Annotated in this window: 51 protein-coding genes and 2 pseudogenes (2 of these 53 only partly in view); 16 read left to right on the plus strand and 37 right to left on the minus strand. The window is 64.9% G+C overall.

Annotated features, from left to right (window positions below; translation table 11 throughout):
• Positions 1–154, minus strand: the 5' portion of a protein-coding gene (locus XI04_RS30820) for a DeoR/GlpR family DNA-binding transcription regulator (RefSeq protein WP_028141743.1). The gene continues 692 nt to the left of window position 1, outside the view; 154 of the gene's 846 nt are visible here — the first part of the coding sequence; the start codon lies at positions 152–154; its stop codon lies beyond the left edge, outside the window.
• Between the two features lie 106 nt (positions 155–260).
• Entirely contained in the window at positions 261–947 is a 687-nt protein-coding gene (locus XI04_RS30825; RefSeq protein WP_028141744.1) for an HAD family hydrolase, read from the minus strand.
• A 154-nt stretch (positions 948–1,101) separates the two neighbouring features.
• On the opposite strand from XI04_RS30825, the gene XI04_RS30830 reads away from it, so the two are divergent.
• Positions 1,102–1,569, plus strand: coding sequence for a nuclear transport factor 2 family protein (locus tag XI04_RS30830; protein WP_028141745.1), 468 nt, complete (start codon positions 1,102–1,104; stop codon positions 1,567–1,569).
• 249 nt (positions 1,570–1,818) lie between these two features.
• Here XI04_RS30830 and XI04_RS30835 read toward each other — a convergent pair whose 3' ends face one another.
• The 11 genes and pseudogenes from XI04_RS30835 to XI04_RS30885 form a co-directional block, all read right to left on the minus strand.
• Entirely contained in the window at positions 1,819–2,010 is a 192-nt protein-coding gene (locus XI04_RS30835) for a hypothetical protein (protein WP_018645288.1), read from the minus strand.
• 234 nt (positions 2,011–2,244) lie between these two features.
• On the minus strand, positions 2,245–2,676 hold the full coding sequence (locus XI04_RS30840) for an acyl-CoA thioesterase (RefSeq protein ID WP_028141746.1): 432 nt from the start codon (positions 2,674–2,676) through the stop codon (positions 2,245–2,247).
• A 209-nt stretch (positions 2,677–2,885) separates the two neighbouring features.
• A pseudogene (locus XI04_RS30845) lies at positions 2,886–3,650 on the minus strand (fatty acid desaturase CarF family protein); the annotation flags it as partial.
• Positions 3,568–5,663: pseudogene (locus tag XI04_RS30850) on the minus strand (3-hydroxyacyl-CoA dehydrogenase NAD-binding domain-containing protein). The pseudogenes XI04_RS30845 and XI04_RS30850, both read right to left, overlap by 83 nt.
• A 2-nt stretch (positions 5,664–5,665) precedes the next feature.
• A complete protein-coding gene (locus XI04_RS30855; RefSeq protein WP_271608324.1) occupies positions 5,666–6,949 on the minus strand; it encodes an acetyl-CoA C-acetyltransferase in 1,284 nt (427 codons plus the stop codon).
• Entirely contained in the window at positions 6,949–9,216 is a 2,268-nt protein-coding gene (locus XI04_RS30860) for an acyl-CoA dehydrogenase (protein WP_271608325.1), read from the minus strand. The genes XI04_RS30855 and XI04_RS30860 overlap by 1 nt, the downstream gene beginning before the upstream one ends.
• A gap of 214 nt (positions 9,217–9,430) precedes the next feature.
• A complete protein-coding gene (locus tag XI04_RS30865; RefSeq protein ID WP_095424579.1) occupies positions 9,431–10,054 on the minus strand; it encodes a flavin reductase family protein in 624 nt (207 codons plus the stop codon).
• Positions 10,055–10,208: 154 nt separating this feature from the next.
• Positions 10,209–10,808 carry a TetR/AcrR family transcriptional regulator gene (locus tag XI04_RS30870; RefSeq protein WP_028141752.1) on the minus strand — a complete coding sequence of 200 codons (600 nt, stop codon included), beginning with the start codon at positions 10,806–10,808 and terminating at the stop codon, positions 10,209–10,211.
• Between the two features lie 34 nt (positions 10,809–10,842).
• Positions 10,843–13,980, minus strand: a complete 3,138-nt coding sequence (locus XI04_RS30875; protein ID WP_152103397.1) for an efflux RND transporter permease subunit — start codon at positions 13,978–13,980, stop codon at positions 10,843–10,845.
• A gap of 280 nt (positions 13,981–14,260) precedes the next feature.
• Positions 14,261–15,367 (minus strand): efflux RND transporter periplasmic adaptor subunit, encoded by a 1,107-nt coding sequence (locus tag XI04_RS30880; protein WP_038972595.1) that lies wholly within the window; start codon positions 15,365–15,367, stop codon positions 14,261–14,263.
• Between the two features lie 297 nt (positions 15,368–15,664).
• Positions 15,665–17,008, minus strand: a complete 1,344-nt coding sequence (locus tag XI04_RS30885) for an MFS transporter (protein WP_038948351.1) — start codon at positions 17,006–17,008, stop codon at positions 15,665–15,667.
• A gap of 78 nt (positions 17,009–17,086) precedes the next feature.
• On the opposite strand from XI04_RS30885, the gene XI04_RS30890 reads away from it, so the two are divergent.
• The gene (locus XI04_RS30890; RefSeq protein WP_271608326.1) at positions 17,087–17,515 is read left to right on the plus strand and encodes a ribosomal maturation YjgA family protein; all 429 of its coding nucleotides are present in this window, start codon (positions 17,087–17,089) and stop codon (positions 17,513–17,515) included.
• A 101-nt stretch (positions 17,516–17,616) separates the two neighbouring features.
• Here XI04_RS30890 and XI04_RS30895 read toward each other — a convergent pair whose 3' ends face one another.
• The 3 genes from XI04_RS30895 to XI04_RS30905 all read right to left on the minus strand — a co-directional run bounded on the left by XI04_RS30895 (position 17,617) and on the right by XI04_RS30905 (position 19,532).
• Positions 17,617–18,783, minus strand: coding sequence for a winged helix-turn-helix domain-containing protein (locus tag XI04_RS30895; protein ID WP_271608327.1), 1,167 nt, complete (start codon positions 18,781–18,783; stop codon positions 17,617–17,619).
• Between the two features lie 128 nt (positions 18,784–18,911).
• Positions 18,912–19,166: a hypothetical protein gene (locus XI04_RS30900; protein WP_028141758.1), complete on the minus strand. Its 255-nt coding sequence runs from the start codon at positions 19,164–19,166 to the stop codon at positions 18,912–18,914.
• Positions 19,167–19,286: 120 nt separating this feature from the next.
• Positions 19,287–19,532, minus strand: coding sequence for a hypothetical protein (locus tag XI04_RS30905; RefSeq protein WP_095424457.1), 246 nt, complete (start codon positions 19,530–19,532; stop codon positions 19,287–19,289).
• Between the two features lie 553 nt (positions 19,533–20,085).
• On the opposite strand from XI04_RS30905, the gene XI04_RS30910 reads away from it, so the two are divergent.
• A complete protein-coding gene (locus XI04_RS30910) occupies positions 20,086–20,727 on the plus strand; it encodes an OmpA family protein (RefSeq protein ID WP_095424456.1) in 642 nt (213 codons plus the stop codon).
• A gap of 56 nt (positions 20,728–20,783) precedes the next feature.
• Here XI04_RS30910 and XI04_RS30915 read toward each other — a convergent pair whose 3' ends face one another.
• Positions 20,784–22,214 carry a phospholipid carrier-dependent glycosyltransferase gene (locus tag XI04_RS30915; protein WP_271608328.1) on the minus strand — a complete coding sequence of 477 codons (1,431 nt, stop codon included), beginning with the start codon at positions 22,212–22,214 and terminating at the stop codon, positions 20,784–20,786.
• A 51-nt stretch (positions 22,215–22,265) separates the two neighbouring features.
• Here XI04_RS30915 and XI04_RS30920 point away from each other — a divergent pair, with 51 nt between their 5' ends.
• Complete coding sequence (locus tag XI04_RS30920) at positions 22,266–22,967, plus strand: FecR family protein (RefSeq protein WP_028141762.1); 702 nt, start codon at positions 22,266–22,268, stop codon at positions 22,965–22,967.
• A gap of 2 nt (positions 22,968–22,969) precedes the next feature.
• Positions 22,970–24,124, plus strand: coding sequence for a hypothetical protein (locus XI04_RS30925; RefSeq protein ID WP_038948360.1), 1,155 nt, complete (start codon positions 22,970–22,972; stop codon positions 24,122–24,124).
• A 115-nt stretch (positions 24,125–24,239) separates the two neighbouring features.
• Here XI04_RS30925 and XI04_RS30930 read toward each other — a convergent pair whose 3' ends face one another.
• From XI04_RS30930 to XI04_RS30940, 3 genes are all read right to left on the minus strand, one after another.
• The gene (locus tag XI04_RS30930; protein WP_028141764.1) at positions 24,240–24,728 is read right to left on the minus strand and encodes a VOC family protein; all 489 of its coding nucleotides are present in this window, start codon (positions 24,726–24,728) and stop codon (positions 24,240–24,242) included.
• A gap of 41 nt (positions 24,729–24,769) precedes the next feature.
• Positions 24,770–25,198: a VOC family protein gene (locus XI04_RS30935; RefSeq protein WP_028141765.1), complete on the minus strand. Its 429-nt coding sequence runs from the start codon at positions 25,196–25,198 to the stop codon at positions 24,770–24,772.
• A 117-nt stretch (positions 25,199–25,315) separates the two neighbouring features.
• On the minus strand, positions 25,316–25,828 hold the full coding sequence (locus XI04_RS30940) for a cupin domain-containing protein (RefSeq protein ID WP_271608329.1): 513 nt from the start codon (positions 25,826–25,828) through the stop codon (positions 25,316–25,318).
• A 127-nt stretch (positions 25,829–25,955) separates the two neighbouring features.
• Between XI04_RS30940 and XI04_RS30945 the strand changes: the two genes are divergently transcribed.
• On the plus strand, positions 25,956–26,174 hold the full coding sequence (locus tag XI04_RS30945; RefSeq protein WP_026202894.1) for a CsbD family protein: 219 nt from the start codon (positions 25,956–25,958) through the stop codon (positions 26,172–26,174).
• Positions 26,175–26,317: 143 nt separating this feature from the next.
• Here the strand turns inward: XI04_RS30945 and XI04_RS30950 are convergent, their stop codons facing one another.
• The 5 genes from XI04_RS30950 to ggt all read right to left on the minus strand — a co-directional run bounded on the left by XI04_RS30950 (position 26,318) and on the right by ggt (position 32,531).
• Entirely contained in the window at positions 26,318–26,782 is a 465-nt protein-coding gene (locus XI04_RS30950) for an FKBP-type peptidyl-prolyl cis-trans isomerase (protein WP_028141767.1), read from the minus strand.
• A 60-nt stretch (positions 26,783–26,842) separates the two neighbouring features.
• Complete coding sequence (locus tag XI04_RS30955; protein ID WP_271608330.1) at positions 26,843–29,134, minus strand: xanthine dehydrogenase family protein molybdopterin-binding subunit; 2,292 nt, start codon at positions 29,132–29,134, stop codon at positions 26,843–26,845.
• 2 nt (positions 29,135–29,136) lie between these two features.
• Positions 29,137–30,156 (minus strand): FAD binding domain-containing protein, encoded by a 1,020-nt coding sequence (locus XI04_RS30960; RefSeq protein WP_038948362.1) that lies wholly within the window; start codon positions 30,154–30,156, stop codon positions 29,137–29,139.
• 4 nt (positions 30,157–30,160) lie between these two features.
• Positions 30,161–30,775: a (2Fe-2S)-binding protein gene (locus tag XI04_RS30965; RefSeq protein ID WP_038948363.1), complete on the minus strand. Its 615-nt coding sequence runs from the start codon at positions 30,773–30,775 to the stop codon at positions 30,161–30,163.
• Positions 30,776–30,944: 169 nt separating this feature from the next.
• Positions 30,945–32,531: a gamma-glutamyltransferase gene (gene ggt, locus XI04_RS30970; protein WP_038948364.1), complete on the minus strand. Its 1,587-nt coding sequence runs from the start codon at positions 32,529–32,531 to the stop codon at positions 30,945–30,947.
• Between the two features lie 199 nt (positions 32,532–32,730).
• Between ggt and trhO the strand changes: the two genes are divergently transcribed.
• Positions 32,731–33,540: an oxygen-dependent tRNA uridine(34) hydroxylase TrhO gene (gene trhO, locus XI04_RS30975; RefSeq protein WP_038948365.1), complete on the plus strand. Its 810-nt coding sequence runs from the start codon at positions 32,731–32,733 to the stop codon at positions 33,538–33,540.
• Positions 33,530–33,748 carry a SlyX family protein gene (locus XI04_RS30980; RefSeq protein WP_028141773.1) on the plus strand — a complete coding sequence of 73 codons (219 nt, stop codon included), beginning with the start codon at positions 33,530–33,532 and terminating at the stop codon, positions 33,746–33,748. The genes trhO and XI04_RS30980 overlap by 11 nt, the downstream gene beginning before the upstream one ends.
• 6 nt (positions 33,749–33,754) lie before the next feature.
• Here XI04_RS30980 and XI04_RS30985 read toward each other — a convergent pair whose 3' ends face one another.
• Together XI04_RS30985 and XI04_RS30990 are read right to left on the minus strand one after the other, a co-directional pair.
• The gene (locus XI04_RS30985; RefSeq protein ID WP_038948366.1) at positions 33,755–35,659 is read right to left on the minus strand and encodes a sensor domain-containing diguanylate cyclase; all 1,905 of its coding nucleotides are present in this window, start codon (positions 35,657–35,659) and stop codon (positions 33,755–33,757) included.
• A gap of 173 nt (positions 35,660–35,832) precedes the next feature.
• Positions 35,833–36,048 (minus strand): hypothetical protein, encoded by a 216-nt coding sequence (locus tag XI04_RS30990; protein WP_028141775.1) that lies wholly within the window; start codon positions 36,046–36,048, stop codon positions 35,833–35,835.
• A gap of 106 nt (positions 36,049–36,154) precedes the next feature.
• Here XI04_RS30990 and hemE point away from each other — a divergent pair, with 106 nt between their 5' ends.
• Complete coding sequence (hemE, locus tag XI04_RS30995; RefSeq protein ID WP_028141776.1) at positions 36,155–37,189, plus strand: uroporphyrinogen decarboxylase; 1,035 nt, start codon at positions 36,155–36,157, stop codon at positions 37,187–37,189.
• 171 nt (positions 37,190–37,360) lie between these two features.
• Here the strand turns inward: hemE and hemC are convergent, their stop codons facing one another.
• The 3 genes from hemC to XI04_RS31010 are packed head-to-tail and all read right to left on the minus strand — an operon-like array spanning position 37,361 to position 40,632.
• Positions 37,361–38,341: a hydroxymethylbilane synthase gene (gene hemC, locus XI04_RS31000; RefSeq protein WP_028141777.1), complete on the minus strand. Its 981-nt coding sequence runs from the start codon at positions 38,339–38,341 to the stop codon at positions 37,361–37,363.
• 25 nt (positions 38,342–38,366) lie between these two features.
• Positions 38,367–39,992 (minus strand): GMC family oxidoreductase, encoded by a 1,626-nt coding sequence (locus XI04_RS31005; RefSeq protein WP_028141778.1) that lies wholly within the window; start codon positions 39,990–39,992, stop codon positions 38,367–38,369.
• Between the two features lie 49 nt (positions 39,993–40,041).
• On the minus strand, positions 40,042–40,632 hold the full coding sequence (locus tag XI04_RS31010; RefSeq protein WP_028141779.1) for a TetR/AcrR family transcriptional regulator: 591 nt from the start codon (positions 40,630–40,632) through the stop codon (positions 40,042–40,044).
• Between the two features lie 100 nt (positions 40,633–40,732).
• Between XI04_RS31010 and XI04_RS31015 the strand changes: the two genes are divergently transcribed.
• A complete protein-coding gene (locus tag XI04_RS31015) occupies positions 40,733–41,098 on the plus strand; it encodes a nuclear transport factor 2 family protein (protein ID WP_271608331.1) in 366 nt (121 codons plus the stop codon).
• Between the two features lie 24 nt (positions 41,099–41,122).
• Here the strand turns inward: XI04_RS31015 and XI04_RS31020 are convergent, their stop codons facing one another.
• Positions 41,123–41,602: a MarR family winged helix-turn-helix transcriptional regulator gene (locus XI04_RS31020; protein WP_028141781.1), complete on the minus strand. Its 480-nt coding sequence runs from the start codon at positions 41,600–41,602 to the stop codon at positions 41,123–41,125.
• 50 nt (positions 41,603–41,652) lie between these two features.
• Here XI04_RS31020 and XI04_RS31025 point away from each other — a divergent pair, with 50 nt between their 5' ends.
• Together XI04_RS31025 and XI04_RS31030 are read left to right on the plus strand one after the other, a co-directional pair.
• The gene (locus XI04_RS31025) at positions 41,653–43,155 is read left to right on the plus strand and encodes an FAD-dependent oxidoreductase (protein WP_028141782.1); all 1,503 of its coding nucleotides are present in this window, start codon (positions 41,653–41,655) and stop codon (positions 43,153–43,155) included.
• A gap of 167 nt (positions 43,156–43,322) precedes the next feature.
• On the plus strand, positions 43,323–45,284 hold the full coding sequence (locus XI04_RS31030) for a putative bifunctional diguanylate cyclase/phosphodiesterase (protein WP_271608332.1): 1,962 nt from the start codon (positions 43,323–43,325) through the stop codon (positions 45,282–45,284).
• A 217-nt stretch (positions 45,285–45,501) separates the two neighbouring features.
• On the opposite strand, the gene XI04_RS31035 is transcribed toward XI04_RS31030, so the two are convergent.
• From XI04_RS31035 to pgm, 4 genes are all read right to left on the minus strand, one after another.
• Positions 45,502–46,482 carry a PDR/VanB family oxidoreductase gene (locus tag XI04_RS31035; protein WP_038948369.1) on the minus strand — a complete coding sequence of 327 codons (981 nt, stop codon included), beginning with the start codon at positions 46,480–46,482 and terminating at the stop codon, positions 45,502–45,504.
• 10 nt (positions 46,483–46,492) lie between these two features.
• Entirely contained in the window at positions 46,493–47,257 is a 765-nt protein-coding gene (locus XI04_RS31040) for a GntR family transcriptional regulator (protein ID WP_271608333.1), read from the minus strand.
• Between the two features lie 5 nt (positions 47,258–47,262).
• The gene (locus XI04_RS31045) at positions 47,263–48,312 is read right to left on the minus strand and encodes an aromatic ring-hydroxylating dioxygenase subunit alpha (RefSeq protein ID WP_038948371.1); all 1,050 of its coding nucleotides are present in this window, start codon (positions 48,310–48,312) and stop codon (positions 47,263–47,265) included.
• Between the two features lie 287 nt (positions 48,313–48,599).
• Positions 48,600–50,294 carry a phosphoglucomutase (alpha-D-glucose-1,6-bisphosphate-dependent) gene (gene pgm / locus XI04_RS31050; RefSeq protein WP_370156556.1) on the minus strand — a complete coding sequence of 565 codons (1,695 nt, stop codon included), beginning with the start codon at positions 50,292–50,294 and terminating at the stop codon, positions 48,600–48,602.
• Between the two features lie 940 nt (positions 50,295–51,234).
• Between pgm and XI04_RS31055 the strand changes: the two genes are divergently transcribed.
• Together XI04_RS31055 and XI04_RS31060 are read left to right on the plus strand one after the other, a co-directional pair.
• The gene (locus tag XI04_RS31055) at positions 51,235–52,371 is read left to right on the plus strand and encodes an alpha/beta hydrolase family protein (RefSeq protein ID WP_271608335.1); all 1,137 of its coding nucleotides are present in this window, start codon (positions 51,235–51,237) and stop codon (positions 52,369–52,371) included.
• Between the two features lie 98 nt (positions 52,372–52,469).
• Positions 52,470–53,222, plus strand: a complete 753-nt coding sequence (locus XI04_RS31060; RefSeq protein ID WP_370156552.1) for a transglycosylase SLT domain-containing protein — start codon at positions 52,470–52,472, stop codon at positions 53,220–53,222.
• 10 nt (positions 53,223–53,232) lie between these two features.
• Here XI04_RS31060 and XI04_RS31065 read toward each other — a convergent pair whose 3' ends face one another.
• The gene (locus XI04_RS31065; RefSeq protein ID WP_038972568.1) at positions 53,233–54,048 is read right to left on the minus strand and encodes a response regulator transcription factor; all 816 of its coding nucleotides are present in this window, start codon (positions 54,046–54,048) and stop codon (positions 53,233–53,235) included.
• Between the two features lie 294 nt (positions 54,049–54,342).
• Here XI04_RS31065 and XI04_RS31070 point away from each other — a divergent pair, with 294 nt between their 5' ends.
• Positions 54,343–55,500, plus strand: coding sequence for an acyltransferase family protein (locus XI04_RS31070; RefSeq protein WP_038972567.1), 1,158 nt, complete (start codon positions 54,343–54,345; stop codon positions 55,498–55,500).
• Positions 55,501–55,594: 94 nt separating this feature from the next.
• Positions 55,595–56,443: an MBL fold metallo-hydrolase gene (locus XI04_RS31075; RefSeq protein ID WP_095424438.1), complete on the plus strand. Its 849-nt coding sequence runs from the start codon at positions 55,595–55,597 to the stop codon at positions 56,441–56,443.
• 28 nt (positions 56,444–56,471) lie between these two features.
• Here the strand turns inward: XI04_RS31075 and XI04_RS31080 are convergent, their stop codons facing one another.
• Positions 56,472–56,772, minus strand: partial view of an aldose 1-epimerase family protein gene (locus tag XI04_RS31080; protein WP_271608337.1) — the 3' portion only. Its footprint extends 575 nt past the window's final position; 301 of the gene's 876 nt are visible here — the last part of the coding sequence; its start codon lies beyond the right edge, outside the window — the gene reads right to left on this strand; its stop codon occupies positions 56,472–56,474.

Consider the following 56,772-nt stretch of genomic DNA (forward strand, 5'->3'; position numbering starts at 1 on the left):
GGGTCAGCGATCTCCGCTCGCAGAGGTCGTTGAGATCCTTGCGGATGGTCTGCGCCGAGACTTCGAAGCGGCGCGCGAGCTCCTCGACCATGACACGGCCCGAGGCCCGCGCGATGTTGAGGATTTCGGCTTGGCGATGGGTCAATCCGGTCACGGCAAAGGCCTCAAATCAGGAGAATGCATGGTGCTGCGGTTCGCGCCTTCGGTCAATGCGCGCGCCGATCACGGTTAACTTATGCGGCCGGTCACCACGCCATTTCTTACCAGGTCATGGCGCTCGCGAGACGCGCGAGCAGCTGCGGATCGTCGAAGGCGCTGGCGGACGCGACTGCGCCGGCTGCAACCAGGTCAGCATGGCTGAGGCTGGTCCGGACGCCGATGGTCGGAATGCCGGCCGCCGTGGCCGATTGCACGCCGGTACGGGAGTCCTCGAATGCGATCGAGGCCTCTGCGCTCGCGCCGACGAAACGCAGCCCTTCCTGATAGGGCAGCGGATGCGGCTTGCCGTGCGGCAGCTCGGCGCCGATCACGAGCGCCTTGAAACGATGAGAGATGCCGAGGCCGGAGAGCAGCAGCTCGGCATTGAGACGCGGCGCGTTGGTCACGGCGACCATGGGAATGCCGGCAGCGTCAGCCCGGTCGAGCAGCGCCATCAGGCCCGGCAGCGGCTCGATCTGCCCGGCCACGAGCGTCCGGAAGACCTCCTCCTTCTCATCGAGGATCGAGGCGCGCCGTTCCGGCGCCTCGTCAGGCAGGAATCGCTCACCGATCGCGACATTGGCGAAACCTTGCAGCTCTCTGGAGAAGCGCGCGTGATCGAAGACGTGGCCGCGAGGGCCGAGCACCTGGTTGAACGCCTTCAAGTGCAGCGGGTCGGTGTCGGCCAGCGTGCCGTCGATGTCGAACAGCAAAGCCCTGCCCATCGCATCCGTTTTGGCTTCGATCATTTCCGTACTTTCCCAAATCCACGGCGCATTGATGCGCGAGACGTATCAATATGGCTTCGACCGCGCAATGACGCATGGAGATGACGACGACGTGACACTCGACAAAGCCGCGCGCGGCTGCAACACTCGCCGCAAGATCAAAAAGGAGGAAACGATGACGATGAACCGACGCGATCTGGCTCTCTCGACTCTGGCCGTCTCAGCTCTTGCCGTCTCCGCGCTTGCGCTCACGACACCGGCGCTCGCCGCTTCGGCGGACGAGGACGCCGTGGCGAAGAAGGTCGAGGCCTTCCGCCTCGCCCAGATCGCGGCCGATCCGAAGGCGCTCGGCGCACTGTGCTGGGACGACCTCAGCTACAGCCATTCCAGCGGCAAGGTCGAGGACAAGGCGACGTTCATCGCCAACGCCACCGACGGCAAGTCGAAATTCCTGTCGATCGACTACAAGGACCCCACCATCAAGGTCGTCGGTCCTGCAGCGATCGTGCGCTTCCACTGGCTGGGCGAACAGGAGATGGCAGCCGACGGGAAGAAAGTATCGACCAACCTTCACATCCTGATGAACTGGCAGAAGCAGGGCGACGAGTGGAAGCTCCTGTCGCGGGCAGCAACGAAGTTGTGATCAACGACGTCATTTTGGCTCGCGCCGAAAGGCGCGGGCCAAGGTGCGCAATTGCGCATCTGAGAATCCATTCATCGGCATTCTCTGTGGCAGATGGATTCCGGGCTCGCGCTTCGCGCGCCCCGGAATGACGCGTACGGCTCTTCGCGCCACCTTCTCCCGCAAGGGGAGAAGGAAGAAACCAGCAGTATCAAGGGCTGCAAAAAATTCCGACCACGCATTGCGTGTCAGAAATCACCAGCAGGCGCTTTACGCCGCTTCCTTCACATCACCGTTCACCAGCTTGCGCGCGGCGCGTTCGGCTTCGCGGGCGTTGCGGAAGAGCTGGCCTTCGAGACGGTTGAATCGATGGGACGAGGCAAAGAAGCAATAGCCTCCCGAAGAACGAACGACGATACCTGCGGTCTGCGAATCGACTTCGATGATGTAGCTGTCCGGCATGGTCCGTGGCTTCCTCAGTGCGGGCAAATAACGGCACTCATGCCCAAAGGTTCCCAGGCATTTTGAGGCCGTTTCCACCCCGAATCGACACGCAATTGAGTACGCCGAGACCTCATCCGTTTTATGACTGGTTCTTGACTGGTTCTTGGCGAAGCCGCCACGAGAATGACTCGCGCGCGCGACGTTAAGCAGCGCGGCACGGGTTCGCCAGATGAGGCAGAGCGTCGCGCGCGATTACGTCGCGATCGTCGTGTCGGTCGAGCGAACGGCTTGCGGGCGGCCGTGCTCGTCGATCGAGACGTAGGTGAAGTTGCCGTCGGTGACGAGGAAGGGATGCTCCTCCCCGCGGCGCAGCGCCCACGCTTCCAGATGCACGGTGAGCGAGGTGCGGCCCACGCGTACGAGATTGGCGTAGACCGACACGAGATCGCCGACGTAGACCGCCTTGCGAAAGTTCATTGCCTCGATCGCAACCGTCACGGTGCGCGACTTCGCCGCCTTTGACGCAAACACGCCGCCGCCGACATCCATCTGGCTCAGCAGCCAGCCGCCGAAGATGTCGCCATTCGCATTGGTGTCGGCGGGCATCGCCAGCGTGCGGATGCAGAGATCGCCGCTCGGCCCAGTGTCGGAGTTGATAGGGGCGTGGACGTGCGTGTCGGTCATATGGTTGATCTCCCGCGGCTCTCGGCTCTGGATACAAAGCCGCGGCGCCTTGCGCAACATCGACACGAGGCAAGCTCGCGCTATCCAATCGGCCGCGGCGACCCGACGAAGATTCCGGTATCGTTCAGTTTGCGTTGCCACTCCGCATCGTCGGCCCGCGGCGCGCGTCCGGTCGTTGCCGTTACCAACAGTTCCAGCCTGCTCCATAGCCGCAGACGGTCGCACGGATAATTGGCCCATCCATTGATGACACAATAGCGGATGGTGTGGTCACGGTGATGACACCAATGATGCTCGGGTGAGCAGACCAGATGCAGCCGTTGCGCCATGCGCAGGAGCAGCGGGCGGACCGGCCGGTGCGCGAGATTGTGAAAGCTCATGCCAAACAGCATGCAGGTCGCGATCACGAACCAGACGATCATCAGCGCATAGGTGAGCGCGGAAACCGGAAACAACGCCGTGATGGTGGCCGCGACTCCGACCACTGCCGCGCTCGGCGCCGCACCGAGAGACGCCTGGTCGAGGAATCCGTAGAGCAAAACGTGGCCGGGGTGGGTGTGATGCTCCCGCGTGATCGCGATGCCGCGGCCGAGCATCCCCTCGTCGAGCCAGGTGTCGACCACCCAATGCACCAGCCCTGAAAACAGGTCAGCGAGAAAATACCCGGCCAGGAGCGCCCCGATCAACCACGGCCAGCGCAATTCCACCGCGGGATAACGTCCGACGAGATAGCCTACGCAACAAAGGATCACGACGATATCGGCCCCGCAGCACAGCCGCGTGATGATGATCTCGCGCAGGGTCGCGTGCTTGAAGAACGGGATCGTCGGCATCGGCGATACTCCCCACGGGCTCCACCACCCATGATAGCATCTTTTTACCGACGGCCCCCTATTGCAAACTGTCCCAGCCCGCATCCGGCGCGAAACGTCCGCCGAATCGCTCGGCGAGCCCGCGCAAGGTGGACACCACATTCTCTACGCCGCGCGTGCGGGCATAGTTCAAAGGACCGCCGCGGAACGGTGCATAGCCGGTACCGAAGATCATGGCGCCGTCGACCGCATCGGCGTCGTCGACGATGCCCTCGCGAAGGGCAGCAACGCAGACATTGGACATCGGCAGCACCAGGCGGTCGATCATCTGGTCGGTGACGCGTGGGCCGGTCTCGAGGAGCGGTGCCTTCTCGGCCTTGCCGTCCTTCCAGGTGTAGAAACCCTTGCCGGTCTTGCGGCCGAGCTCGCCCTTGGCGACCTTGTCGCGCAGCCACGCCGGCGTCGGCGGCAGGAAATCGCCGAACTTGGTGCGCAGCATGTCACCGACGTCGAGGCAGATGTCGAGCCGACCTGATCGGCTAGCTCGATCGGCCCCATCGGCATGCCGAACTGCTCCGCCGCGGCGTCGATCAGCCGCTGGTCGATCTTCTCGTCCAGCATCACCATGGCTTCGAGCATGTAGGGCGTCAGCGCGCGGTTGACGAGGAAGGCCGGCGAGCTCTTCACGGGCAGCGGCAGCCGGTCGATCGCGCCGACGAAAGCGAGCGCGTCCTTCAGCACCTGCGGGTCGCTGCCGTCGTGACTGACGACCTCGACCAATTGCAGCCGAGACACCGGATTGAAGAAATGCAGGCCGACCAGCCGCTCTGGTCGCGCCAGCGTGGTGCGCAGATCCTGAAGCGGGATGCTCGACGTGTTGGTGACAAGGATCGCGCCCGGCTTCATGCGCGGCTCGAGGCTGGCATAGACTTTCTGCTTGAGCTCGAGCTTCTCCGGCACGGCCTCGATGATCAGATCGGCGTTACGAACACCCTCCCCGTCCATGTCAGGGATGAGACGATCGAGCGCGTCGCGCACCTCGGTCGGCTTGCGGATTATCTTGCCGTAGAGTTCGGCGGCGCGCTTCACCGCGCCGGCGATCGGCTCGGCTTTCATGTCGGCCAGCGAGACGCGCAGCCCCTGCCCGGCTACCCACGCCGCGATGTCGCCGCCCATGGCGCCGGCGCCGATGACATGGACGTGCTTGATGGTGTTGCCGCTGCCGGCTGCCTTCTTCATCTGCTCGCGCAGGAAGAAGACTCGGATCAGGTTCTGGGCGGTCGGCGTCACCATCAGCTTGGCGAAGGATGCCTGCTCCGCCTTCAGCATCGCGGCCCTGCTGCCGCCATGGGTCTCCCAGAGGTCGATCAGCGCGTAAGGCGCGGGATAGTGCTCGCGGGACGCGGCCTTCGCTGCCTCCGTGCGCATGCGCCTGGCCAGGAGACCGCGCACGAAGCCGAAATTGGCCGCACGCGTGAGCAGGCCAGGCTTGACTCGTTTCAGCCGGCCGAACAGTGCATCCTTCACCGCGCCGCGGACATGCCGCTCCTGCGTCACGGTGTCGACGAGGCCGAGCGATCTGGCGCGGCGCGCGTCAATGGTGCGGCCGGTCAGCATCAGCGCCATCGACTGGGCGGGATTGACCAGCGCGGTGAAGCGCGCGGTGCCGCCGAGGCCGGGATGCAGACCGAGCATCACCTCCGGGAAGCCGAAGCGCGCGCCGTCGATGGCGATGCGCGATTGGCAGGCCAGCGCAACCTCGAGCCCACCGCCGAGGCAGAAGCCGTGGATGACAGCGACCGTCGGCAGCTTCAATGCCTCCAGATGGTCGATCACCGCATGCGCGGCGCGGATGCGCGTCTCCACCATGTCGGGATCGCTGGCACCGCGGAATTCGTTGACGTCGGCGCCCGCGATGAAGCCCGACGGTTTGGCGGAGCGGATCACGAGGCCGGCCGGGCGTTCGGTCTCGATCACCGCGAGGACGGCGTCGAACTCCTCCATCACATCCGAGGACAGTGTGTTGGCGCTGGCATTAGCGCGGTCGAACAAAAGCCAGGCGACGCCGTCTTCGTCGCGCGTCAGCTTGAAGTTTTTGTACGGACTGTCCGTCGCCGGCCTGGGCCCGAGCGCCAGGACGCGATCACCGAGCGCGGTCATGATCTTCGAGTCCATGGTCACACCGCCTCGATCAGCATGGCGCCGCCGAGCCCGCCACCGATGCACTCGGTAGCCACACCGCGCCGCGTCCCGAGCCGCTTCATCGCGTTGACGAGGTGCAGCACGATGCGGTTGCCGGAGGTGCCGACGGGATGGCCGAGCGAGATCGCACCGCCGTCGACATTCAGCCTCTCACGGTCGATCTCGCCGGCGGCGCCGTCGAGGCCCAAAATCTCGCGGCAGAACTTTTCGTCGTTCCAGGCCGCAAGACAACCGAGCACCTGGGTGGCAAAAGCCTCGTTCAGCTCCCAGGTCTCCACGTCCTTGATGGTGAGGCCGTTGCGCTGAAGCAGAGGCGTCGCTGACATCACCGGACCGAGGCCCATGATGCTGGGGTCGAGCGCGGCCCAGTTACTGTCGACGATCGCAGCCTTCGGCGTCAGCTTGTGCTTTGCGACAGCCGCGTCGGAAGCCAAAATCACCCAGGACGCGCCGTCGGTGATCTGCGAGGAATTACCGGCAGTGACCTGGCCCCAGGGGCGCTCGAACACCGGCCGGAGCTTTGCCAGCGTCTCGGCCGTGGAGTCCGGACGCACGCCATCGTCGTGGTCGAAGAACTTGCCGTCGCGAGAGAATGCGGTCTCGACCTCGCCCTTCAGATGACCCGTGCCTTGCGCATGCGCCAGCCGGCGATGGCTCTCGGCGGCATAGGCATCGGCCTCGGCGCGCGTAATGCCGAAGAGATGGCCGACGACCTCGGCGGTCTGGCCCATGTTCAGATCGGTGACGGGATCGGTCAGCCCACGCTCGAGGCCGATGATCGGCTTGAGATCGCGCGGCCGCAGCTTGAAAGCGGCGGCGAGCTTGGCGGCCACGCCCTTGGCGGTGGCAAGGCCGGCGAACCAGCGCACGCCGGAATTCGGCCAAACCAGCGGCGCATGACTGAGCGCTTCGGTGCCCCCGGCGAGGATCATGTCGGCATGGCCTTCGCGGATATAGCGGTAGGCGGTGTCGATCGATTGCATGCCGGAGCCGCAATTGATCTGCACGGTGAAGGCGACCATGTCCTCGCCCATGCCGAGCCGGAGCGCGGCGACGCGCGCGGGGTTCATCTCGTCCGCGATGACGTTGACGCAGCCGAGGATGACCTGGTCGAAGCTATCAGCCGCAAACGGCTGGCGCGCCAAGAGCGGCCGTCCGCATTGCACGGCGAGATCGACCGGCGTGAACGGCCCCGGCCCCGAGCGCGCTTTCAGAAATGGTGTCCGGCTGCCGTCGACGATGAAAACCGGTCGTGCCATCAGCTCGCTGCCCTCTGTTCGCCGAGTTCCTGGAAGAACTGATGCACGTCGCCGGATTTCTTGTAAATCGGCGACAGCGCCTCCGGCGCAAAATCGTCGACTTCAATCACCTTTGTGACGGCTTCGCGGGCCGCGGCCAGCTGCTCGCCTTCGACCTGCGTGATCACGCCCTTTGTAACAGCCTCTTTCCAGTCGCGGATATGCGCGGCGCGCATGCGCTTGGCGATGGCATCGGTGCTTACGACCAGCAGGAACGCGCGCTCCAGCCGGGCAAAGCCGCCGTCGTCGTCGACATGGGCGAGATCCGGCGTGAGGCGCTCGCGCGCCGCCGACGGCTCCAGCACGATGGCAGCGCATTGGTGTACGACCCGGTCGGAGGGGCCGAGCACGCGGGCGCCGAACGGCTGGACCAGGAACTTGAGGAAGCCGGCAACAAAGCGGTTGGGCAGATTGGCGAGGATTTCGGCCAGCCGGTTCTCGATCGTCTTGAAGCCCGTCGCCATGCACCATTCGAGCGCGGCAAAGTCTTCCTTTTGCCGGCCCTCATCCTGCCAGCGCTTCAGTGCGGCCGAGAGCAGATACAGCTCGGAGAGGATATCGCCGAAGCGCGCCGACAGCATCTCCCTGCGCTTGAGCGCGCCGCCGAGCGTGAGCAGCGCCATGTCGGCGCAGAGCGCGAAGGCCGCGGAGTAGCGCGAGAGCTGGCGGTAGAACGGCGTGGCATCGCCGGCGTCCGGCGCCATTGCGAAAGCGCCAAAGGTCCAGCTGCGACCGAAGGCACGGAACAGGGTCCGGACGCTGTGGCCGACATGCTTCCAGAACGCTTTGTCGAACGCGGTGAGCCCACGCTCGCGATCGATATCGGCCAGCGCATTCATCTCGTCGAGCAGATAGGGATGCGCCCGGATGGCGCCCTGCCCGAACACGATGAGATTGCGGGTCAGGATGTTGGCGCCCTCGACCGTGATCCCGACCGGCACGGCGCGGTGGAGATTACCGAGATAGTTTTGCGGACCGTCGATCACGGCCTTGCCGCCATGGATGTCCATGGCGTCGTCGATCGCGGTGCGCATGCGATCGGTGGCGTGCAGCTTCATGATGCCTGAGATCACGGCGGGATGAACCCCGGCATTCAGCGCCGCGCAGGTCAGCCGCCGCGCCGCATCGAGCTGGTAGGCGGTCGCGACGATGCGCGCGAGCGGCTCCTCGACGCCTTCGAACTTGGAGATGGAGATGCCGAACTGCTCGCGGATACGGGCATAGGCACCGGTGGTGCGCGCGGCATAGGCGGCCCCCGCAGCAGAGAGCGATGGCAGCGAGATGCCGCGGCCGGCAGCGAGCGCGGTCATCAGCATCTTCCAGCCTTGCCCCAGCCGCTCCTTGCCGCCGATGACGTAGTCGAGCGGAATGAAGACGTCGTGGCCCCGGTTCGGGCCGTTCTGAAAAACCTGCATCGACGGCAGATGGCGATGACCGATCTCGACGCCGGGCAGATGGGTCGGGATCAGTGCCACGGTGATGCCGAGCTCCTCCCGGTCGCCCACGAGGTGGTCGGGATCATAGGCCTTGAAGGCGAGACCCAGCAGCGTCGCGACGGGGCCGAGCGTGATGTAGCGCTTGTGCCAATTGAGCCTGAGGCCGACGACTTCGCGATCCTCGAAGATGCCCTTGCAGATGATGCCGGTGTCGACCATCGAAGCCGCGTCGGAACCGGCTTCCGGGCTGGTGAGGCCGAAGCAGGGAATGTCGCGGCCGTCGGCGAGGCGCGGCAGCCAGCGCTGCTGCTGCTCCTTCGTACCAAAGCGCATCAAGAGCTCGCCCGGCCCGAGCGAGTTCGGCACCATGACTGTGACGGCAGCGGCGATCGAGCGGGTCGAGATCTTGCGCACCACCTCCGAATGGGCATAGGGCGAGAAGCCGAGGCCGCCGAACTCCTTCGGAATGATCATGCCGAAGAATTTTTCGTGCTTGACGAAGTGCCAGACGTCCGGCGGCAGGTCGCGCCATTCCCAGAAGATCTTCCACTCGTCGAGCATGGCGCAGAGCTCGTCGACGGGGCCATCGAGGAAGGCCCGCTCCTCGTCGGTCAGCGCGGCCTGCGGAACCTTCAGCAGCTTCGACCAATCCGGGTCTCCGGTGAACAGATCGGCATCCCACCAGACGTCCCCAGCCTCCAGCGCCTCACGCTCGGTGTCGGACATCGCCGGCAGCACGCCGCGCGCCCAGGAAAAGATCGGCTTTGTGATTTTGTCGCGGCGGAAGCTCATGGCGGACCTCATGCATCGGCGCGGTTGTCGGGCATTTTAGCGGAAAGCGGCCGGCGGCGGTGAAGACTTCGCCTGCGACATTGACGCGGCCAAGCGCCCCCGGACCATAACGGCCAGGGTGCGGGGGCAGTTCCGGGAGGGGAAAATGGGGTAGTCATTCCGGGGCGACGCGTAGCGTCGAGCCCGGAATGACGGCGGAGAGAGGAGGTTCGGCCTAATCCGGCCGCACCATCTCGAACATGTTTTCCGGCTTGATCTCGAAATAGTCGCCGCGGCGGCCGGCGCGGACGATCGGGCGGGCGGCGGCGGTCTGGTAGACGCCGTCCTTGATCATGGCCTTGTCGATATGGACGGCGACGACCTCGCCCAGCGTCAGCCAGGCATCGGCCTCCTTGCCGTCGGCGCCCTTGAGGCGGACGATGTCGGACACCTTGCACTCGAAGGCGACGGGGCTTTCGCCGACGCGTGGCACGTTGACGAGCTTGCCGGGTACGGCGGTGAGGCCGGCGATCTCGAATTCGTCGACCTCAGGGGCAACATGCGCGGCGGTCGCGTTCATGTGTTTGGCGAGGTCCATGGTCGCGAGATTCCAGACGAACTCGCCGGTCTGCTGGATGTTCTCGACCGAGTCCTTCCAGTTGGTGGAGGAGAAGCCGATGATCGGCGGCACGTAACAGAACGCATTGAAGAAGCTGTAGGGCGCGAGATTGACGTGGCCCTTGGTGTCGCGCGAGGAGATCCAGCCGATCGGCCGCGGCGCGATGATGGCGTTGAAGGGATCGTGCTTGAGGCCGTGGCCCTTGGAGGGCTCGTAGAAGTACAGGTCTTTGTCGGTCACCGCGGGTCTCCACTCTGCCGTCATTCCGGGGCGGTCCGGAGGACCGAAGCCGGAATCTCGAGATTCTCAGGTGCGCAATTGCGCACCATAGTTCGCGCTACGCGCGCCCCGGAATGACGGCAGACGTGGTTATAGGGAAAAACTCCCCGCCCCGTTAGTGGCGCGGCGACAGACCCGCGATGACGAAATCGATCATCTGGTCGATGGTCGGGCCCGGCTTGGTGGCGCACTGGGCGATCATCTGGGGGTGGAAGAAGCGTATCATCGCGGTGCAGGCGCACAGCGAGGCCAGCTGGAGGTCCGGCGCCTCGAACTCGCCAGAGGCAACGCCTTGCGCGATCATCTGGCCGATCACCCCGGCAATGCACTCCATATGGGCGACGCAGACGTCCCAGTCCTCCTCCATCGCGATCGCGACCATCTCGTGCAGCTTGTTGTCGCCGACATAGCGCTCGGTGTTCATGCGATGGATGGTGGTGAGCAGCTCCCGGAAACGCTCCTTGACCGGACCGGGCCTCGCCACGATCCGCTGCGCCTCGAGCTCGACCTCGCCCATCAGCGAACGGGCCACCGCCTGATGGATCGCCTTCTTCGATTCGAAGAAGCGATAGACGTTGGCGGGGCTCATCCTGAGCTCCTTGGCGATGTCCCCGACCGTCGTCTTCTGGTAGCCGATCTGGCGGAACAGCCGCTCGGCCACCTCGAGGATACGATCCCGGGTGTCGCCTTCGATATGTTCCGCAATCAGTGTCATCTGTCAGGACTCGTCGATCAGCACTTCATCTCACTTATTCAGCCGCTTCAGCAAGCGGAATTGCGTGCGGGTCATTGCTCCCATGCTGCGGCGCGGCAGGCTGCTCGGGGGTACCCGCCTCGTCCAGGCTCTTCCTGAACCACAGCGCGTAGAGGCCCGGCAGGTACAGCAGCGTCAGGAAGGTCGCGACGAACAGACCGCCCATGATCGTGATCGCCATCGGGCCCCAGAAGGCCGAGCGCGACAGCGGGATCATGGCGAGGATGGCGGCGAGCGCCGTCAGCACCACCGGACGGGCGCGGCGGACGGTGGCCTCCACGATCGCCTCGCGCCGGGTCAGGCCGTGGGAGACGTCAGTCTCGATCTGGTCGACCAGGATGACCGTGTTGCGCATGATCATGCCGGCGAGCGCGATCAGGCCGAGCAGCGCCACGAAGCCGAACGGCGCGTTGGCGACGTTGAGTCCGAAGGAGGCGCCGACGATGCCGAGCGGCGCGGTCAGGAACACCAGGATCAGGCGTGAGAAGCTCTGCAGCTGGATCATCAGCAGCGTCAGCATCACCATGACCATCAGCGGGAAGAGGACGAAGATCGAGGCGTTGCCCTTGGCGGATTCCTCGAACGCGCCGCCCGGCTCGATGCGGTAGGCCGGCTCGAGGTGGTCCTTGATCGCCTTCAGCTTCGGCGTGATCTGGCCCGTGACGTCGGGCGCCTGCACACCGTCGACGACGTCGGAGCGCACGGTGATGGCCATGTCGCGGTTGCGCCGCCACATGATCGGCTCCTCATGGGCATACTCGATCTTGGCAATCTGCTGCAGCGGCACGGCGACGCCGTTGCGCGAGGTGATGGTGAGATCGCCGACGCCGCCGAGGTCGAGGCGCTCGGACGGGATCGCACGGGCGACCACGCCGACCTTCTCGATGCCGTCACGCACGGTCGTGACCTGCGAGCCCGAGATCAGCATCGCGAGCGCCTGCGATACGTCCTGCGGGGTCAGGCCCATGGCGCGGGCGCGGTCCTGGTCGACGACGAGCTTGAGGTAGGGCGACTGCTCGTTCCAGTCGAGCTGGACATCCTTGACGCTCTTGTTTTGCCGCATGACGTCGCGGACCTGGTAGGCGATCTCGCGCACCTTGTTGGCGTCGGGGCCGATCACGCGGAACTGCACGGGGAAACCGACCGGCGGGCCGAAGTTGAAGCGGTCGACGCGGACGCGCGCCTCGGACAGCATGCCGTCCGCAACCGCGTTCTCGATCTTGGCCTTGACGCGCTCGCGCCCCTCAACGCCCTTGGCGACGATGACGATCTCGGCAAAGGCCTCGTTGGGCAGCTGCGGATTGAGGCCGAGCCAGAAGCGCGGCGAGCCCTGGCCGACATAGGACGTATAGGTCTCGATGTCCTTGTCGTCCTTGAGCAGCGTCTCGGCCTTCTTCACCGCCTTTTCGGTGACGTTGAAGGCGGTGCCCTCGGGCAGGCGCAGCTGGAAGAACAGCTCGGGCCGCTCCGACAGCGGGAAGAACTGCTGCTGGACATGGCCGAAGCCGACGACCGAGGCGATGAAGACGCCGACGGTCGCGACCACCACGGTGATGCGGTGATTGACGCACCATTGCACGATGGCGCGCAGGCCCCGGTACATGCGGGTCTCGTAGACCGCGTGCGGATCGTGGTTGTGATGGGCCTTCATCTCCGGCAGCAGCTTGACGCCGATATAGGGCGTGAAGATCACCGCCACGAACCAGGAGGCGACCAGCGCGATCGCCACGATCCAGAAGATGCTGCCGGCATATTCGCCGACCGCGGAATTGGCAAAGCCGATGGGGAGGAAGCCAGCGGCCGTGACCAGCGTTCCCGTGAGCATCGGAAACGCGGTAGATTCCCAGGCAAAAGACGCCGCGCGCATGCGGTCCCAGCCCTGCTCCATCTTCACCACCATCATCTCGACCGCGATGATGGCGTCGTCGACGAGCAGGCCGAGCGCGATGATCAGCGCGCCCAGCGTGATGCGGTGCAGGTCGAGCGACATCATGTTCATGACGACGAAGACGATGCCGAGCACCAACGGCACCGACAACGCGACCACGATGCCGGTGCGCCAGCCGAGGGCCAGGAACGACACGAACAGCACGATGACGAGGGCTTCCATGAAGGAGTGCACGAACTCGCCGACGGCGTGCTCGACCACCTTGGGCTGGTCGGCAATCAGCTTGACGTCGACGCCCTGCGGCACCGCCTTCATGAACTCGGCCGTCGCCTTCTCGACCTCCTTGCCGAGCTCGAGGATGTTGGCACCCTTGGCGGTGACGACACCGATGCCGATCGCAGCCTTGCCTTCCTGACGGACGACGAAGCTGGGCGGATCGACATAGCCATGGGTTACGGTGGCGATGTCGCCGAGGCGGAACACGCGGCCGTTGCTCTCGACCGGTGTCTCGGCGACGGCCTTGGCACCGTCGAGCGCGCCGGTGACGCGCAGCGGCACGCGTTGCGAGGAGGTTTCGACCGTACCGGCCGGCGTCACGTTGTTCTGCTTGGCGAGCGAATCGAACAGCGCCTGCGGGGTGATGCCGAGGGTGGCGAGCTTGGCGTGGGAGAACTCGACGAAGATGCGCTCATCCTGGTTGCCGTAGACGTCGACCTTGGTCACGCCGGGCACCTTCAGGAGGCGCTGGCGGAATCCTTCCGAGACCTTCTTGAGCTGGGCATAGTCGGCGCCGTCGCCGGTCATCATGTAGAGGATGGAATCGACGTCGGAGAACTCGTCGTTGACGACGGGACCGAGGATGCCGGAGGGCAGCTGGCCCTGCACGTCGACCAGCTTCTTGCGCAGAAGATAGAACAGGTAAGGCACGTCCTTCGGCGGGGTAGAGTCGCGGAAGGTGACCTGGAGCGCGGTGAAGGCGGGCTTGGAATAAGTCTGCACCTTCTCGAAATAGGGCAGTTCCTGGATCTTCTTCTCGATGGGATCAGCGACCTGGGTCTGCATCTCCTGCGCGGTCGCGCCGGGCCAGATCACGGAGACGTTGACCACCTTCACCGTGAAGAACGGATCCTCGGCGCGGCCGAGCTTCTCATAGGAGAAGAAGCCGGCGACACCGAGCACGAGCATCAGGAAGAGAACCAGCGTCGGATGGCTGACGGCCCAGGCCGAAAGGTTGAAGCGCTTCATCGCTCTCTCCGAAAAGACGATCCAGTTGCCAAAAAACGACAGCCACTCTGTTCAGGCCGTCATCGCGAGGCAGCGAAGCAATCCAGGGGGCTGGGCAGATTCTGGATCGCTTCGCCGCTTCAGCCTCTGCTTAGGGACAAAGGCCGAAACTCACCTCACACGACGTAACTCGACTTCACCTGTCATTCCGGGGTGCCCGCAGGGCGAACCCGGAATCTCGAGATTCCCGGTGCGCAATTGCGCACCTGCGGTCTGGTCCTTCGGACCATCCCGGAATGAACTAGAAAGACAGCGACGAGACGACCCGCACCCGCTGGGCCGGATCGAGCTTCTGCACACCGAGGGCGACGATCTTGGCGCCCTCTTCCACACCGCCGGTGATGACGACGTCGTTGCTCTCGTAGGACTTCACCGCCACCGGCTTCAGCGTGAGCGCCCCGTTGTCGTCGACGACGTAGAAGGAGGGCTTGTTGCCTTCGTTAAACAAGGCCGACAGCGGCAGCCGCGCGACGCGCTCGGTCGCGGCGTCCGACAGCGTCAGCGTCGCGGTCATGCCGAGCGCAACCTTGTCGTCGGCCTCCGGCAGCGAGAACTTTGCCAGATAAGTGCGCGTGGCCGGATCGGCCGTCGGCGCGATCTCGCGCAGCTTGGCCGTATACTTCTTGTCCGGCTCCGACCAAAGAGTGACGCTGGCGACGCCCGACTTGGCGCGTCCGACCAGCGTCTCAGGGATCGCGACGACCGCTTCCTTTTCGGCAAAGCGGGCGACACGGATCGAAGCCTGGCCCGCGGAGACCACCTGGCCGGGCTCGATCAGCGTTGCGGTGACGACGCCTCGGGCGTCGGCAACGAGCGTCGCGTAGGAAAGGGAATTCTTGGTCAGCTCGACCGAGCGGACCGCACGATCGAGGCGCGCGCGGGCCTCATCGGCCGATGCCCGGCTCGAATCCAGCTGCGCGTCGGTGGTCCAGCCCTTGGCCTTCAGATCCTTGGCGCGCTGCTCGGCAGCGGCGGCCTGGGCCAGCACGCCGGTCGCGGCGGTCTGCTCGGCGACGGATTGCTCGGCCTGGAGCTTCAGATCGACCTCATCGAGAGTCGCGAGCGGCTGGCCGATTTCGACGGTCTGGCCGACCTCGACGAGGCGCTTGGCGACCTTGCCGGCGACGCGGAAGCCGAGATCGCTCTCGATCCGGGGCCTGACCGTGCCGACGAAGCTGCGCTCGGGGGTTTCGGCACCATAATGCGCGGTTGCGACCAGAACCGGCCGCGGCGGCTCGGCTTTCTCGGCGACGGTGTCATTGCACCCGGCAAGGCTAGCCGCCATCAGGGCCAACGACACACCTGCCAACAGCCTGGAATAGCTCGACAAAACCGACCGGACGAACATCGAAGGACACTCCTGCATCTTCAATGGGAGGAATGTCGACTAATCACTGATAAAAGTCAATAATCGTCAGTCATCAGGAATGCGTGATCGTTAAGGGGTGGTGAGGTTTGAGAGGGGTTGTCAGGAAGGTGAAATTTTAGGGCGGGCTGAGGCTCACAGCCCGGGTCCGGCGCCTCAGGCTGGGCACCGTGGGGTGGGCAAAGGCGCGCTAGCGCCGTGCCCACGACCTGTTTGGGTCGGAGAGAGGTGGGGGGCATGCTTCCGCTTTGCCCGCCCTACGGAACCGTTTGCTCGGCTCTATTCCTTCTGCTCGGCGAACTCGTGCTTGCTGTCGTGGCCACCGACGAACACCAGGATGCCGGCGATCAGGGGCAGCACAGCGAGCACCAGCAAACCGGTCGAGGTCTGGCCGGTGGCTTCCTTGACCCAGCCGATCAGGTATGGCCCGCCGAAGCCGGCGAGGTTGCCGATCGAGTTGATCAGGGCGATGGCGCCGGCGGCAGCAGTGCCGGAGAGCCAGGCGGTCGGCAGGGTCCAGAACACACCAAAGCAGCAGAACACGCCGATCGCGGCGACCGTCAGGACCACCATCGTCATGGTGGGATCGGTGAGGTAGCTGGAGACGGCGAGCGCGACGGCAGTGAGCAGCAGCGGCGCGCCGACATGCTTCACGCGCTCGCGCGTCGCATCGGAGTGACGCGCCCACAGGATCATGGCGATGGTGCCGAACAGATACGGGATCGCGGTGACGAAGCCGGTCTGCGCGTTGGTCAGCCCGAACGCCTTGACGATCTGCGGCAGCCAGAACTGCATGCCGTAGAGCGCACCGACGAAGCCGAAATAGATCAGGCTGAGCGCGATCACCTTGGGCGAAGACAGCGCCTCTCCGAGCGAGAAATGCTTCACCGCCTGCTTAGCGGCGATTTCCGAATCGAGCTTCGCCTTCAGCCACGCCTTCTGCTCGGCCGACAGCCAATCCGCCTTCTCCGGCTTGTCGGTGAGATAGAACCAGGTGACGATGCCGAGCAGCACCGAGGGAATGCCCTCGATGATGAAGAGCCACTGCCAGCCCTTCAGGCCCATCGCACCGTCGAGCCCGAGCAGCAGGCCCGAGATCGGCGCACCGATCACGGTCGACACCGGCACGGCGATGGCGAAGGCCGCAAGGAAGCGGGCGCGATATTCGGCCGGATACCAGTAGGTGAGATAGAGGATGATGCCGGGGAAGAAGCCGGCCTCGGCGACGCCGAGCAGGAAGCGCAGGACGTAGAAGCTCGTGACGCCGCTGACGAGCGCCATCAGGGCGGAGATGATGCCCCAGGTCACCATGATGCGGGCGATCCAGCGGCTGGCGCCGAACTTCTCCAGCGCGAGATTGCTCGGGACCTCGAAGATGAAATAGCCGAAGAAGAAGATGCCGGCGCCCCAGGAGAAGATCAGCGGCGTGAACTTCAGCTCGGCGTTCATGGTCAGCGCGGCGAAACCGAGATTGACGCGGTCGAGATAGGAGAAGAAGTAGGCCAGCACCAGGAACGGGATCAGGCGCCAGGAGATGGCGCGGATCGTCGAGGTCTCGATCTCCGACTTGTTAAAGTTCTTGGCCGCGCCGGCGGAACCGGCATAGGTCGTGGTCTGGCTCATGGCTTCCCCCAGGGTTGTTGCTTTTATGGGCTGGTTGCGGTTTTCAGCATCGCGGCCAAAGAGTCAATGGAGCGAGCAATGCACGGGACGCAGCCGGATAAACCTGTTGCGCTGTTAGAGACATCGCTGACCCGCGCCGCCCTCGCGCTCACGGTGATCGTCTGCGGGCTGTCGCTGCGCTGGTACGGCTTTCCGCTCGGCCTGCCCGCCTTCGTCGTGAAGTATGGCGGCTCGCTGTTGTGGGCCACGATGGTGTTCTTGCTGGGAGGAGTTTTGCTGCCGCGGCTCACCCGGACGCAGATTGCGGCCATCGCGGCGATGATCGCGGTCGTCGTGGAATTTTCCCGGCTGGTGCATACGCCCTGGCTCGATGCGTTCCGGCTGACGACGGCCGGCGCGCTGCTGCTCGGGCGCATCTTCTCGGTGTGGAATTTGGTGGCGTACGCGGTCGGGATTGCGTTCGGCGTCTGGATCGATCGGCTGGTTCAGCTGCGTAGGGTGGGTTAGCCGAAGGCGTAACCCACCACTGTTTGTATCCGCGGAAACTGAAATGGTGGATTACGCTTCGCTAATCCACCCTACGAGACCGGCGCCGCGGCGATCAGCGTTCACTCCGCCAATTGAAACCGCTCGAAGCGGTCGAGCTCGTCCTCGATCTTTTGCTTGAGCTCCTTGCGCCCCGCCGTCTTCTTGCCCTGCCCGACCCAGGTCCATTTCTGCATCAGCAGCTTCTTTGCCTGCCGGTCGGTCTTCAGATCGAGCGCCGCGACGATCTCGTCGCCGACCAGCACCGGCAGCGCAAAATAGCCGAGCTTGCGTTTGGCCTTCGGCACATAGGCCTCGAACAGGTGGTTGTAGCCGAAGATGAGACTGGTGCGCTTGCGCTGGATGATCAGCGGGTCGAACGGCGAGAGGATGTGGACGAGATCAGGCGAGACTACCTCACCGTTCGCCTCGAGCGTGGTCGGCGCCGCCCAATGCTCCTGCTTGCCGGCGCCGTCGATCACAACAGGCACGAGCTCGCCACGGCGGACGCGGGCGGCGATCAGGCCGGCCACCGCCTTCTTGCGCGGCGCGTCGAGGTGGCAGATCGAATCCAGACTCACCACGCCCTGCGACCGCAGCGCGCGGTCGAGCAGATAGGTCGTAATCTCCCTGGCTGAGGCTGGCCTGGGCAGTGTGTCCCAGCCGAAATGCCGCGTCATCAGTTCATAGGTCTTGAGCATGCCCCGCCGCTCGCTGATGGTCACGGCGCCGGTATAGAAGGCGAGCTGCAAGGCCCGCTTCGAGGGCTTGCGGCTTTGCCACAGATGCTCCTTCTCGGTGAGCACGTCGTCCTCGATGTCGCGGATCGTCAGCGGCGCGGCGCGCACCAGCCGCATCACCTTGCGCGTGTCGGCCGGCTTCACCGAGGCGAACCATTTGTGCCCTTCGCGGCGGTGCTCGCGCATCGCCGGCAGGAAGAAGCGGAAGTCGCCGGCGGGTACGTAGGAGAGCGCGTGGGTCCAATACTCAAACACGCTTCTGTCGACGCTCTGGGCGTGGCGCAAATCGGCGCGCCGGTAGGACGGGATACGGCTGAACAGGATGTGGTGATGGCAGCGCTCGATGACGTTGATGGTGTCGATTTGCACATAGCCGAGATGAGCCACCGCGTCCGCGACGGCCCGAGCTCCGTCGCCGAACGGCGCGCGCTCATCCAGCCGCTGCGCATGCAGCCAGATCTGCCGGGCCTGTGTCGTGGTGAGGTGGAGCGGTTTTGGCGCGCGTGACATTGCGGGGAGGAATGTAGCGGGATTCGCGCCAAGAAAAAGAAGAAGAAAAAGAAGACCTCGAGGCAGCAGTCAAAAAAACCGCGCTGCCATCTGCTGACAGCGCGGCCGGATGGTGGCGCGCCTCGCGCCTACTTCATCGTCATCGCCTTCTGCGACTTCATGTAGTGCATGCAGGCGCTCTTCATCTTGCCGTTGCTCATGTCCGTGTTGGCCATGGCCATTTCCTTGTTCGCCGCCATCTTGGCCGGCGTGTCGGGCGTGCCGCCCATCATGGCTGCGGATTTCATCATGTTGTCCTTGGTGCACGCCATCATCGCGGCAGATGCGGGGGACAGCGAAAGGGTAAACGCGACAAAGGCTGCAGACGTGAGCAAGATCTTCATCGAAAAGTCTCCTCCGTAAAACAAAACCGGCGTCATGCCGGCCTTCGCAATTACGTATTCTCTCGCGCTGACGTTTCGCGGAGAAGACAATTTTCTTGCTGCAGTGCGAAGGCGGAGGGCCTAGCGGCCATCCTTCGGCACCTTGGGCCGGTCACCGAGGCTGCCGGTGGCGACATCCGGCTCGCACAGGGCCTTGCCGCGCCCCTCCGCCTGGCAGCGATAGACGCTGCCGGTGAGGCGGTCGACCAGCCACACGTTCTCGTCGGTCGGCGCTTCGAGTCCGACATAGCGGGAGGTCAGCCCCGTGATCAGCGTCGACAGCAGGATGGCCACCGCGATCATGGCCGCACCGATATAGATCGGCATTGAGCTCAGGGACACTGTCCGATCCGGCGGGCCGCTGCGATTGAAGTAGTCACGCTGATAGTCACTTGGCCTCGGCACTGGACGGAACTCGGCTCCTTCATTCGGAGATTGGCGGGGACAACGTCCTGCTAGGCGCGCATCTGGCCGATTTCTTGTTCACGGCCGGGCCGTGCGGCGACGGCTTTGCGACGATCGGTGTGCACCGCCGCCGAGTCTGCCGGCCCTCGCCAGCGCCGGAACCCTTGGTCAGCCACCTCCCACGGTACGGAGGGGAATGAGCATGCGCTCGCAAGGTGATTTCAATCACACCGGGGATTGCCGCTGCTTGAACCCACGCCGCGGCGCGTGCGACGACTGCTATTGGTCCGATCGGCCCTTGTCCCCGGGGCCATCGCGAAACGTGCCGGTCCGATGCCCGAAACACCCGGGAATGCGCTAGGATGGGCCCGGAACCGGCTGTAGCCACCGTGACCAAGATCACATCAGGACCTTTGAACCTGCCTTATGCTCGCAGCATCAAATCGCTATCAGGCGTAACAGCGAGGATACGACAATGACCCGTTTTGATAAGTTCTTTGGACTGAAGGCGATAACTCTTTCCGCCGCGCTGTCGATGACGGCGGGCCTGGCTGTAGCCGGTGACAACAATGTCTCCACAGGCCAGATTCTGGATGCACTGAAGCCGAAGCCGGCGACCCGTGGCCTGTCCGCCGGTCCGCAGGCCGATCCGGCGGCGCAGGCCAAGGAATCGACATTCCTCAACACCGTGCGCAACCGCTCGACCCGTTCGCTCTCGACGGGTGAGCGCGAACAGATTGCCGAACTCGCCGCGACCAAGCCGAAGATCGATCTGGAAATCCAGTTCGACTACAACTCGGCCGACATCGCCAAGACCTCGGTGCCCTCGGTGCAGGCGCTCGGCAAGGCGCTGTCCGATCCGGCGCTGAAGGGCTCGACTTTCGTGGTCGCCGGCCACACCGACGCGGTCGGTGGTGAAGAGTACAATCAAGGCCTCTCCGAGCGCCGCGCCGACACCATCAAGAAGTATCTGGTGCAGAACTACGGCCTGAACGGCACCGATCTCGTCACCGTCGGCTACGGCAAGACCAAGCTGAAGGATGCCGCCCACGGCGCCGACCCGGTCAACCGCCGCGTCCAGGTCGTGAACATGGACACCAAGACCGCGTCGAAATGATCTCGATTTGATCGCGACAGAAGGCTCGCCGCCTGCCGCCCCGGCAGGCGGCGATGTCATATCCAGCTCTGGAACAGCATCAGCCGGCCAAAACTCCGCATCGACGTGCCGATGAAGGCCGCAGAGATGGGCAGCATGACCGCAAAGCCGATCGCGGCGACACCGACATAGGCCCACAGCAGCCAGCGCGGCAGGCCGTCCCGGCGCAGCACATAGACCAGCGCGAGCGACGCCGCGGTGGCGGCCGGCAGATAGTAGTAGATGAACCCGAGCGTGCGCGGCAGCAATGCCCAGGCGAGCCAGGGACCGAAATAGAACGCCGCGATCAGGAACGCATCCCAGCGGCGCAGCACGATGAAATCGCGCAGCACGAGCGCGAGTGCGAGCAGAGCCGGCCACAACACCAGCGGATTGCCGAGGAAGACGATTGCGGAGACGTTGTCCTCCGCGCTCTTGTCGAACAGGAACCACACCGGGCGCGCGAGCAGCGGCCAGGATGGCCACGCGCTCATATAGGTGTGTCCTGCGATCGCGGTCGTGGTGTTGTCGGCGAAGATCCGGCGCTGCGCCTCGATCAGATCCGGCAACGACACGCCGTAGAGCGGAACGAAAGCCGCAAGATACGTCATCGCCGGGAGGATGGCGAAGCAGAGCGCGACATGATGCAGCCTCAGGCCGGGCCAGAGGTCCGGCCGGTACCAGTCGTCCGGCTTCGCGTCGGCGAACAGCGTGCGCCAGCCCTGCATCAGGCGGATCACCGCGACGATGACGATGCAGACGCCGAGTGGAAACAGGCCACTCCATTTGCAGGAAGCGGCCAGGCCGAACAGGCTGCCGGCGAGCGCGAACAGCGCCTGCGGCCGCTCCCGTCGAAAACCATGCATGAAGGCGGCGGTCGCGAGCAGACCGAAGCCGAGCGCAAAGATGTCGAGCATGGCGATGCGCGCCTGCACGTAGAGCATCTGGTTCACGGCGGCGATCAGCGCCGCGGCGATCGCCGGCCCTTGCGCGGAGAACAGCGCGAGCCCGCACAGATAGATCGCGACGATCGCCAATGCGCCGAACAATGTCGCGGGATAACGCCAGCCGAACGCGTTGTCGCCGAAGGCCGCGATCGACGCCGCGATCAGCTCCTTGGCGAGCGGCGGATGCATCGGATTGAGCATCGGCTGCGACATCGCCGGGGCCAGCATCTGCCGCGCCGCCGGCACATAGTGCACCTCGTCAAAGACGAACTTCTCCGGCGTCGCGAGGCCGATCAGCAGCGCGAGATGGGCAGCTAGGAAAATAGCGACAGCTACCACTGCGCTTCGCGACAATCTCGGAACTGCGGACCGTTCAAGCAGCTGCTGTGGGGATGTTTTGCGTGGCAAATTTGCGTCACCGCGGACAAAAATAGAGATCGCTGCTTTCATTGAACGCATTCCGCCGCGGCTGTCACTAAGCATAACGCACGTACCGCTCCGCTTGTGATAATTTCGCCACATCAGAAGCGCGCGCGATCCGGTACGATCAGGGACACATCGATCGGTTGCGAAATGAATTTCCGTTTCTGGCTTTTCCCTATCCTGTCGTCGGCCGCATTGTGCGCGGCGCCTGCTGCGCAGGCGCAGACGCGCGTCGGCGAAGCGGTCGTGATCCAGAACGAAGTGGTGCGCGTGGCCGCGGCCACCACGCCGATCAGTGTCGGCGACAGCATGCTGCGCGACGAGACCGTGCGCACCGGCGTCGACAGTGCCGCGCGCTTCGTGATGGCCGACAGCACCAATCTGTCGCTCGGCCCCGGCGCCACGCTCAAGCTCGACCGCACCGTCTTCAACGACGAGCACAGCTATCGTGACGTCGCGATCCGCATGACCACCGGCGCATTCCGTTTCGTTACCGGACATTCCGAGAAGACCGCCTACAAGATCACGACGCCGCTTGCGACCATCGGTGTGCGCGGCACCACGCTCGACATCCTCTCGCAGCGCGGACGCTCCGTCGTGGTGCTTCAGGACGGCGCGGCGAGCGTCTGCACGACGAGCTCACAATGCGTGCAGCTCACCCAGCCGGGCGACACCGCAATCATAACATCAACCGGCGGCAAGGTCTCGATCACCAAGACCAACACGCCGCCCTGGACCTTCGCCGCCAACTGCGCCGCAAGTGCCGGCCTGTGCGCGGTGAACCAATATGCCGGCGCCTCGCCGACCATCACGCCGGCCGTCCAGGACGACGGCATGCTGTGCGGGCGCTGACGATGGCGAAATTCAACTTTCGGCTCTTCGCCCTCACCGGCCTGCTGACCGCGGCCGCTGCGCTGGCGTTTGTCGCGCTCGACATTCGTCCCGCCGCAGCTCAAGCGACCTGCGAAATCGGATGCGGCGAGCCGACGCCCTACCCGACCTATTCACCATCTCCGACGCCGACATATTCTCCGTCGCCCTCACCCACCCCTTCGCCGAGCCCCTATCCTTCCCCGTCGCCGAGTCCATATCCGTCGCCGAGCCCGACACCGACCGGGGCCGATTCCAGCGGCAATTCGATCGGCGGCCTCGCGGGCCAGCGCTTCAACCAGATGATCACCAACCGGGTGCTCGGCACGGTCCTGCTCGGCGTCAACGAGCAGGTCAATTGCAGCGACTGCATCAGCGCGTTCGGCTCGGCCGGCTCGTTCTCGGCCGGCATCCACGGCCGCAAGGAGCTCACCAACAATCTGTCGCTGCTCGCCGGCATCGCCTACACGCACTACAACGAGGGGGGCTACAAGATCACCGGCGCGCCGATCGGCGCCTTTGCCCTCCGCTACGACTTCACCGACTGGGGATCGTCACGTCCGTTCTTCGACGTCGGAACGATCCTGACGCCGTGGGAGAAGGCGCGCTACACCCGCAGCTACAATACCAGCCTCGGTCCTGTGAGCGTGACGAGCTCGACCAACGCTTCGAACTATGCGGTCTACGGCCGCGCCGGCTGGATGAGCCGCGTCTCGCCGCGCGACGAGGTCGCAGCTTCGATCGAAGTCTGGCAGCTCTGGCAGCGCGTGTCCGGCTACAGCGACAATGCCGTGGCCTTCAACCCGTTCGACGCCACCATCGCGACCGGCACCGACCGTACCAGCCTGGTCAAGATCGGCGGCCAGTGGACGCATCTGTTCGGCAGCAACGTCGAGACCAACATCAACGGCGGCTGGGTGCAGTCGTTTGCGAGCCACAGCGGCATCGTCGCCACCGTGACCGGCGATGGCGTGGTGGTGCCGACCATGGGCAACCAGGGCTGGTTCGAATATGGCGGGCGGCTCGGCTTCCGCGTGCAGAAGGGCTGGGTCGTGGATCTCTTCGCCAACGGCACGCTCGGCCCGCAGCCCGTCGGCAACACCATCCACGGCGGCGTGGGCTTACGGATAAATTACTGAGGCAGCTTCGTAGGGTGGGCAAAGCGAACGCGTGCCCACCACTTGTCTCCACCGGAGTCGGATCGTGGGCACGGCGCAAGATCGCCTTTGCCCACCTACGGCACCCGTGTCGTCGTCACGCCGCCGACTTGCCCTCGAACGCGCGGCGCAGCACGTCGACATCCAGCTTCACCATCTTCATCATCGCCTGCATCGCGCGCGCGGCCGCTGCCCTGTCCGGGCTCGACAGGAATTCGAACATCACCTTCGGCACCACCTGCCAGGCCACGCCCCAGCGATCCCGGAGCCAGCCGCATTGCTCTTCCTTGCCGCCATGGGCGAGGAACGCATTCCAGACGCTGTCGACCTGGGCCTGATCATCACAATGGATCATCAGCGAAATGGCATGGGTATATTCCATCTTCATCCCGCCGTTGAGCGCGACCAGCGGCTGACCGGCGACCATGAACTCGACGACGAGCACGGAGCCTTCCTTGCCGGAGGGGCCGTCCGAAACATTGCGCTGAACGTGCGTGATCGCCGAGTTCGGCACGAGCGAGACATAGAACTTCGCGGCTTCCTCGGCATCGCCGTTGAACCACATGCAGGGTACGACCTTGGACATCGTGAATGCTCCTCGTTGGTTTAGCGTTCGACGGACTGGGATCAGGCATTCGCCATAACGGGCTGCGGAGGGACAGCCGCCATGTCCAGCCAGTTCACACCCCACATGTGGCCATCCGGATCCTCGAAGCTGCGGCCGTACATGAAGCTGTATTCGTCCTTCGGGCTGGGATCGGCCACCCCGCCTGCCGCCTCTGCCTTGCCGACAATCGCGTCGACCTCGTTGCGGGTGTCGGCGGACAGGCAGAACAGCGCCTGATTCGAGGTCCTGGCATCTGCGATCGGCTTCGGCGTGAACTGGCGGAATTTGTCGTGGGTCGCCAGCATCACGTAGATGGCCTCGGAAAAGACCATGCAGCTCGCCGTGTCGTCGCTGAATTGCGGGTTCCGGGTCGCGCCGACCGCCTCATAGAAGGCGGTCGCACGTTTGAGGTCGGTCACGGGAAGATTGAGGAAAATCATCCTGGGCATCGGAAGCTCCTTGGGCGGGTTCTGCCCAAGGACGGATCGCCAGGGGGCCACCCGACACGGCTTCCGGATATTTTTTCACCCCCCGGAGACGATCGCGCCTCCCACCGCGGGGCGGTCTTACTTCTTCTCGTTCGGATCCCGGTGGATGGGGTCGACCCACAGCACTGTCTGGGGCTTCTCGACCGGCTCGATGTCGAGGTTGATCGCCACTGCCTCGCCGTCGCTGCGCACCAGCACGCATTCCAGCACCTCGTCGGGGCTGGCGTTGATCTCCTGGTGCGGCACGTAAGGCGGGACGAAGATGAAATCGCCGGGGCCGGCCTCCGCGGTGAATTGCAGGCTCTCGCCCCAGCGCATCCGCGCCTTGCCCTTCACCACGTAGATGACGCTTTCGAGATGGCCGTGATGGTGTGCGCCGGTCCTGGCATCGGGCTTGATGCTGACGGTGCCGGCCCACAATTTCTGGGCGCCGACGCGCGCGAAATTGATCGCGGCCGCGCGGTCCATGCCCGCCGTCGACGGCACGTTGGTATCGAGCTGGTTGCCGGGAATGACGCGCACGCCGTCATGTTTCCAGCGATCGTCGTGATCGTGGTCATGGTGGGAATGCGAATGGTCATGGCCGGTCATGGACTTGCTTTCTGTTGGTTCCGTGCGCGGCAAACTAACCCGAAGCCGCACTCGCGAGCCATACCAAAATCGGAACCCTCGTAGCTGCGGGACGTTGCCTTTGCGAGCAAAATGGAAGGAGAGTCTCATGGGTAGCACGACCGACAAGATCAAGGGTAACGCCAACGAAGCGATCGGCAAGGCCAAGCAGGGCATCGGTGAAGCCACCGGTTCCGAACGCATGAAGGGCGAAGGCGTGGTCCAGGAAGTGAAGGGCAAGGGCCAGCAGGCCATGGGCGATGCCAAGGACGCCGCAAAGGACGCGATCGATCGCGCAGCGGCAGGAGCAAAGCGCGCGACGGAATGACGCGCGGCATCTAAAAGCGAAAAGACCGGCCGAAAGGCCGGTCTTTTTCTTGCCGTCATTCCGGGGCGGCGCGTAGCACCGAGCCCGGAATCTCGAGATTCCGGGTCTGGTCCTTTCGGACCATCCCGGAATGACCCGATGCGTCACTTCACCGCGAGCAATTCCACGTCGAACATCAGCGTCGCGTTCGGCGGGATCACGCCGCCGGCGCCGCGGGCACCGTAGCCGAGCTGCGGCGGGATGATCAGCGTGCGCTTGCCGCCGACCTTCATCGAGGCGACGCCCTCGTCCCAGCCGCCGATGACACGGCCCTTGCCGATCGGGAATTCGAACGGCTCCTTGCGATCGACGGAGCTATCGAATTTCTTGCCCTTCTGGCCGTTCTCATAGAGCCAGCCGGTATAGTGCATCACGCAGATCTGGCCGGGCTGCGGCGAGGCACCGGTGCCGACGGTGGAGTCGATGATCTGCAAGCCTGAAGCTGTGGTCATGGTCTTTCCTGCGGTCTGGGCCGAGGCCGTGGTGGAAACGAAATGCGACACGCCTGCGATCACCGTGATCGCGAGTGCCGACATCAGGGTGAGGAGCGCGCGCTGGAAACGCTGCATAAGGCACCTTCCGTTTGAGGCGGAAGGTGTCTAGCGCAACGCGGGTGCGGTTTCCACCCCTCACACCTCGATATTTTCCAGTCGGACCGGGAGCTTGCGGATGCGCTGGCCGGTGGCGTGGTGGATCGCGTTGCAGATCGCGGCATTGGTGCCGACATTGGCGAGCTCGCCGAGGCCCTTCACGCCGACGGGATTGATGCGGTCATCCTGCTCGGAGAGCAAAATGACCTCGACTCCGGCGACGTCCGCATTCACGGGCACGAGGTAGTCGGCAAGATTGTCGTTGACGTAGCGCGCATTGCGCTCGTCGATTTCGGTGGCCTCCAGCAGTGCCGACGACATGCCCCAGATCAGTCCGCCCATCAGCTGGCTGCGCGCCGTGCGCGGATTCATGATCCTGCCCGCCGCAAACGCACCGACGAGGCGAGGACAGCGGATTTCGTGGGTGAAGCGATTGACACGGACCTCGACGAACTCGGCGCCGAATGCGTAGGCGATCTGGTCTTTCATGGCATGACCGCCGACGAGCCGCACCTGCCCGTTGTGCATGGCGCGGAAGGAATCCAGCGGCGCGCCTTCCGGCTTCCACTCGCCATATTCCTCGACGACGCCGACACCGAGCGCATCGAAGGCCTTCTCGATGTCGAGTGGACGATCGCCCTTCGCCGCCTGCGTGGCCGGTGTCTGGCCGAGACCCACGGTCTCCTTGGCCCGGTCGGTCAGGCTTTGAGCCGGCATCGCGGCCTTGAACAGGCGCTGGCGAATCTGGTCGCACACCATCATCACCGCCGAGCAGGTGCTCGCGGTCGAGTTCGAGCCACCGGCAACCGGCGCCGGTGGCAGATCGCTGTCACCCATGAAGACCGCAACTTTCTCGAGGGGCACGCCGAGGCGCTCGGCCGCGGTCTGGGCGATGACCGTATAGGCACCGGTGCCGATCTCGTGGCCGGCGATCTCGACCCGGGTCCGGCCGTCGCGCTGCAGGCGCACGCGCGCGGCCGACGGCCCCATCTGCGTCGGATAGCAGGTCGCGGCACAGCCATAGCCGATCAGCCAGTCGCCGTCCGACATCGATTTCGGCTGCGGCGAGCGCTGCGCCCAGCCGAAGGCCTTGGCGGCCTCGTCGAAGCACGCCATCAGCGAGCGCGAGGTGTAGGGCTTGCCACCGATCGGCTCGTTGGTGGTGTCGTTGATGCGCCGAATCTCGACCGGATCCATGTTCAGCTTAACCGCGAGCTCGTCCATCGCGCTCTCCAGCGCAAACAGATAGGGCACCTCCGGCGGCGAGCGCATGAAGCCCGGCGTGTTGCGGTCGGCACGCACGATCGACACCAGGCTGTCGACGTTCGGGCAGGCATAGAGCCGCGTCGTCGTCTTGGTGCCGCCGACGCAATAGGCATCGGCGCGCGAGGAGACCTCGGCGCCCTCGTGCCTCAAAGCCAGCAGCTTGCCGTCCCGGTTTGCGCCAAGCTTTATCTCCTGGCGCGTCTCGGCACGGTGGGTCGTAATTGTGAAACCTTGATCGCGAGTCGGGACCAGCTTGATCGGGCGGCCCAGGCGCTTGGCGATGCCGGCGATGATGGCGGTCCGCGGCGTCATCGAACCGCGCGAACCAAAGCCGCCGCCGACATAGGGATTGACCACGCGCACCTTGTCGGCGTCGATGCCGAGCTGCTCGGCGACGCCGTGCTTCAAGCCATAGACGAACTGACTGCCTTCGTAGATGACCAGATTGTCGCCCATCCAGGCGCAGCTCGTCGAAAACAGCTCCATCGGATTGTGGTGCTGCGTCGGCGTGTCGTAGGCGGCGGTGAGCTTGACCTCGGCCGCATCGAATGCCTTGGCGAAATCGCCGACCGCGGGGTCTTCCTTGAACTGCGCGTTCTGGCCCTTTGCGGCCGCCGTGGTTGTTCCCGGCGAATCGAAGCTCGCGCTGGGCGCGGTGGCGGTGTAGCTGACCTTGACACGATTGGCGGCCTCGCGCGCGGCCTCGTAACTCTCCGCGACGACGACAGCGATAATCTGGCCGTCATGGGCGATCTCGGCCGACTTCAGCGGCTGTATCGTGGTTCCGGCATAGCCGCCATTGCTGAATAGCTTCGACTCCCTCAGCTTCGGGGCGTTCTCGTGGGTGACGATCTCGATTACGCCGCGGACACCCTTGGCCTCATCGAGATCGAAACGGTCGATGCGGCCCTTGGCAATCGCACTGGTGACCAGGAATGCATAGGCCGGATTATCCAGCGGCATGTCGGAGGCGTAGGTCGCCCGCCCCGTGACCTTTGCAGCCGCATCATAGCGCGGCACGGGCTGGCCCATATTCGCCTTGGGCGAGGGAGCTGCAGCGGTCATGATCAGATCTCCATCGTTACGGCCTGCTGGAGCGCGCGCGCCACCACGCGCTTGCCGAGCGCGATCTTGAAGCTGTTGTGCCGGCGGCCGCGGGCGTCTGCAAAAGCAGCATCAGCGACGCGTTGCGCCAGAGCTTCGTCGAACTTTTGTCCCTTCAGCAGCGCCTCCGCCTCGCGCGCCCGCCAGGGCATGGTGGCGACGCCGCCGAGCCCGACGCGCGCATCCCGGATCGTGCCCTCTTGCACGTCGAGCGCGATCGCAGCCGAGGACAGTGCGAACTCGTAGGATTGCCGGTCGCGCGCCTTGAGATACACCGAGCGAGGCCAGCGGCCCCGGATCGAAAAGGCCGAAATCAGCTCGCCGGGCTGAAGCGTTGTCTCGATGTCGGGGGAGTTCCCCGGCGCCTTGTGCAGCTCTGCGAACGGCATCGTGCGCGTGCCGGCCCTGCCCGTGATCTCGACCACGGCATCAAGGGCGATCAACGCCTGCGCGAAATCGCCGGGATAGGTCGCAATGCACTGATCTGACGTGCCGAGCACGGCATGCATGCGGTTGACGCCGTCCATGGCGGCGCAGCCTGAGCCGGGATTGCGCTTGTTGCAATTCTCGTAGGAGACGTCGCGGAAATAACTGCAGCGCGTCCGCTGCATCACGTTGCCGCCGAGCGTCGCCATGTTGCGCAACTGGGCGCTGGCGGCGAGCTTCAGGGAATTGGCGATCACCGGATAATTGCGCTGGATCTCGGCATGGGCGGCCACATCGGACATCTTTGCGAGCGCGCCGAGCCGCAAGCTGTCGCTGCCGGGCTCGATCGCCGACCAGGCGTGCGCGAACGGATTGATATCGACGATCGCGGCGGGCCGCATCACGTCGAGCTTCATCAGATCGATCAGCGTGGTGCCGCCCGCAAGCGGCTGGGCTGTCGCCTGGGTCAACGGATTGCTGGCTGCCGCCGCGGCAGCGCTCAGCGCCTGCACGGCCATGTCGGGGTCTGTTGCCCGCTGATACGAAAAAGGTCGCATGCGCCTAGCCTTTCATGATCTCGGGCGCGGCCTGCTTCACGGCCGCGACGATGTTGGGATAGGCCGCGCAACGGCAGATGTTGCCGCTCATGTATTCGCGGATGTCGGCTTCGCTCCCGGCATGTCCCTCCTTGACGCAAGCCACGGCGGATATGATCTGGCCAGGCGTGCAATAGCCGCATTGGAACGCATCGTTGTCGACGAAAGCCTGCTGCATCGGGTGCAGGCGATCGTCGGTCGCCAGCCCCTCGATCGTCGTGATCTCCTGCCCTTCCGCCGCGAGCGCGAGCGTCAGGCACGACACCACCCGCCGATCGTCGATCAGCACCGTGCAGGCGCCGCACTGGCCGTGGTCGCAGCCTTTCTTGCTGCCGGTGAGCTTGAGGTGGTCGCGCAGCGCATCGAGCACCGTGGTGCGCGCGTCGATGCGCAGGCGCTTGTCCTTGCCGTTGACCCGCAGCGTGACGTCGACGGGAAGTGAGGGGTCCTGTGCAGCTGGGGCTTTGGCTTCCTCTGTGGCCGCGCGCGCGGTGATCGGGACGAGCGCACTGCCAGCTGCGCCGGCCATGAAGGCGCGCCGATCGAATGCTGATTGTTTGGAACTTGATGTGTCGGACATCGACGCCTCCGCCGCTTATCTGCAAAGCAGCGCACGCCTGCACCGCCCATCGCCCCTTAACCGGAAGCAATGAACTCTGTTCCGCACGAGAAAGGGCGACGCAGCAAATGCCGCGCCGCCCTTCGTCAACTTTTCCTGATCTTGCGCGCGGAACCCCGCGCGGCAGCACTCAATAGCCGAGCGCGCAGCCGTCCTTGCGCGGATCGGAGCCGCCGGTGAGCGTGCCCTTCTCCCAGTCGATCCAGATCGCCTGCGCACCACCGAGCGGGCCGACCACACTGGTGGTCTTGTGGCCGAGCTTCTTCAGGCCCTCGACGATGTCAGTCGGCACGCTGTCCTCGAGCTGATACTGGCCCTCGTAGTGCAGGCCGCGCGGCATGTCGATCGCCTCCTGCACATCGCAGCCATAGTCGAGGATGTTGGTCACGACGCGGGTCTGGCCGACCGGCTGGTACTGCCCGCCCATCACCGCGAACGGCATCACGGAGCGGCCGCCCTTGGTGAGCAGGCTCGGCATGATCGTGTGCAGCGGCCGCTTGCCGCCGGCGATGCAGTTGGGATGGCCGGGCTGGATGCGGAAGCCGCCGGCGCGGTTCTGGAACAGGACGCCGGTCTTGTTCGAGACGATCGCCGAGCCGAAGGAATGCGCGATCGAATTGATGAACGAGCAGACGTTGCGGTCCTTGTCCACGACGGTGATGTAGATCGTCGACGGATTCATCGGCGGTGCGACGTTCGGCAGGTCGAGCATGCCGTCCATGCGGATCTTGGCGATGTGCTCGTCGCAGAATTCCTTGGCGAGGATCCTGGCGACCTCGACCTGCATGTGGTCGGGATCGGCGACGTGCAGCTCGCGGTGCATGTACGCGATGCGCGCGGCCTCAGCTTCGAGATGGAAACGCTCGATGCTGAGCGGCGCGTATTTCGTCAGGTCGAACCGCGACAGGATATTCAGCATCAGCAGCATGGTGAGGCCGGGTCCGTTCGGCGGGCACTGCCAGACGTCGTAGCCCTTGTACACGGTGCCGATCGGCGTCGTCGTCTCGGTGGTGTGCGCGGCGAAATCGTCGAGCGTGTGCAGGCCGCCGATGCCCCTGAGGGTCTCGACCATGTCTTCGGCAATCGGGCCCTTGTAGAAGGCGTCGCGGCCGTCCTTGGCGATCGCGCGCAGGGTCTTGCCGAGCTCGGCCTGGCGGATGACGTCGCCGGCCACCGGCGGCTTGCCGCCCGGCAACAGGTAACGCACTGTGTTGGTACCGCCCTTCAGCTTCTCGAACTGGTTCTTCCAGTCGAAGGCGATGCGGGGGGCGACGACGTAGCCTTCCTCGGCCGCCTTGATCGCGGGCTGGAGCAGCCGGTCGAAGCCGAACTTGCCATGGTCGCGCAAGACGGTCGCGAAGGCATCGACCACGCCGGGGATCGAGACCGCATGCGCCGAGGTCAGCGGCACCGAGTTGATCTTGCGCTCCAGGTACCAGTCGGCGTTCGCCGCCTTCGGGGCACGGCCGGAGCCGTTATAGGCGATGATCTTGCCCTCGCCGCGCGGCTGGATCAGCGCAAAGCAGTCGCCGCCGATGCCGGTCGATTGCGGCTCGATCACGCCAAGCAGGGCCGAACCCGCTACCGCCGCGTCCACCGCGGTGCCCCCTTCGCGCAACACCTCGATCGCGGCGAGCGAGGCCTGCGGATGCGAGGTCGCCACCATCGCGTTGGTGGCGTGGACCGTGGACCTGCCTGGGAAATGAAAGTTTCTCATCGAATTCTTGCTCTCTTGGGCCCGTGGCGCGGATGGCGCGCCATCTCGGAAAAAACCGGGGTTACATGACACATTCCGGCCCGCCGGGGCAATGCTGGCATACCAGGGAAATGGCTGGCATCCGCTGAGCGAATAGACCTTTCGAGGCCGGCGGCCATGCGGGTTTTCCGGACGGCGGCCGCCTGCTAAACGAGCCGCCATGTCTAATCCGGATTCGATCAAGGTCGCCGCCTTCTACCAATTCGCCGCACTCCCGGATTACCGCGAGCTGCGCGAACCCCTGCGCGCGTTCTGCGCCGGCCTTAAGCTGAAGGGCAGCGTGCTGCTGGCGCATGAGGGCATCAACGGCACGCTCGCCGGTGCGCCGGAGGCAATCGACGTCCTTGCCCACGAGCTCGCTCACGGCGACATGTTCGGCGGCAGGCTGAACAATCTCGAATTGAAATTCTCGGCCGCCGAAGCGATGCCGTTCGGGCGGCTCAAGGTGCGGCTGAAGAAGGAGATCGTCACGCTTGGCGATGAGGCTGCCGATCCGACCCGCCAGGTCGGCACCTATGTCGATGCGAGCGAATGGAACGCGCTGATCTCAGCGCCCGATATGCTGCTGCTCGATACCCGCAACGCCTTCGAGGTGGCGATGGGAACGTTCGAAGGCGCCGTCGATCCCGGCATCAGGAGCTTTGGCCAGTTCAAGGATTTTGCCGCCGTCGAGCTTGATCCGGCTAAGCACCGCAGGATCGCGATGTTCTGCACCGGCGGCATCCGCTGCGAAAAGGCGAGCGCGCATCTGCTCGCGCGCGGCTTTGCCGAGGTCTATCACCTCAAGGGCGGCATTCTCAAATATCTGGAAGAGGTGCCGGAGGCGCAGAGCCGCTGGCGCGGCGAATGCTTCGTGTTCGATGAGCGCGTCGCGCTCGGCCATGGCCTGCAAGAATCCGGCCTGCAAGAATCCGGCTTGCAAGAATCCGGTTTGCGCGAACGAAACAAGGATGCGACGCGTGACGAATGAGATCAAGACGCTGAGCGAGCGCATCGACACACTGGAAACGCGCCTCGCCTACCAGGACGACACGATCGAGACGTTGAACCAGACCATCACCGCGCAGTGGAAGCAGATCGATCTGCTGACGCGGAAGATCGCAGAACTCGGCGAGCGGCTGCAGGAAGCCGAGGCCAATGCGCCTGGACCAGCCAACGAACCTCCGCCGCATTATTGAGCCGTCTTACTGGCCGGAGGCCTTGGGCATCAAATTCATGAGCTCGCCGGACATCACCAGGCGGTCGCGGCCTGCGTCCTTGGCAGCGTAGAGCGCCCGGTCGGCAGCCTCAACCAGCGAGGCCACGCCCGCCGTGCGTTCCAGCGCCGGCCGACAGGTCGCACCGCCGACCGAGGCGGTGACGCATCCGGATTCCAGATTGGTGGCATGAACGAGGCCGGCCTCGTGGATGGCGCTGCGGATCCGTTCGCCGAAAAGAGCGCAGCCGGCGGCATCGGTGTTCGGCAGCAGCATGGCGAATTCCTCGCCGCCATAGCGCGCCGCCAGATCGCCGGCGCGCTGCGTCTCGGCCGCGATGATCTTTGCGACCAGACGCAGGCAGGCATCGCCCGCGGGATGGCCGTATTCGTCGTTATAGGCCTTGAAGTGGTCCACATCGATCATCAGCAAAGCAAGGCTCGAGCGGTCGCGATAGGCGCGCGCCCATTCCTCTTTCAGCCGCTCGTCGAAGCGGCGGCGATTGGCAAGGCCGGTGAGGCTGTCCTCGATCGCGAGCGTCTCGAGCCTGGTTTCCAGCTTCTTGTGCTCGGTGATGTCGCGGGAGATCGCGACCACGCCGTCGACGCGGCCATTGTCCTTGCGCGTCACCCGCATGGTCGATTCCAGCCAGACTTCGCCGTTCTGCCGGTGCGAGTTGCGATAAGTGAGGCGCGCCTCCTCCCGCTCGCCACGCTTCATGGCGTCGACGATCGCCTGGACCTCCGGCAGATCCTCCGGATTGATGCCCGCGAGCGCCGGCGTGCCGATCAATTGATTGGCGCGCCAGCCGACGACCCGCGCGGACGAGGGCGAGACATAGCGCAGCCGCTCGTCGAGCCCGATGCGCGTCACCATGTCGCTGGAGCCTTCGGCGAGCAGGCGGAAATGCGCCTCTTTCTCGACCAGGGCCGCGGCCATGCGCTGGCCGCGCTGCAACTGTCGCACCAGCACGGCGCCGATGACCGCAATCAGCATCACCAGCGCGACGACGTAGAGCATGCGGGAGATTGCCGCGGCGCGCCAGGGCGCGAGCAACTCGTCCTTGTCGACTGTGGCAAGCAAAAGGAGCGGGAAACGGCTGCTGCGCTTGAAGAAGCTGACGCGCTCGGCGCCGTCCAGGGGGGACTTGAAATAGTAGGCCCCACTCGGCCGTTGCAGGCTCGCGTCGCGGAATAACGGCTTGTCGGAAACGCTGCGTCCGACGAATGTCTCGTTGCTGGGGTTGCGCGCGATGATCAGGCCATCGCCATGCGTGAGCGAAACCGAGCTGTTGCGGCCGATCTCGAACTGCTCGTAGAAATGCGAAAGATATTTTGAGCTGATGGTCGCGAGCACGACCCCGCCGAAGCTGCCGTCGGGCTTGTCGAAGCGGCGCGACAGGGTGACGACCCATTGGCCGTCGAGGAGGCTCTTTACGGGACGGCCGACATAGGGCTCTCGTTTCGGGGAGAGCTGATGATAGCGGAAAAACGCGTCGTCGCTGAGCGTTGAGCCGATCGTCCCGGGCGAGGTCAGCCAGTTGCCCTGGTCGTCGATGATGGCGAGGCTGTGAACGCGCTCGATGGCCTTCTTGCGTACTTCCAGCAGGGTGCGCAGTTTGGCGATCGTGGCCGGTGCAGTGCCGTCCATCTCGAGCCGGCTGACGACGCCGACGACGCCGGAATCCAGCAGATCGAGGCTGTCCTCGGCATGCTGGGTCAGCGAGCGGGCAACGTTCGCCATCTCGGTCTCGGCGCCCCTGAGCACCGCGTCGCGCGCAGCCCATTCCCGCCAGCCGCTGACGCCGAGGATGGTCGCGCAGGTCAGCACAACGAACGCCGCCGCGCGCAGCGGCAGACGGCTCCATCCAGCTCGTTGGGTCGCAAGGCTCATGCGGCAGAATTCTCCGATCGTCGGAAACTCTGCCGCTTCTATTATTGAACTCTGAAATCACTACTGGAATACGTAGCCATCTACACGGTTTCCAGTAGTCCTACGGACGCCGCGATAAGCACATCGCTAACAAGGTATTAGCAAGCCGATCGGAATCCCGGCGTCGCCTTCCCCTAGCTGAAGATCGCCTTCACCTTGTCCCAGAGCGAGGGACTGTCGGCTTCCGCATCGGCCTTCGAGGGCGTCGGCTGGGTGGCGCTTACGGGATCAGATGCTGGGAAGCTGTCCCTGAGCCCGGCGTCGAGCTTGGATTGCCGGTCGGCGACGAGCGCCTCACGCAGATCGTCGGCGTGCTTGTCATGCGGCGCGGGATTGAATGTCTCAGCCATGATGTCCTCCATCGGCTGGTCAACGCGGCCCGATTGCGCTGGTTCCCCTGTTCCGCTGAGGGCCGGAGCGGTGTATCAGAGGCCATAACCTTTCTCAGGACCATTCGTGCCCCAATCTGCGACGAAACCTTTCATCGACGTGCTCTCCGGCCAGCGCCAGAGCATCCCGCCCATGTGGATGATGCGGCAGGCCGGCCGCTATCTGCCGGAATATCGCGAGGTCCGCGCCAAGGCCGGCGGCTTCCTCGATCTGTGCTTCAACCCGGAGCTTGCGGCCGAGGTGACGCTGCAACCGATCCGCAGATTCGGCTTCGATGCGGCGATCATCTTCTCCGACATCTTAGTAATCCCCTATGCGCTCGGGCGCTCGGTGCGGTTCGAGGTCGGCGAGGGCCCGCGGCTGGATCCGCTGGATCATCCGGCGAAGGTCGCAACGCTCGCCGCGCGCGCCGACTTCGGCATGCTCGAGGCGGTGTTCGAGGCGCTCAAGCTCGTCCGCGGCGCGCTCGATCCAAAGACCGCGCTGATCGGCTTCTGCGGCGCGCCGTGGACGGTTGCGACCTACATGGTCGCCGGCCAGGGCACGCCGGATCAGGCGCCGGCGCGGATGATGGCCTACCGGCATCCGGAGGCGTTCTCGAAAATCATCGACGTGCTGGTCGAGAACTCGATTCAATATCTGCTGTTGCAGCTCGCCGCCGGCGCCAATGCCTTGCAGATCTTCGACACCTGGGCGGGCGTGCTGCCGCCGGCCGAGTTCGCGCGCTGGTCGGTCGAGCCGACCCGCCGCATCGTCGAGGGCGTGCGGGCCAAGGTGCCGGATGCGAAGATCATCGGCTTCCCCCGCGGGGCCGGTGCGCAATTGCCTGGCTATGTCGAGGCGACCGGCGTCAATGCGGTCAGCATCGACTGGGCCGCGGAGCCGGGCTTCATTCGCGAACGCGTGCAAAGCAAGGTCGCCGTGCAGGGCAATCTCGATCCGCTGGTGTTGATCACGGGCGGCGCGGCGCTCGACCGCGCGGTCGACAACGTGCTGGCCAATTTTGCTCAAGGCCGCTTCATCTTCAATCTCGGCCACGGCATCCAGCCGGAAACGCCGATCGCCCATGTCGAGCAGATGATCAGGCGGGTGCGGGGGTAATTCGCCCGCCCTAACGGGCGCGGAAACAAAAACGCGAAAACAACCCCATGCACAGTAGACAAGTCATTGAAAACTCTGGGCCTGCCACGCGCGGCTCAGAGGCGAGTTTGACACGTCGGGCAAATCAGGCGCGGAATCATAAGATGGCCGGTTGCGCTTTCGCGGGAAGGCTTAGCGCGGCCGGCTGCGCTCGATGATCTCGGCGGCGCCCTTCGTCAGCAGATCCAGACCCACGGCACGGCCGAGCTCACGCGGCCGATTGGCGGGGCCTTCGCGCGAGGCTTCGATGATGGTGTTGCCGGAGAGGTCGAGCACGGAGGCCGTCAGCGACATCTGATCGCCGGCAATGGTCGAGAAACCCGCCACCGGCGAATTGCAGTGGCCGTTCAGCACCCACAAGACCTCGCGCTCGGCGTCCGCACTGGCATGCGCGGCGGGATCGTCGATCGACGACAGGATCTGCCGCGTCTGCCAGTCCTGCGCCGCGCATTCGACTGCAACGATGCCCTGCCCCGCCGCGGGCAGCATCTCGGCTGCGGTGAATTCGTACGCGATGCGGCCGGCAAGGCCGACGCGGTCGAGGCCCGAACGCGCCATGATCAGCGCATCGGCCGGCCCCACCGTGCCGCCGTCCGGCAGGCGCTGCTTCTCGCCATTGTCGAGCTTTCGGACGCGCGTGTCGGCGGCACCGCGGAAGTGGATCACCTCTACATCCGGCAACAGGCGTCGCGCGTAAGCGGCCCGGCGGACCGCGTTGGTGCCGATCTTAAAACCCTTGCCGCGGGACTGGCGCAGCGCCTCCAGCGTCACCCCGTCGCGCAGCACCAGCGCGTCGTTCGGCGGATCGCGCGACAAGGTGGCGCCGATGACGAGGCCGGGCGTGTCCTCATTGCCCGGCATGTCCTTCAGCGAGTGCATCGCCGCCTGCAATTCGCCCGACAGCACCGCGGCGCGGATCTGCGCCACGAAGGCGCCGCCCTTGCCGCCATGCGGCAGGAGCTTGCTGGTCTGGTCGAGATCGCCCGTGGTGTCGAACTTGACGATCTCGACGTCGAGACCGGGCACGGCGGCGGTCAGGCGGCGCGCGATCTCTTCCGTCTGTGCCAGCGCCATCGCGCTCTTGCGTGTGCCGATCTTGAATCGCGTAGCCAAGTCCAAACCCTCTCAAGCAGCGAAATTACCGCGCATCCTCCAATATCATGTCGGAGGCCTTTTCGGCGATCATGATGATCGGGGCGTTGGTGTTCCCCGACACGAGGTCCGGCATGACCGAGCCGTCGACGACGCGAAGGCCTTCGAGCCCCCTCACCTTCAGCCGCTGGTCGACCACCGCGAGCGCGTCATTGCCCATACGACAGGTCGAGGTCGGATGGTAGATGGTGCTGCCGCGCTCGCGGCAATAATCGAGCAACTCGGCGTCCGTGGATACCTTCGCACCGGGATCGTACTCACCAGCCACGAACGGCTTCAGCGCCGGCGCATTCAAGATCTTGCGCAGGATCTTCAGACCTTCGACGTTGGTCGTGCGGTCGGTCTCGGTCGACATGTAGTTGATGCGGATCTCCGGCGGCACCGTCGGATCGGCGCTCTTGATGCGCAGGGAGCCGCGGCTCTCAGGACGGAGCTGGCACACAGAGGCGGTAAAGCCGGAGAAATCATGCAGCTTCTCGCCCATCTTGTCGGTCGAGAACGGCAGGAAGTGAACCTGGATGTCGGGCGAGGCCAGCCGCGGGCTGGTCTTGAAGAACGCGCCCGCCGTGCCCGCCGCAATCGTCAGCCACCCCTTGCGGAACAGCGCATAGCGCGCGCCGGCCATGGTGCGGCGGAGCGGATGATTGACGGTGTCGTTCAGCGTGATCTTCTGCGAGCAGCGCATCACGATGCGGACCTGCATGTGGTCCTGGAGGTCGTGACCGACGCCCGGCGCATCCAGCACGACATCGATGCCATGCTTGCGCAGGAGGTCGCCGGGCCCGACGCCGGAGAGCTGCAGCAGCTGCGGCGAGTTGTAGGCGCCGCTCGACAGCACGATCTCCTTGCGCGTGCGGGCACGTCGGATTTGCGAGCCTTGCCGATATTCGACGCCGACGGCGCGGCGGCCCTCGAACAGCACGCGCTGGCCGAGCGCGGAGGTTTCGACCTTGAGATTGCCGCGGGCCTTCGCCGGCCCGAGATAGGCCACCGAGGTCGAGGCGCGCCGACCGTTGCGCGTCGTGGTCTGGAACAGGCCGACGCCTTCCTGCGTGGCGCCGTTGAAATCGGGATTGTAGGGCAGACCGGTCTCGACCGCGGCGTCGATGAAGGCCTTTGACAGCGGATCGGTCACGACCATGTTGGAAACCGGCAGCGGGCCGCCGCTGCCGTGATACTGGTCGGCCCCGCGCGACTGGTTCTCGGCCTTCTTGAAGTAGGGCAGCACGTCGTCATAGCCCCAGCCGGTGTTGCCGAGCTGACGCCAGCGGTCGTAGTCCTCGTGCTGGCCGCGGACATAGAGCAGACCGTTGATCGAGCTCGATCCGCCCAGCGTCTTGCCGCGCGGCTGGAACACCTGACGTCCCTTCAGCTCAGGCTCCGGCTCGGTCTGGTACATCCAGTTGACCGTCTTCTCCTTGAACAGTTTGCCGTAGCCGAGCGGCACGTGGATCCAGATGTTGGAATCCTTTGGCCCGGCCTCGAGCAGCAGCACGCTGTGCTTGCCGCTTGCCGATAGACGGTTGGCGAGCACGCAGCCGGCGGAGCCGGCGCCGACGATGATGTAGTCGAATTCGGGATCGGTGGATGCGAGAGAGGAATTTGCGTTCATGCGCTAGTCTTCTTGTTGTGTGGGCGTTTCTGGTTCGTCACTAGCACAATCATGCGCGATGGCGCAGCGCCTCGACCAGCGACTTGAACGCACGGGCATATTCCGCACCCGCCCTTGCGATATCGGCGCGCCCGGCGCAGGCGACCGCGGCCTCCGTCACCGCGCCGAGCAGCAGCCGCGCCAGCGGCTCGACCGGCTGCTTTGCGATGAGGCCGGTCTCCATCGCCACCGAGAGCGCACGTGGCAGCTTGCCGCCGAAATGCCGTGCGTCGATCTCGCGCCACCTCTCCCAGCCGAGCACGGCCGGCCCGTCCCGCAGGATGATCTGGCCGGTCGGGCCCTTGGCGGTCGCCGCGAAATAATGCTGCGTGCCGGCGACCATCGCCGCGAGCACATCCTTCTCGGCGCGGGCGGCGCTGTCGATCTCGACGACGAGATCCCGAGAGACCTGGTCGAACACGGCTTCAAACACTGCCTCCTTGGTCTTGAAGTGATGATAGACCGCACCCTTGGCGACAGAGGCCGCCGCCGCGATCTCGTCCATGCTGGTGGCGGCAAAGCCTTGCGTCCCGAACAGGCGGCGCGCCGCCGTCAGGATCGCCTCCGATGTCGCCGCCCGCCGCTCCGCCTGTTTTGCCATGGGTCTCGTCTAATCGAATTCGGCAGAAGCAGCCAGTTGACTTTTCGACCACCGGTCGGTATTTACCGACTATCAGTCGGTTTTAATTGCGGGGTTTGATATGCCGAGCCGTGACGTCGTCGAAGCTTTTGCGCAGCGGCTGGAGGCCGGGGATTTCATGGGTGCGATCGAGCAGTTCTGCACGCCCGACGCCGCGACCTATGAGAACAACGGCGCTCCGACGATCGGCCGTGACAAGCTAGTCGCCAAGGAGCGTGCCGTGCTGGCGGCCTCGAAAGAGGTCAGGGCCGTCCGCATCGGACCGAGCCTGATCGACGGCGACCATGTCGCGACGCGCTGGACGTTCAGCTTCACCAACGCAGAGGGTGTCGCACGAACGCTGGACGAGATCGCGTGGCAAACTTGGCGCGGCGACAAGCTGATCGAGGAGCGGTTCTATTACGACCCCAAGCAGCTCGGGCGGTGACAAGCCGCCCTATCGCAATCGATTTCAAGCTGACTCGCCCGGCGCCATCATGGCGTCGGCGAGCTTGCGCATCAGGCGCACCAGATCCTCCACATCCTGATCGTCCCAGGTCGCAAACATCCCCCCGACAATCCGTTCGCGTGCCCTGTCCACCGCGTCCGTCATGGCCTTGCCGCTGGGCGTGATGGTGGCTTCACTGACGCGGCGATCCGCTTCGCTGGCGTGGCGCTTGATCAAGCCGAGATTTTCCAGTTTCGCGACCTGCCGGCTGACCGTGGTGTAGTCCCGCCCCATGCGATCCGCGAGGTCGACGACTCCGATCGGGCCGCGCCGCTCGATGCCGACGAGCAGCGGAAACAGCGCACGATCGAGCGAGATGCCCGCCTCGCGGATCATCATGTCGTCGCCCTGCCGGCGGTTCATGACACTGACGATGTCGATCAACGCTTCGTGAAGCGAGCGCACCTGCTTTTTAATATGTGTATTTTGCACCTTTCTTGACATCCCGATGACCCTCTGCCTAATGTGTGCATATTACACATATTGAGGATGCCATGACAAAGCAATTCACGGCGGACGTTCTGATCTGCGGAGCAGGTGCGGCCGGCCTTACGCTCGCCATCGACCTCGCGCGGCGAGGCGTGTCTTTTCGGCTGATCGAGAAGCAAGCCGGTCCGTTCCATGGGTCTCGCGGCAAGGGAATCCAGCCTCGAACCCTCGAGATCTTCGAGGATCTCGGCATCATCGACCGCATCGTTGCCGCCGGAGGTCTCTACCCGCCGCAGCGCAAATACCGCGATGACGGCAGCTTCATCGAGTCGGAGATTGCAGAGCACGCAGCCCCCACCCCGGCCGAGCCCTACAACATGGCGCTGATGATCCCGCAATTCCTGACCGAGGGCGTGATGCGCGAACGGCTGCTCGAACTCGGCGGGCGGGTGGAATTTGGCTACGAATTGGTCGGCCTGGAGCAGGATGAGGACGGTGTGACTGCGCGCCTTTCAGGCCGGGCCGGCGAAGAGACGATCCGCGTGCGTTACCTCGTCGGTGCAGACGGCGGCCGCAGCTTCGTGCGTCACGCACTCGGCATTGGTTTTCAAGGCAAGACGCTCGGCGTACGAGCCGTGGTGGCCGATGTCGTGCTGACGGGCCTGGACCGCCTGGCGTGGCACCGCTTCCACGATGGCGCGATGGACCGCCAGATTTCGCTGTGCCCACTGGCCGGAACGGAGCTGTTTCAGTTGCAGGCACCCGTTCAGCTCGATGGCGAGATCGATCTGTCCGCCGAAGGGCTGTCGGCCATGGTCGCCGAGCGCACGGGACGCAACGACATCCGCATCCAGTCCGTGCTTTGGGCGTCGGCCTATCAGATGAATGCGAGACTCGCCGATCGCTACCGGGATCGCCGTGCATTTCTGATCGGCGATGCGGCTCACATCCATCCTCCGACAGGTGGACAAGGTCTCAATACCAGCGTGCAGGATGCCTACAATCTGGGCTGGAAGCTGGCGAGCGTTATCGGCGGTGCGTCCGCAACTCTGCTCGACAGTTACGAGGCAGAACGACGCCCCGTCGCTGCAAAGGTGCTCGGCCTTTCCACCGACTTGCTGGAGGCGGCCAAGCGCGGCGACATGAGGCGCGGCCGCGAGGTGCAGCAACTCGACATCGGCTATCCGGGATCGCCCTTGGCACTGGAAAAACCAGGGCGCATGGCAGGCCCGTCCGCGGGAGCCCGCGCGCCGGATGCGCCGCTACGCGGAGCCGCCGGACAACCCATACGCTTGTTCGCGTTGCTCAAGGGGACTCATTGGACGCTGCTTGGCTATCAGGTGAAACGCGAGACCGTATCGGCGTGCACTGGACTGCACATCCACCGTATCGGCCCGGATGCCGAGCTCGTCGACGACAGCGAGCACTTTCGCGACGCATACGCCGTGTCGCCCGGGGATTGGGTGCTGGTGCGTCCTGACGGTTACATAGGCGCATTCGTGGGCTCGCGGCAGGTCGATGGGCTCACGCATTTCCTGGCCGAACAGGGCCTCCAGCCGCCTCCGTAAGTGTCGAAGTCTGCATTTGTATCGATTTGTTATCGATATCGCGTCACGAACACGCAGAAATGGTCGCGGCGAAGGCCGCAGTCAGGGATAATTCATAGTTCGTCAAAGGTTTGCGGCGAATTCTCCCTGAAGGAGCCGACCAACGGCCCGTCCTGCTAGGCTCTGAAATGCGGACTCAAACGACCAGCTATGTCGCGCGGCTGTTCGCGGGCGATTTGTCGGCCTTTGGCGGTCCCGCAACCGACGAAGCCTTGGCCGGCCATATCCGCGCCGAACAGATGTCGCTGGTGCTCGGCTATTCGGTCGGCATCATGCTCGCCAATGCCTGCAACGCCATCGTGCTCGCGATCGCACTGTGGCAATCGCCGGACAGGATTCTTGCGTTGATCTGGGCAGGCGCTGTCGCAGGCGGCGCGATCATGTTCGGTCTGCAATCCCGCGCCGCGCGCCGCATCACCAAGCCGCAATTCGTCTCGCGCCGCGCCATGCACCGGCTGGTGCAAAATGCCTTCGTCCTCGGCACCGCCTGGGGCATCGTCCCCGTCGCCTTCTTCAATAATGCTTCGACCGGCGGCCAGCTCGTCATCACCTGCCTGTGCTCGGGCATGCTGGCCGGCGGCGCGCTCGCCTTCGCCACCATCCCGATCGCAGCGATCGCCTTCACGGCCCCGATCTTCGTCGGGATCGCGATCTGCCTCGGCAGCAACGGCGATCTGGCCTTCCTGCTGATCGCCTTCCTCGTCGTGGTCTACGGCAGCGTGCTGCTGCGCGGCGTGTTCGTCAACTCGTTCTCGTTCGCGCGGCGCGTGATGCGGCAGATCGAGGCGGAGCGCACCGTGCGGCTCGATCCTCTGACCCACCTGCCCAACCGCGTCGCCTTCAACGAGACGCTCGAGGCCGCGCTCAAGCGGCTGGCATTGTCAGGCGAGGAGTTTGCGGTGCTCCTGCTCGATCTCGATCGCTTCAAGGAGGTCAACGACAAGTTCGGCCATCCCGCCGGCGACGAATTCCTGGTCCAGGTTGCAAGCCGCCTGCGACGCTGCACGCGCGCCGCCGAGCATGTCGCACGCATCGGCGGCGACGAGTTCGCGCTGGTGATGGCCAATCTGGCGCGTCCCGAGGATGCACTCGAGATCGCCGAACGCTTCGTCGCCGCCTTCACTGAACCGTTCCGCATCGAGGGCCGCCAGATCGTGGGCGCGACCAGCGTCGGCATCGTGCTGGCGCCGCGCGACGGCACCACGGCGCTCGACGTCATGAAGAATGCCGATGCCGCCCTCTACCGCGCCAAGAAGGCGGGCCCCGGCACGATCCGCTTCTTCGAGACCAGCGACGACAGGGTGTCACGCGATCGCAAGGCGCTGCAATCCGACCTCGAGGGCGCGATCGCGCGAAACGAGCTGTTCCTCGTGTTCCAGCCGTTCCTCGATCTCGACCAAAGCCGGATCACTGGTTTCGAAGCGCTGCTGCGCTGGCAACATCCTGAGCGCGGACTGGTGCCGCCGAGCGAATTCATTCCGATCGCGGAAGAGACCGGGATGATCCACGAGATCGGCGAATGGGTCGTCCGCCGCGCCTGCGCGACGGTGGCCGAGTGGCCGGACGACATCAGGGTCGCCGTGAACTTCTCGGCCGCGCAGTTTCACAACGCCGGCATCCTCCAGATCATCGTACAGGCGCTCGCGGAGGCGAAGATCGCCCCGCACCGGCTCGAGATCGAGATCACGGAATCGATGCTGCTGTCGAAATACGGCTCGGCCGAGCCGGTTCTGAACGCGCTGCTGCAGCTCGGCGTCACCGTGGCGCTGGACGATTTCGGGACCGGCTTCTCCTCCCTCACCTATTTGCGCAAGCTGCCGTTCAGCCGCATCAAGATCGACCAGTCCTTCATCCGCGACATGCTGGTGCAGCCCGACTGTGCCGCCATCGTCAAATCGGTGATCTCGCTCGCGCGCGACCTGCGCATCGCCGTCGTCGCCGAGGGCGTCGAGACCGCCGACCAGCTCGACTATCTCAGGCAGATCAGTTGCGACGAGGTGCAGGGCTATCTGATCAGCCGGCCGGTGTCGGTGGACGGCGTGCTGGCGCTGCTGGATACGAAGAAGCTTCGGGCGACGTTTGCGGCGTAGGTGGAACTTAGATTTGAGCTAGTGACGACCACGACGGCGGTGAGCCCCCTCGCCCGCTTGCGGGAGAGGTTGAGGAGAGGGTGTCTCCGCAACGGGACACTCCCTCAGAGGAGAGAGCCCTCACCCGGCGCTTCGGCGCGACCTCTCCCGCAAGCGGGAGAGGTGGAGCCCGCGGCGCCGTCCATTCCTTCTTAATGGAGTCCAGCTCAAGGCTCGCTCAAACCGCGTCCGCGCGCAGCAGCGTGTCCACCGTGATGGTGCCACGGGCCCGCGAGACGCAGGCGCAGATCTTCTGGTTGCTTTGCTTCTGATGGTCACTGAAGAAGACGTCGCGGTGGTCGATCTCGCCGTCGACCTCGACCACGTCGATGGCGCAGAGGCCGCATTCGCCGCGCTTGCAATCGTACATCACGTCGTGACCGCTGGCGTTGAGCACGTCCAGCATCGAGCGCTCGCGCGGGATTTCGAGCTCGACATCAGAGCCCTTCAGGCGCACGCGAAACGTCTCGGTCGGCAGCGTGCCGCTGGAGCCGAAGGTCTCGTAGCGGAGGTCGGGCAGCGGATGGCCCGCGCCGATCCAGGCGTGGCGCGCGGCATCCAGCATCCGCATCGGGCCGCAGAACAGCGACAACGCGCCTTGCGGCAATGATGCGAACACCGCATCGAGGTCGAGTCGTCTGCCTTCATCGCTGGCATGAACGACCAGGCGATCGCCGAGCATCGCGGCGAGATCGTCGAGATAGGCGGCCTCGGCGCGCGAGCGCACCGCATAGTGCAGCGTGACATCCACGCCGCGCCGCGCCAGCGCCTGCGCGGCACCGAGGATCGGCGTGATGCCGATGCCGCCGGCGATCAGACAATAGCTTTCGCGAGCCCAGTCGACCGCGAGTAGCGAAGCGGGCTGGGTGATGTCGAGCCGCGCGCCCGGCGCGAGCTGCCACATGTAGCGGGAGCCGCCGCGGGAATCCTCGGCACGGCGCACCGCGATCTTGAGGCCGGCCGAGGTGGCTTCGCCGACCAGCGAATAGGACCGCGTCTCCGGCAGGCCGTCGATGGTCACGCTGATATTGATGTGGCTGCCGACCGGATAGGCGGCGGCGTCGAACCGATCAGGCCGGATCAGGAATTCACGGATGCCGGGAGCGAGATCGCGCGTCGAGACGAGCGTTGCCGGAATCCAGGTTTCGATGAAGCGCATGGCACTGCCCTCAATCGGTTGCGGTCTTGATCAGCGCCAGCGCCGGCAAGAGGTCGAGATGGGTCCGGTTGCGCAGCGCGAGCCTCAAGTTTCGTACCGCGAGCCGCGCATGCTCGCGCATGACGGCTTCGGCGCGCGCGCCTTCGCGGTTCTCGATGGCGTCGATCACGACGCGGTGGTGCTCCTGCCCGATGATCAGGATCTGCTGCGCCTCGGGCAATGCGGATTGCGCCATCACGAAGCCGCTCGGGGATGCGAACGGCAGCGCCGAGGCGCGGTCGATCTGGCGGACCAAGGGTGGGCTGCGCGACAATTCCGTGAGCAGGGCGTGGAAGCGCGCGTTCAGCGTGACATAGGACGAGAACGCTTCGATCGAGATCGGCACCTGGCGCAGCAATTCGTCGATCGCGGCAAGGCACTCCTTGAGCGGCTCGAGCTCGCGCGCGGAGACACCGCGCTCGGCAGCGAAGCGCGCGGCGAGCCCTTCCAGCGTGCCGCGCAGCTCGATGGAATCGGAGATGTCGCGTTCCGAAAACGCCTTCACCATGAAGCCGCCGGACGGGATCGCCTCCAGCAGGCCCTCCTCCTCCAGCCGCACCAGTGCCATGCGCACCGGGGTGCGCGAGACGCCGGTGGTCTCCACCGCCTGGAGCTCGGAGATGCGCTCGCCCGGCCGCAGAGAGCCGGACAGGATCTGGTCGCGCAGCGCAAGCTGCGCCTTCACGGTCTGCGAGACGGAGCGGTCGACCTCACGTTCGGGGGCTGCTGCTTTCACCTGGCCTACTCCGCCGCCTGAAGGTGCTGCGGCCCGTTTTCCTTCGCTACCATCCGGTCGATCAGTTTGCGCGTCCACATCGCGCCGGCGTCGATGTTGAGGTTGTAGAAGATGCGATCGGGGTTTTCGTCCATCGCGCGCTGCTGCGCTTCCAGGATCAGCTCGTCCTCGTGGAAGATGCCGGAGACGCCCTCGCGGATCTCGGTGGTGATGCGCTGCTCGCCGAGCTGGTAGTTGCGCACGAAGGCCCAGAAATAATGGCAGGTCTTCTCGGTCTCGGGCGTGATGGTGTTGAGCACGAAGCCGTTGACGCCCTGCGAGCGATCGCCTTCCGGCGCACCGGTGCCTGTCGGCGCCACGCCGACGTCGATGGCGATGGTGCATGGCGCCTCAAAGCGGATGATCTGCCAGCGATCGACCAGGCCGGTCTTGCCGAGCTGTTTCGCCCAGAACGGCGGTGGCTCGATGTTCCGCATCCAGCGCGTGACCGTGACAGTCTTCTCGCCATGAGTGACGTCGAACGGCGCCTCCGCCACCGCATCGTTGCCGATGGAGGAGCCGTGCACGAAGGTCTCATGGGTGAGGTCCATGAGATTGTCGAGCACGAGGCGGTAGTCGCAATTGACGTGGATGGTCTTGCCGTCGCCGGCCCAGGCCGGATCGTGATTCCAGTGCATGTCCGGCACGAGCGCGGGATCGGCCAGCGCGGGATCGCCCATCCAGAGCCAGATGTAGCGATGGCGCTCGACCACGGGATAGGCGCGGACGCAGGCCGACGGGTTGATGGTCTCCTGCGAGGGCATGAAGGTGCAGCGCCCCTGCGCGTTGTATTTCAGGCCGTGATAGCCGCAGACGACGGTGTCGCCTTCGAGCCGGCCCTTGGACAGCGGCACCAGACGGTGCCAGCAGGCATCCTCCAGCGCGGCGACCGCACCGTCGGCCTTCCGGTACATCACGACATGCTTGCCGCAGATGGTTCGCGGCAGCAGCGCAGCTTTCACGTCCGCGTCCCAGGCCGCGGCGTACCAGGCATTCATGGGGAAGGGCTTTGTCATTGGTCTCACTCCCACGGCGTATGTATGCGTTATGTATACAATAGCTGAGGGATGGAATTATTCAAGGCCGAAATCGGCGTATTTAGATACCTATAGCTTCATGAATGTATACATACCAGCAGAAGCGATTCGGAGCGGGGAATCCAGGACTCCGCAGCGGACATTGGTTCAGACAATTTCTGCCCGGATCGCCCGCCCCCTGTGCGCAATTGCGCACTGATGACACCGTGTGATGGCGAGACCTACCCTTGGTCGAAGAAGGCGATACGGCGATTTGGTCCGGCGCTTTACGCCCCGAACACCTTCGCCAGTCCTGCCTTGGCCTCCTCCTGAATCCGCGTCAGGTGCTCGGTGCTGCGGAAGCTCTCGGCGTAGATCTTGTAGACGTCCTCGGTCCCTGACGGCCGCGCGGCGAACCAGCCGAAATCGGTCTCGACCTTGATTCCGCCGAACGGCTGGCCGTTACCGGGCGCCTTGCTGAGCGTTGCGCGGACGGGGTCGCCGGCGAGATCCTTCAGACCGAGCTGCTCAGGCGTGACGGATTTGAGGATGTTCTTTTGCGGTCCGGTCGCGGCGACGTCGATGCGCGCGTAATGCGGCACGCCGAACTCGGCGGTCAGATCATTGAACAGCTGGCTGGGGTCGCGGCCGGTCTTGGCCATGATCTCGGCGGCGAGCAGGCCAAGGATGACGCCGTCCTTGTCGGTCGTCCACACCGTGCCGTCACGGCGCAGGAACGAGGCGCCCGCACTCTCCTCGCCGCCGAAGCCGAAGCCGCCCGTGAGGAGACCGTCGACGAACCATTTGAAGCCGACCGGCGTCTCGACCAGCTTGCGCCCGAGCTTCTTGGCAACGCGATCGATGATCGAGCTCGACACCACGGTCTTGCCGATCGCAGCATCCCTGCCCCAGTTCGGACGATGCGCGAACAGATAGGAGATCGCAGTCGCCAGATAATGGTTCGGATTCATCAGGCCGCCGGAGCGCGTGACGATGCCGTGGCGATCGGCATCGGTGTCGTTGGCAAAGGCGACGTCGAAGCGGTCGCGCATCGCGATCAGGCTCGCCATCGCGTAGGGCGAGGAGCAGTCCATGCGGATCTTGCCGTCCCAGTCCACCGTCATGAAGCGGAAGGTCGGGTCGATCGCCTCGTTCACCACGGTGGCCTTCAGGCCGTAGCGCTCGATGATCGGATGCCAGTAGTGTACGGCGGCGCCGCCGAGCGGATCGATGCCGATCTTGATGCCGGCGGATTTGACGAGGTCGAGATCGACGACATTGCCGAGATCGGCGACGTAAGGCGTGACGAAGTCGGTGGCATGGACGTTCGAAGACTTCAGCGCCTTGGCATAGTCGATGCGCTTCACGCCCTTGAGGCCGCCGGCGAGATAGGCGTTGGCGCGCTTCTCGACCACGCCCGTGACATCCGTATCGGCCGGCCCGCCATGCGGCGGATTGTATTTGTAGCCGCCATCCTCCGGCGGATTGTGCGAGGGCGTGATGACGACGCCGTCAGCGAGACCCGATGTGCGGCCCTTGTTGTAGGTGAGGATCGCGTGCGAGATCACCGGCGTCGGCGTGTAGCCGCCGTCCTTGTCGATCATGATGTCGACGCCGTTGGCGGCGAACACCTCGACGGCGCTGACCAGTGCCGGCTCGGCCAGCGCGTGAGTGTCGATGCCGATGAACAGCGGTCCGGTCAGCCCCTTTTCCCGTCTGTAGTCGCAAATGGCCTGCGTGGTCGCGAGGATATGGCCTTCGTTGAAAGTGTTCTTGAACGAGGTGCCGCGATGGCCGGAGGTGCCGAACGCCACGCGCTGCGCGGGATCCGCGACGTCGGGCTTGCCGGCGAAATAGGCCGTCACCAGCCGCGGAATATTGGTGAGCGCGTCCGGCGAAGCCTGCTTGCCCGCCCCGGGATGAACATCAGCCACTGAAATATCCTCGTCCTGTCGTACTGAGATAGCGCGACACCATAGCATCGGCCGGGTCCCCGCCAAGGGGCACAACACCCGCGGTGGGGAAGGCGTTCCCTGGGTAGGTGGCTGCAGCGAAAGTCCGCGCCCCCCAGAGTCATACCCGCGCAACCGCGAAACGGAGGCTCGCCTTGCGACGGTCATGAATCTGAGCCTGCATCATCGATGTGAGATCTTCAATGAGGACATGCCTTCGCGGCCTCGCGGCTTGATTCGCCCGAGCTTTGCTTCGTCGCTCCACCCTCTAATCCAAGAGGGCGCAGGGAAGGCCGGGTGCTGGCTCGCACCCGCGGTCCGCTGCGCGAAATGCACACGCAGAAAGAACCGCACAGCAGCATACAGGTGTGGCCAATCACTCGGCCTTCCCTGCGCAGTGGTTGGACGGCTTATGCCGTGATCTCCCGGGAGCCGACCATTCCTTCTGGCCTCCCTCGCCCCGCGAATTGGATGATGCAGTCTGCCCGGTTGGGCTCGCTCGCACCTCCGCAGGACTTGACCGTAGCAACGACGGCCAGGACCACACGGTTTTGCCGTACACACGGCCCGCCATTTCGCCGCAGTTTTTCCAGCCCTGTCGACGAAGCCGGAAACTTACAGACGAGACGAAGCCCAGCAGCGCCGCTCATCCGCACGAAGCCTCGGGCTCACAGGGACTACCCGCCCTGCCCGCGCCTCTCGTGCCGACGCTGCCGCGTCCACCGCAAACCCGGCTCGCGATGCGTGACGACACATGATCGCCCCTCTTGGGTGAGCCGGGATGTGCGATAGATACGACAAAACCGAATTTCGGCAAAGTGGAATATTTTTGTGGGGATGGGTTGACAGAGGGCGACACAGGCGGCGCCCGTCCCGTCATCCTGAGGACGACGGCGATAGCTGCGAGGTCACGGTTCAAGCAAGGAGATCATGCTATGCTTCCGGCCATCGAGGCCCTCCGAATCGCCCAATGGCTCTTTCACGCAAGCTGCTTCTGCTGATCGCCGGCCTCGTCGTGGCCGGTGCGCCGGCGCGTGCTGCGGAGTTCTACACCGAGGATCTCCGTATCCCCATGGCGGAGGCCGGGCCACAGGGGCTGGAGGCCTTCCTGGTGCGCCCGGCCGGGACGAAGCGCTATCCGCTGGCGCTGCTCAGCCACGGCTCGCCGCGCAGCTTCGACGACCGCGCGACGATGTCCGCGCATAAATATTACGGCATTGCGCTCGAATACGCCCGGCGCGGCTTTGCCGCGCTGATCGTGATGCGGCGCGGCTACGGCACCTCGCCTGGCGGTCGCGTCGACAGCGTCGGCGGCTGCGCGAAAGCCGCTTACCTGCCTGCAGCCGCGGTCGCGGTTGCCGACTTGCGCGCCGCGATCGATGCGATGGCGCGCCGGACCGACGTCACAACAACAGGCATGATCGCGGCCGGTCATTCCGCCGGCGGGCTCGCCACCGTCGCACTGACCGCGCAGGCACCGGCCGGTCTCGTCGCCGCGATCAACTTCGCGGGCGGCCGCGGCTCGCGCGACGACGACGACGTCTGCAATCCCGATGGGCTGGTGCAGGCCTTCGTCACCTTCGGCAAGACCTCGCGCGCGCCGATGCTGTGGGTCTATGCGACCAACGATTCATATTTCGGCCCCGACCTCGCGCGCCGCCTCCATGACGGATTTCGCACCAGTGGTGGCAACGCAAAATTCATCGCGGCGCCGCCGTTCGGTGACGACGGCCACTACCTCTATGCGGTGGCGAGCGGTGCGCAATGGACGCCCTATGTCGACGCCTTCCTGCGCGAGCGCGGCCTCCTCAGTCGCGATATCCTGAGCCCGCCCGACCCGCTGCCGCCGCCGCGCCAGCTCAACGAGGCCGCGCGGGCCGAGTTCGCGCGCTATCTCGCCAGCATGCTGCCGCACAAGGCTTTCGCGGTGTCGCCGAACGGCGGCTACGGCTGGCGTTCGGGACACATCACGGCCGACGACGCCCGGCGCGATTCGCTAGCGGCCTGCATGAAATGGTCGCCCACCTGTACGCTCTATGCGATCGACGACCGGCTGGCTGAACCTGCGCAAGCGACGTCCACCGATCAGAGCGCCCGCGCGCGCTAGTCGCCGCAGCGGAGGCCGGTTTGTTAACTCCGGGGCTCTATGACGGACCGATGCTGTGGGATCGGGCATACTCCAATCTCGGCGCGACGTGGAGACACGTGGCGGTCGTCCTGCTGTTGTCGGCCCCGATCTGCGCACAGGCTGGAGACGGCGATCTGGGCGGGCCGGACACGACGTCGGCGATCTCCAGGCCGGAGATCGGTGCCGGCGAAACGCCGTCATCCCGGGCCATGATCCGGAAGATCATCGAGCGAGAAACCGCAAACACCAATTTGCCGGCCGATATCGCCGAAGCGGTCGTCTTCGTCGAAAGCGGCTACAACTCGGCCGTCATCGGCAGCGTCGGCGAGATCGGCCTGATGCAGGTGCGGCCCGAGACGGCCGCGATGCTGGGCTTCAAGGGCAGCGAGGCGGAACTCGCCGAACCCGACATCAACATCCATTATGGGGTGCTTTATCTCAGCCAGGCGTGGCGGCTGGCTGGCGGGGACATGTGCCGCGCGCTCATGAAGTATCGAGCAGGCCATGGCGAGGAAGCGATGACCGCGCGGTCGCAGGTCTATTGCAACCGCGCCCGTAACCGTCTTTCCGCCATGGATTCGAAGGCTCTTGAGACCGACGTTGCGGCCGCTCCGGATCCGGCGCCCCGGCCCACTTCCGCAGCACCTGCAGCAGTTCCGGCAAAACCGGCGAGCCGCCCGAAGATGGCGGCGCAGCCCAAAGCCGTCTATGCCCGCTATCGCCAAGGCACTGCAGCCGCCAGCCGCGCCTATTGGGCCTCGCACGAGGCCAGGGTCAGCCAGATCAAGGCTCGCATCGCAGCGCGATGGAAGCGCGTCGCATCGCGCTGACAACAAGTGCCTATAGCCGCTCGCTAAGCGCGAGCTTGTAGCCGACGCCGGTGACGGTCGCGATCACGGGCGTACCGCTGCCGACGAGCTTGCGGCGCAGTCGTGCTACCAGCGCGTCGACCGTGCGGATGTCGACCTCGGCCTGGCGGTTGCTGACGACCTCGATCAGATAGTCGCGGCTGAGCGGCCGTCCGTCGGCGCCGACGAGCGCCGCGAGCAGGTCGAATTCGGCGCGCGTCAGCGCCACAGGCTTGCCGTCGCTGCCGAGCAATTCACGCCGGGTGAGGTCGATGATCCAGTCGCCGAAGGCGATCGAATTGTGGTTGCGCGCCGCCTTGCGGTCGAGCGAGCGTCGCCGCAGCACGCTGCGTGCGCGCGCCAGCAGGTCGCGCAGATTGATCGGCTTGGTGACGTAGTGGTCGCCGGCGATCTCGAGGCCGAGGATGCGATCGACGTCGGTGTCGCGGCGCGTCACGAAGATGATGCCCGCGTTGCTGGTCGCCTGGATCTCCTTGGCGAGCTCGAAGCCGTCGCCATCGGGCAGTTGCACGTCGAGGAAGATGAGATCGGTTCGGGCGCGCAACGCCTGGCGGCACTCAGCGCAGGAACTGGCGCCGACCACGTCGAAATTGTTCTCGCTGAAATAGCCGACCAGCATGGTCCGCGTCACCGGATCGTCCTCGACGACGATCAGCCGCTCGCGGCCGGCGGGACGCAACTCCTTAAGTGCGGAATCAACCACGGTCTTGGGTGTCCTGTGTGCCTGGGACCCGACCTGGAAATTCAAGTCACCGCGCAATGCGCTGTCATGTGAACGGACATTCACGACTTGTTCGAGCCCCCGAAATTGCCTGCCGGAATATTAGGCGCGTTGCGACGCGCAAACAATATTGCTCATGGTCTCTAGGGATTAAGTATGAATTGGCCCACAATTCTCATTCCGCGCATCATAGCGCAGGGCGGCCCCCGCAGGGGCCTTGCGCCGGCCCGTGCCGCCGATCCCTCACATTCGGCTTCGGACTCAACCGCCGGTTAACGTAAAAATGGCCTTCGGCTTCGGAAGGCCCACCTGCGCCTCTATTGTCCCGCCCGCACAATGTGGAACCACGGAGCAGACGTGATGCAGGGGCAGGCCCGGTTGGCTGCCGGTCGAACCGAGCAAGGCACGGCGCCGTTCGGCCGTTCGCACACGCTCGATGTCCTGCGCGGCCTCGCCATCGCCGGCGTGATGGCCATCCACGTCTCGCAGTCGTTTCCATCAAATATCCACGCCGTCGACTACGCCTTCATGTGCGGCTGGACCGGCGTCAACGTGTTCTACTTCGTCAGCGCCATGACGATGTGCCTGATGTGGACGCAGCGCGTCGAAACCAGTCCGACGCGGAAGTTCTATATCCGCCGCTTCCTGCGCATCGCGCCACTGTTCTGGCTCGCGATCCCGATCTACCTCGTCATCAACGGCACCGGGCCGAGCGACAACGCGCCTGGCGGCATCGGGCCAGCTCAAGTGATCCTCACCGCGACGTTCCTGCACGGCTTCTGGCCGGACAGCGTCAACAGCGTCGTGCCCGGCGACTGGTCGATCGCGGCCGAGATGACCTTCTATCTCGTCTTCCCGCTTCTGATCACCGCGTTCGGATCGCGCCGCCATCTCTATCTCGCGCTGGCAATCGTGCTGCATCTCGTCAATGTCTGCCTGTTCAAGCCGTGGGCTTTCGCGCTGTTCTCCGCCTATTACGGTCCAGGTCACGAAGCGTTCGTCTGGACCACGCTGCACATCAGCTTCCTGAACCAGCTTCCGGTCTTCCTGGTCGGATGCGCGCTGTTCTTCGCGCTACGCGACGGGTTTGCCCGGTCGGACGCAGCGATCTACGCGGTCTTCATCGCGCTGTCCTTCGTCGCCAACCGCATAACCGGCTCGCACGAATTCAACTATCTCATGATCAACCTCGTGCTCGGCGCACTGGTTGCCGGCTGCATCAAGCTTGCGATCCGCTTCCAGCCGCTCGAGGCGGTCGGCCGCAATTCCTATTCGATGTACCTGTCGCACTTCGCGGTGATCTACGGCCTGCATCAGCTCTGGCCGTTCGCCGATGGACTGGTCTCGCTGCTCATCGCCTATGTCGTCACCGCCGCGCTGAGCTATCTCGTCGCGCGCGCGACCTGGCATCTGGTCGAACGGCGCGCGCAGGATTTGGCGCACCGTCTGACATCGGCGGGATCGGACCGATCAATCCTCCCGCCGACCATCGCCGCCACTGCGGCCGGCACGCGCTGAACGCCCCCCGCTCCGTCCCTGCCGGCCCGATGCGGCTTGCTTCATTGCCGCCTTAAACTCTACTGTGGAGACACTTCACGCTGGAGTAGGCACCATGCAGGTCATACTGCTCGGCACCGGCGGCCCGCGGCCGGACCCGCGCCGCATGGCGACGACCACCCTGATCAGGCTCGGCGACGAGAATATCCTGTTCGACGCAGGCCGCGGCGTTGTGGTGCAGCTCAGCAAGGCCGGCGTTCCGCTCGGCGCGATCAACACGGTTTTTCTCACGCATCATCACTTCGACCACATCGGCGACCTCTACGATGTGATGCTGAATTCATGGATGCACGGACGCAAGGACGAGCTGCGCGTCTATGGACCGCCGGATACCGAGCGGCTCGTCGACACGCTGATCACGCAGGTCTACGACAAGGACATCACCTGGCGCGATAAGGGCGAGCCGGCCTTCGGCGGCTGGAAACCCGTGGTCGCGACGGACATCATACCAGGGCCCGTTCTCGACACCGGGCGCTGGAAGATCAGCGCCGAGCTGGTGTCGCATGGCGACGGCCTCGACATGCCGCCGGCCTTTCTCGCGCGATGGATGTGTCTCGGCTACCGCTTCGAAGCGGAGGGCAAGGTCATTGCAATTTCGGGCGACACGGTCCCCTGCCCCGGGCTCGAGCGGCTGGCTGAGGGAGCCGATTTGCTCGTCCAGTGCTGTTTTCTCGCAACGCCGGAGATCAACAACGAGCACCTCCGCCGCCTTGCGAAATTCACGATCGCCTGCGGCGACACCGTCGGCAAGGTTGCGGCCAAGGCCGGCGTCAAGAAGCTCGCGCTGACCCATCACCGGCCGCGCGCCGACGATGTCATGCTGAACGCGCTGCTTGCGGATGTCCGGCGGGATTATGTGGGGCCGGTCGTGCTCGGCGAGGATCTCACGCGCATCGAGGTCTGAGGGCCGACGATCGGTTCGCCCTTCGGCCTCAAGACGTTCCGACCTCGATCCGGAACGACAAGCGCTCTTCCGCACCCGGCGCGATATGCATCAGGCCCGGCTTGTCCGTGAATTCGCCGTCAAAGCCGGCGGGACTGGCATAGCCGCGCCAGGGCTCGATACAGAGGAACGGCGCGCCCGACGGTTTCGACCAGACGCCGAGCTCGCGAAAGCCGCGCCAGGACATTTTCAGCCAGGGGCTGGAGGACGCAGCATAGCGGACCGCGTTGCTGTCGATCCGGTCGAAGATGATGGCGTCATCGACGAACAGGGATTCGGACAAGGCGAGC

This window comes from Bradyrhizobium sp. CCBAU 11430, assembly GCF_028128855.1.
Lineage (GTDB): Bacteria > Pseudomonadota > Alphaproteobacteria > Rhizobiales > Xanthobacteraceae > Bradyrhizobium > Bradyrhizobium ottawaense.

What these genes read in the sequence shown, in the direction of transcription:
- XI04_RS30955 (WP_271608330.1), bottom strand. Translation starts at nt 29,134, where the DNA reads ATGACCGCTGCAGCTCCCTCGCCCAAGGCGAATATGGGCCAGCCCGTG.
- trhO (WP_038948365.1), top strand. Translation starts at nt 32,731, where the DNA reads ATGTCTAATCCGGATTCGATCAAGGTCGCCGCCTTCTACCAATTCGCC.
- XI04_RS31005 (WP_028141778.1), bottom strand. Translation starts at nt 39,992, where the DNA reads ATGAACGCAAATTCCTCTCTCGCATCCACCGATCCCGAATTCGACTAC.
- XI04_RS30920 (WP_028141762.1), top strand. Translation starts at nt 22,266, where the DNA reads ATGAATTTCCGTTTCTGGCTTTTCCCTATCCTGTCGTCGGCCGCATTG.
- XI04_RS31020 (WP_028141781.1), bottom strand. Translation starts at nt 41,602, where the DNA reads ATGTCAAGAAAGGTGCAAAATACACATATTAAAAAGCAGGTGCGCTCG.
- XI04_RS30910 (WP_095424456.1), top strand. Translation starts at nt 20,086, where the DNA reads ATGACCCGTTTTGATAAGTTCTTTGGACTGAAGGCGATAACTCTTTCC.
- XI04_RS30875 (WP_152103397.1), bottom strand. Translation starts at nt 13,980, where the DNA reads ATGAAGCGCTTCAACCTTTCGGCCTGGGCCGTCAGCCATCCGACGCTG.
- XI04_RS30925 (WP_038948360.1), top strand. Translation starts at nt 22,970, where the DNA reads ATGGCGAAATTCAACTTTCGGCTCTTCGCCCTCACCGGCCTGCTGACC.
- XI04_RS31035 (WP_038948369.1), bottom strand. Translation starts at nt 46,482, where the DNA reads ATGCGCTTCATCGAAACCTGGATTCCGGCAACGCTCGTCTCGACGCGC.
- XI04_RS30870 (WP_028141752.1), bottom strand. Translation starts at nt 10,808, where the DNA reads ATGACACTGATTGCGGAACATATCGAAGGCGACACCCGGGATCGTATC.
- XI04_RS30860 (WP_271608325.1), bottom strand. Translation starts at nt 9,216, where the DNA reads ATGAGCTTCCGCCGCGACAAAATCACAAAGCCGATCTTTTCCTGGGCG.
- XI04_RS30890 (WP_271608326.1), top strand. Translation starts at nt 17,087, where the DNA reads ATGCACGGGACGCAGCCGGATAAACCTGTTGCGCTGTTAGAGACATCG.
- XI04_RS30930 (WP_028141764.1), bottom strand. Translation starts at nt 24,728, where the DNA reads ATGTCCAAGGTCGTACCCTGCATGTGGTTCAACGGCGATGCCGAGGAA.
- XI04_RS30905 (WP_095424457.1), bottom strand. Translation starts at nt 19,532, where the DNA reads ATGCCGATCTATATCGGTGCGGCCATGATCGCGGTGGCCATCCTGCTG.
- XI04_RS30885 (WP_038948351.1), bottom strand. Translation starts at nt 17,008, where the DNA reads ATGAGCCAGACCACGACCTATGCCGGTTCCGCCGGCGCGGCCAAGAAC.
- XI04_RS30835 (WP_018645288.1), bottom strand. Translation starts at nt 2,010, where the DNA reads ATGCCGGACAGCTACATCATCGAAGTCGATTCGCAGACCGCAGGTATC.
- XI04_RS31070 (WP_038972567.1), top strand. Translation starts at nt 54,343, where the DNA reads ATGCAGGGGCAGGCCCGGTTGGCTGCCGGTCGAACCGAGCAAGGCACG.
- XI04_RS31015 (WP_271608331.1), top strand. Translation starts at nt 40,733, where the DNA reads ATGCCGAGCCGTGACGTCGTCGAAGCTTTTGCGCAGCGGCTGGAGGCC.
- XI04_RS30940 (WP_271608329.1), bottom strand. Translation starts at nt 25,828, where the DNA reads ATGACCGGCCATGACCATTCGCATTCCCACCATGACCACGATCACGAC.
- XI04_RS30960 (WP_038948362.1), bottom strand. Translation starts at nt 30,156, where the DNA reads ATGCGACCTTTTTCGTATCAGCGGGCAACAGACCCCGACATGGCCGTG.
- XI04_RS30840 (WP_028141746.1), bottom strand. Translation starts at nt 2,676, where the DNA reads ATGACCGACACGCACGTCCACGCCCCTATCAACTCCGACACTGGGCCG.
- XI04_RS30830 (WP_028141745.1), top strand. Translation starts at nt 1,102, where the DNA reads ATGACGATGAACCGACGCGATCTGGCTCTCTCGACTCTGGCCGTCTCA.
- XI04_RS30985 (WP_038948366.1), bottom strand. Translation starts at nt 35,659, where the DNA reads ATGAGCCTTGCGACCCAACGAGCTGGATGGAGCCGTCTGCCGCTGCGC.
- XI04_RS30895 (WP_271608327.1), bottom strand. Translation starts at nt 18,783, where the DNA reads ATGTCACGCGCGCCAAAACCGCTCCACCTCACCACGACACAGGCCCGG.
- XI04_RS31010 (WP_028141779.1), bottom strand. Translation starts at nt 40,632, where the DNA reads ATGGCAAAACAGGCGGAGCGGCGGGCGGCGACATCGGAGGCGATCCTG.
- XI04_RS30825 (WP_028141744.1), bottom strand. Translation starts at nt 947, where the DNA reads ATGATCGAAGCCAAAACGGATGCGATGGGCAGGGCTTTGCTGTTCGAC.
- ggt (WP_038948364.1), bottom strand. Translation starts at nt 32,531, where the DNA reads ATGAGAAACTTTCATTTCCCAGGCAGGTCCACGGTCCACGCCACCAAC.
- XI04_RS30965 (WP_038948363.1), bottom strand. Translation starts at nt 30,775, where the DNA reads ATGTCCGACACATCAAGTTCCAAACAATCAGCATTCGATCGGCGCGCC.
- pgm (WP_370156556.1), bottom strand. Translation starts at nt 50,294, where the DNA reads ATGCTATGGTGTCGCGCTATCTCAGTACGACAGGACGAGGATATTTCA.
- XI04_RS30880 (WP_038972595.1), bottom strand. Translation starts at nt 15,367, where the DNA reads ATGTTCGTCCGGTCGGTTTTGTCGAGCTATTCCAGGCTGTTGGCAGGT.
- XI04_RS30990 (WP_028141775.1), bottom strand. Translation starts at nt 36,048, where the DNA reads ATGGCTGAGACATTCAATCCCGCGCCGCATGACAAGCACGCCGACGAT.
- XI04_RS30950 (WP_028141767.1), bottom strand. Translation starts at nt 26,782, where the DNA reads ATGCAGCGTTTCCAGCGCGCGCTCCTCACCCTGATGTCGGCACTCGCG.
- XI04_RS30855 (WP_271608324.1), bottom strand. Translation starts at nt 6,949, where the DNA reads ATGGCACGACCGGTTTTCATCGTCGACGGCAGCCGGACACCATTTCTG.
- XI04_RS31045 (WP_038948371.1), bottom strand. Translation starts at nt 48,312, where the DNA reads ATGACAAAGCCCTTCCCCATGAATGCCTGGTACGCCGCGGCCTGGGAC.
- XI04_RS31030 (WP_271608332.1), top strand. Translation starts at nt 43,323, where the DNA reads ATGCGGACTCAAACGACCAGCTATGTCGCGCGGCTGTTCGCGGGCGAT.
- XI04_RS31025 (WP_028141782.1), top strand. Translation starts at nt 41,653, where the DNA reads ATGACAAAGCAATTCACGGCGGACGTTCTGATCTGCGGAGCAGGTGCG.
- XI04_RS30900 (WP_028141758.1), bottom strand. Translation starts at nt 19,166, where the DNA reads ATGAAGATCTTGCTCACGTCTGCAGCCTTTGTCGCGTTTACCCTTTCG.
- XI04_RS30915 (WP_271608328.1), bottom strand. Translation starts at nt 22,214, where the DNA reads ATGTGGCGAAATTATCACAAGCGGAGCGGTACGTGCGTTATGCTTAGT.
- XI04_RS31075 (WP_095424438.1), top strand. Translation starts at nt 55,595, where the DNA reads ATGCAGGTCATACTGCTCGGCACCGGCGGCCCGCGGCCGGACCCGCGC.
- XI04_RS30935 (WP_028141765.1), bottom strand. Translation starts at nt 25,198, where the DNA reads ATGCCCAGGATGATTTTCCTCAATCTTCCCGTGACCGACCTCAAACGT.
- XI04_RS30945 (WP_026202894.1), top strand. Translation starts at nt 25,956, where the DNA reads ATGGGTAGCACGACCGACAAGATCAAGGGTAACGCCAACGAAGCGATC.
- XI04_RS31055 (WP_271608335.1), top strand. Translation starts at nt 51,235, where the DNA reads ATGGCTCTTTCACGCAAGCTGCTTCTGCTGATCGCCGGCCTCGTCGTG.